Origin of the sequence: Sphingopyxis flava (assembly GCF_900168005.1) — a bacterium.
GTDB lineage: Bacteria > Pseudomonadota > Alphaproteobacteria > Sphingomonadales > Sphingomonadaceae > Sphingopyxis > Sphingopyxis flava.
This window is the reverse complement of the sequence record NZ_FUYP01000001.1, coordinates 111,138-166,149: the sequence shown is the minus strand read 5'-3', so window position 1 is coordinate 166,149 and position 55,012 is coordinate 111,138. Positions and strand designations below refer to the sequence as shown.

General features: G+C 64.2%; 57 protein-coding genes and 1 tRNA gene (2 of these 58 only partly in view). 40 read left to right on the top strand and 18 right to left on the bottom strand.

Annotation, left to right across the window (positions count from 1 at the left end; all coding sequences use genetic code 11):
• Positions 1–60 carry the end of a tyrosine-type recombinase/integrase gene (locus tag B5X69_RS00840; RefSeq protein WP_176141469.1) on the top strand. The gene continues 498 nt to the left of window position 1, outside the view, so 60 of the gene's 558 nt are visible here — the last part of the coding sequence; the start codon falls outside the window, past its left edge; its stop codon occupies positions 58–60.
• A gap of 98 nt (positions 61–158) precedes the next feature.
• On the opposite strand, the gene B5X69_RS00835 is transcribed toward B5X69_RS00840, so the two are convergent.
• Entirely contained in the window at positions 159–428 is a 270-nt protein-coding gene (locus tag B5X69_RS00835) for a single stranded DNA-binding domain-containing protein (RefSeq protein WP_342745767.1), read from the bottom strand.
• A gap of 300 nt (positions 429–728) precedes the next feature.
• Between B5X69_RS00835 and B5X69_RS00830 the strand changes: the two genes are divergently transcribed.
• From B5X69_RS00830 to B5X69_RS00820, 3 genes are all read left to right on the top strand, one after another.
• On the top strand, positions 729–1,025 hold the full coding sequence (locus tag B5X69_RS00830; protein WP_079636770.1) for a type II toxin-antitoxin system TacA family antitoxin: 297 nt from the start codon (positions 729–731) through the stop codon (positions 1,023–1,025).
• Positions 1,026–1,034: 9 nt separating this feature from the next.
• Positions 1,035–1,556: a GNAT family N-acetyltransferase gene (locus B5X69_RS00825; RefSeq protein WP_079636768.1), complete on the top strand. Its 522-nt coding sequence runs from the start codon at positions 1,035–1,037 to the stop codon at positions 1,554–1,556.
• A 233-nt stretch (positions 1,557–1,789) separates the two neighbouring features.
• Complete coding sequence (locus tag B5X69_RS00820) at positions 1,790–1,948, top strand: hypothetical protein (protein ID WP_217699082.1); 159 nt, start codon at positions 1,790–1,792, stop codon at positions 1,946–1,948.
• 11 nt (positions 1,949–1,959) lie between these two features.
• On the opposite strand, the gene B5X69_RS00815 is transcribed toward B5X69_RS00820, so the two are convergent.
• Complete coding sequence (locus tag B5X69_RS00815) at positions 1,960–3,072, bottom strand: Fic family protein (RefSeq protein WP_079636766.1); 1,113 nt, start codon at positions 3,070–3,072, stop codon at positions 1,960–1,962.
• 394 nt (positions 3,073–3,466) lie between these two features.
• On the opposite strand from B5X69_RS00815, the gene B5X69_RS22385 reads away from it, so the two are divergent.
• Positions 3,467–3,838, top strand: coding sequence for a transposase (locus B5X69_RS22385; protein ID WP_425441482.1), 372 nt, complete (start codon positions 3,467–3,469; stop codon positions 3,836–3,838).
• A gap of 85 nt (positions 3,839–3,923) precedes the next feature.
• Here the strand turns inward: B5X69_RS22385 and B5X69_RS00805 are convergent.
• Positions 3,924–4,000: transfer RNA gene (locus B5X69_RS00805), tRNA-Pro, on the bottom strand.
• A gap of 278 nt (positions 4,001–4,278) precedes the next feature.
• Here B5X69_RS00805 and yajC point away from each other — a divergent pair.
• Genes yajC through secF form a run of 3 tightly spaced genes read left to right on the top strand, consistent with a single transcriptional unit; the run spans position 4,279 to position 7,263 of the window.
• Complete coding sequence (yajC, locus tag B5X69_RS00795) at positions 4,279–4,608, top strand: preprotein translocase subunit YajC (RefSeq protein ID WP_053553593.1); 330 nt, start codon at positions 4,279–4,281, stop codon at positions 4,606–4,608.
• Between the two features lie 51 nt (positions 4,609–4,659).
• Positions 4,660–6,273, top strand: a complete 1,614-nt coding sequence (gene secD, locus B5X69_RS00790) for a protein translocase subunit SecD (RefSeq protein WP_079636762.1) — start codon at positions 4,660–4,662, stop codon at positions 6,271–6,273.
• A 15-nt stretch (positions 6,274–6,288) separates the two neighbouring features.
• Positions 6,289–7,263 carry a protein translocase subunit SecF gene (gene secF / locus B5X69_RS00785; protein WP_079636760.1) on the top strand — a complete coding sequence of 325 codons (975 nt, stop codon included), beginning with the start codon at positions 6,289–6,291 and terminating at the stop codon, positions 7,261–7,263.
• Here secF and B5X69_RS00780 read toward each other — a convergent pair.
• Together B5X69_RS00780 and B5X69_RS00775 are read right to left on the bottom strand one after the other, a co-directional pair.
• Positions 7,260–8,438: a glycosyltransferase gene (locus B5X69_RS00780; protein WP_079636759.1), complete on the bottom strand. Its 1,179-nt coding sequence runs from the start codon at positions 8,436–8,438 to the stop codon at positions 7,260–7,262. The two genes, secF and B5X69_RS00780, sit on opposite strands and share 4 nt — an antisense overlap.
• 106 nt (positions 8,439–8,544) lie before the next feature.
• Positions 8,545–9,105, bottom strand: coding sequence for a helix-turn-helix domain-containing protein (locus tag B5X69_RS00775; RefSeq protein WP_079636757.1), 561 nt, complete (start codon positions 9,103–9,105; stop codon positions 8,545–8,547).
• Between the two features lie 262 nt (positions 9,106–9,367).
• Between B5X69_RS00775 and B5X69_RS00770 the strand changes: the two genes are divergently transcribed.
• Both B5X69_RS00770 and leuC read left to right on the top strand, forming a co-directional pair.
• Positions 9,368–10,726 carry an OprO/OprP family phosphate-selective porin gene (locus tag B5X69_RS00770; protein WP_079636931.1) on the top strand — a complete coding sequence of 453 codons (1,359 nt, stop codon included), beginning with the start codon at positions 9,368–9,370 and terminating at the stop codon, positions 10,724–10,726.
• A 182-nt stretch (positions 10,727–10,908) separates the two neighbouring features.
• Entirely contained in the window at positions 10,909–12,321 is a 1,413-nt protein-coding gene (leuC, locus tag B5X69_RS00765; protein WP_079636930.1) for a 3-isopropylmalate dehydratase large subunit, read from the top strand.
• 48 nt (positions 12,322–12,369) lie between these two features.
• On the opposite strand, the gene leuD is transcribed toward leuC, so the two are convergent.
• Entirely contained in the window at positions 12,370–12,954 is a 585-nt protein-coding gene (leuD, locus tag B5X69_RS00760; RefSeq protein WP_079636755.1) for a 3-isopropylmalate dehydratase small subunit, read from the bottom strand.
• 183 nt (positions 12,955–13,137) lie between these two features.
• On the opposite strand from leuD, the gene B5X69_RS00755 reads away from it, so the two are divergent.
• Both B5X69_RS00755 and B5X69_RS00750 read left to right on the top strand, forming a co-directional pair.
• A complete protein-coding gene (locus tag B5X69_RS00755) occupies positions 13,138–13,644 on the top strand; it encodes a MarR family winged helix-turn-helix transcriptional regulator (protein WP_079636929.1) in 507 nt (168 codons plus the stop codon).
• 73 nt (positions 13,645–13,717) lie between these two features.
• The gene (locus B5X69_RS00750; protein ID WP_176141468.1) at positions 13,718–14,293 is read left to right on the top strand and encodes an NADPH-dependent FMN reductase; all 576 of its coding nucleotides are present in this window, start codon (positions 13,718–13,720) and stop codon (positions 14,291–14,293) included.
• On the opposite strand, the gene B5X69_RS00745 is transcribed toward B5X69_RS00750, so the two are convergent.
• Positions 14,290–14,745: a MarR family winged helix-turn-helix transcriptional regulator gene (locus B5X69_RS00745; protein ID WP_079636751.1), complete on the bottom strand. Its 456-nt coding sequence runs from the start codon at positions 14,743–14,745 to the stop codon at positions 14,290–14,292. The two genes, B5X69_RS00750 and B5X69_RS00745, sit on opposite strands and share 4 nt — an antisense overlap.
• Before the next feature lie 147 nt (positions 14,746–14,892).
• Between B5X69_RS00745 and B5X69_RS00740 the strand changes: the two genes are divergently transcribed.
• From B5X69_RS00740 to B5X69_RS00715, 6 genes are read left to right on the top strand one after another with little or no spacing between them, the layout of a single operon-like run.
• Entirely contained in the window at positions 14,893–16,527 is a 1,635-nt protein-coding gene (locus tag B5X69_RS00740; RefSeq protein ID WP_079636750.1) for a long-chain-fatty-acid--CoA ligase, read from the top strand.
• A gap of 30 nt (positions 16,528–16,557) precedes the next feature.
• Positions 16,558–17,688, top strand: a complete 1,131-nt coding sequence (locus B5X69_RS00735) for an alpha/beta hydrolase (RefSeq protein WP_079636928.1) — start codon at positions 16,558–16,560, stop codon at positions 17,686–17,688.
• A 1-nt stretch (position 17,689) separates the two neighbouring features.
• The gene (locus B5X69_RS00730; RefSeq protein ID WP_245798491.1) at positions 17,690–18,667 is read left to right on the top strand and encodes a phosphotransferase family protein; all 978 of its coding nucleotides are present in this window, start codon (positions 17,690–17,692) and stop codon (positions 18,665–18,667) included.
• Positions 18,664–19,962 carry a phosphopyruvate hydratase gene (gene eno, locus B5X69_RS00725; protein ID WP_079636746.1) on the top strand — a complete coding sequence of 433 codons (1,299 nt, stop codon included), beginning with the start codon at positions 18,664–18,666 and terminating at the stop codon, positions 19,960–19,962. The genes B5X69_RS00730 and eno overlap by 4 nt, the downstream gene beginning before the upstream one ends.
• The gene (locus tag B5X69_RS00720) at positions 19,959–20,879 is read left to right on the top strand and encodes an NAD(P)-dependent oxidoreductase (RefSeq protein ID WP_079636744.1); all 921 of its coding nucleotides are present in this window, start codon (positions 19,959–19,961) and stop codon (positions 20,877–20,879) included. The genes eno and B5X69_RS00720 overlap by 4 nt, the downstream gene beginning before the upstream one ends.
• Entirely contained in the window at positions 20,879–21,571 is a 693-nt protein-coding gene (locus B5X69_RS00715; RefSeq protein WP_176141467.1) for an alpha/beta fold hydrolase, read from the top strand. Before B5X69_RS00720 ends, B5X69_RS00715 begins: the two co-directional genes overlap by 1 nt.
• Before the next feature lie 30 nt (positions 21,572–21,601).
• Here the strand turns inward: B5X69_RS00715 and B5X69_RS00710 are convergent, their stop codons facing one another.
• Positions 21,602–22,369, bottom strand: a complete 768-nt coding sequence (locus B5X69_RS00710; protein WP_176141466.1) for an SDR family NAD(P)-dependent oxidoreductase — start codon at positions 22,367–22,369, stop codon at positions 21,602–21,604.
• Between the two features lie 106 nt (positions 22,370–22,475).
• Here B5X69_RS00710 and B5X69_RS00705 point away from each other — a divergent pair, with 106 nt between their 5' ends.
• Genes B5X69_RS00705 through B5X69_RS00675 form a run of 7 tightly spaced genes read left to right on the top strand, consistent with a single transcriptional unit; the run spans position 22,476 to position 27,920 of the window.
• Complete coding sequence (locus B5X69_RS00705) at positions 22,476–23,771, top strand: spinster family MFS transporter (protein WP_176141465.1); 1,296 nt, start codon at positions 22,476–22,478, stop codon at positions 23,769–23,771.
• Positions 23,768–24,655, top strand: a complete 888-nt coding sequence (locus tag B5X69_RS00700; protein ID WP_079636737.1) for an SDR family NAD(P)-dependent oxidoreductase — start codon at positions 23,768–23,770, stop codon at positions 24,653–24,655. The genes B5X69_RS00705 and B5X69_RS00700 overlap by 4 nt, the downstream gene beginning before the upstream one ends.
• An 11-nt stretch (positions 24,656–24,666) precedes the next feature.
• On the top strand, positions 24,667–25,062 hold the full coding sequence (locus B5X69_RS00695; protein WP_079636734.1) for a nuclear transport factor 2 family protein: 396 nt from the start codon (positions 24,667–24,669) through the stop codon (positions 25,060–25,062).
• A 10-nt stretch (positions 25,063–25,072) separates the two neighbouring features.
• A complete protein-coding gene (locus B5X69_RS00690; protein WP_079636733.1) occupies positions 25,073–25,720 on the top strand; it encodes a carboxymuconolactone decarboxylase family protein in 648 nt (215 codons plus the stop codon).
• Entirely contained in the window at positions 25,717–26,631 is a 915-nt protein-coding gene (locus B5X69_RS00685; RefSeq protein ID WP_079636732.1) for an SMP-30/gluconolactonase/LRE family protein, read from the top strand. Before B5X69_RS00690 ends, B5X69_RS00685 begins: the two co-directional genes overlap by 4 nt.
• A 60-nt stretch (positions 26,632–26,691) precedes the next feature.
• Positions 26,692–27,309 (top strand): glutathione S-transferase family protein, encoded by a 618-nt coding sequence (locus B5X69_RS00680; protein ID WP_079636927.1) that lies wholly within the window; start codon positions 26,692–26,694, stop codon positions 27,307–27,309.
• A 17-nt stretch (positions 27,310–27,326) separates the two neighbouring features.
• Positions 27,327–27,920: a VOC family protein gene (locus tag B5X69_RS00675; protein ID WP_245798484.1), complete on the top strand. Its 594-nt coding sequence runs from the start codon at positions 27,327–27,329 to the stop codon at positions 27,918–27,920.
• 189 nt (positions 27,921–28,109) lie between these two features.
• Here B5X69_RS00675 and B5X69_RS00670 read toward each other — a convergent pair whose 3' ends face one another.
• Positions 28,110–29,675: a long-chain-fatty-acid--CoA ligase gene (locus B5X69_RS00670; RefSeq protein ID WP_079636728.1), complete on the bottom strand. Its 1,566-nt coding sequence runs from the start codon at positions 29,673–29,675 to the stop codon at positions 28,110–28,112.
• Between the two features lie 85 nt (positions 29,676–29,760).
• On the opposite strand from B5X69_RS00670, the gene B5X69_RS00665 reads away from it, so the two are divergent.
• The gene (locus tag B5X69_RS00665) at positions 29,761–30,813 is read left to right on the top strand and encodes a cobalamin-independent methionine synthase II family protein (protein WP_079636727.1); all 1,053 of its coding nucleotides are present in this window, start codon (positions 29,761–29,763) and stop codon (positions 30,811–30,813) included.
• A gap of 58 nt (positions 30,814–30,871) precedes the next feature.
• On the opposite strand, the gene B5X69_RS00660 is transcribed toward B5X69_RS00665, so the two are convergent.
• From B5X69_RS00660 to B5X69_RS00650, 3 genes are read right to left on the bottom strand one after another with little or no spacing between them, the layout of a single operon-like run.
• On the bottom strand, positions 30,872–31,582 hold the full coding sequence (locus B5X69_RS00660) for a glutathione binding-like protein (protein ID WP_079636725.1): 711 nt from the start codon (positions 31,580–31,582) through the stop codon (positions 30,872–30,874).
• Complete coding sequence (locus B5X69_RS00655; RefSeq protein WP_079636724.1) at positions 31,579–32,076, bottom strand: nuclear transport factor 2 family protein; 498 nt, start codon at positions 32,074–32,076, stop codon at positions 31,579–31,581. Before B5X69_RS00655 ends, B5X69_RS00660 begins: the two co-directional genes overlap by 4 nt.
• Entirely contained in the window at positions 32,076–34,322 is a 2,247-nt protein-coding gene (locus B5X69_RS00650) for a TonB-dependent receptor (RefSeq protein ID WP_176141464.1), read from the bottom strand. Before B5X69_RS00650 ends, B5X69_RS00655 begins: the two co-directional genes overlap by 1 nt.
• A gap of 128 nt (positions 34,323–34,450) precedes the next feature.
• Between B5X69_RS00650 and B5X69_RS00645 the strand changes: the two genes are divergently transcribed.
• A complete protein-coding gene (locus tag B5X69_RS00645) occupies positions 34,451–34,954 on the top strand; it encodes a DUF3237 domain-containing protein (protein WP_079636720.1) in 504 nt (167 codons plus the stop codon).
• On the top strand, positions 34,954–35,679 hold the full coding sequence (locus B5X69_RS00640; RefSeq protein ID WP_079636926.1) for a glutathione binding-like protein: 726 nt from the start codon (positions 34,954–34,956) through the stop codon (positions 35,677–35,679). The genes B5X69_RS00645 and B5X69_RS00640 overlap by 1 nt, the downstream gene beginning before the upstream one ends.
• Before the next feature lie 27 nt (positions 35,680–35,706).
• On the opposite strand, the gene B5X69_RS00635 is transcribed toward B5X69_RS00640, so the two are convergent.
• Positions 35,707–36,411: a glutathione S-transferase family protein gene (locus tag B5X69_RS00635; RefSeq protein WP_079636718.1), complete on the bottom strand. Its 705-nt coding sequence runs from the start codon at positions 36,409–36,411 to the stop codon at positions 35,707–35,709.
• A 4-nt stretch (positions 36,412–36,415) separates the two neighbouring features.
• A complete protein-coding gene (locus B5X69_RS00630; protein WP_079636716.1) occupies positions 36,416–37,573 on the bottom strand; it encodes a CaiB/BaiF CoA transferase family protein in 1,158 nt (385 codons plus the stop codon).
• Between the two features lie 134 nt (positions 37,574–37,707).
• On the opposite strand from B5X69_RS00630, the gene B5X69_RS00625 reads away from it, so the two are divergent.
• Positions 37,708–38,613: a hydroxymethylglutaryl-CoA lyase gene (locus tag B5X69_RS00625; RefSeq protein ID WP_079636714.1), complete on the top strand. Its 906-nt coding sequence runs from the start codon at positions 37,708–37,710 to the stop codon at positions 38,611–38,613.
• 37 nt (positions 38,614–38,650) lie between these two features.
• Here B5X69_RS00625 and B5X69_RS00620 read toward each other — a convergent pair whose 3' ends face one another.
• The gene (locus B5X69_RS00620) at positions 38,651–39,706 is read right to left on the bottom strand and encodes a Leu/Phe/Val dehydrogenase (RefSeq protein WP_079636712.1); all 1,056 of its coding nucleotides are present in this window, start codon (positions 39,704–39,706) and stop codon (positions 38,651–38,653) included.
• A 127-nt stretch (positions 39,707–39,833) separates the two neighbouring features.
• Between B5X69_RS00620 and B5X69_RS00615 the strand changes: the two genes are divergently transcribed.
• The 3 genes from B5X69_RS00615 to B5X69_RS00605 are packed head-to-tail and all read left to right on the top strand — an operon-like array spanning position 39,834 to position 41,208.
• Entirely contained in the window at positions 39,834–40,298 is a 465-nt protein-coding gene (locus tag B5X69_RS00615; protein ID WP_079636710.1) for an Lrp/AsnC family transcriptional regulator, read from the top strand.
• Positions 40,299–40,337: 39 nt separating this feature from the next.
• Positions 40,338–40,610, top strand: a complete 273-nt coding sequence (locus B5X69_RS22380) for a helix-turn-helix domain-containing protein (protein WP_079636708.1) — start codon at positions 40,338–40,340, stop codon at positions 40,608–40,610.
• A gap of 10 nt (positions 40,611–40,620) precedes the next feature.
• Positions 40,621–41,208, top strand: a complete 588-nt coding sequence (locus B5X69_RS00605) for a uracil-DNA glycosylase family protein (RefSeq protein ID WP_079636706.1) — start codon at positions 40,621–40,623, stop codon at positions 41,206–41,208.
• A 274-nt stretch (positions 41,209–41,482) separates the two neighbouring features.
• Here the strand turns inward: B5X69_RS00605 and B5X69_RS00600 are convergent, their stop codons facing one another.
• Positions 41,483–42,811: an MFS transporter gene (locus B5X69_RS00600; RefSeq protein ID WP_079636704.1), complete on the bottom strand. Its 1,329-nt coding sequence runs from the start codon at positions 42,809–42,811 to the stop codon at positions 41,483–41,485.
• Between the two features lie 163 nt (positions 42,812–42,974).
• Between B5X69_RS00600 and cyoA the strand changes: the two genes are divergently transcribed.
• The 7 genes from cyoA to B5X69_RS00565 are packed head-to-tail and all read left to right on the top strand — an operon-like array spanning position 42,975 to position 49,726.
• A complete protein-coding gene (gene cyoA, locus B5X69_RS00595) occupies positions 42,975–44,150 on the top strand; it encodes a ubiquinol oxidase subunit II (RefSeq protein WP_079636702.1) in 1,176 nt (391 codons plus the stop codon).
• 17 nt (positions 44,151–44,167) lie between these two features.
• Positions 44,168–46,177, top strand: coding sequence for a cytochrome o ubiquinol oxidase subunit I (gene cyoB, locus B5X69_RS00590; RefSeq protein WP_079636925.1), 2,010 nt, complete (start codon positions 44,168–44,170; stop codon positions 46,175–46,177).
• Position 46,178: 1 nt separating this feature from the next.
• On the top strand, positions 46,179–46,808 hold the full coding sequence (cyoC, locus tag B5X69_RS00585; RefSeq protein ID WP_079636700.1) for a cytochrome o ubiquinol oxidase subunit III: 630 nt from the start codon (positions 46,179–46,181) through the stop codon (positions 46,806–46,808).
• A complete protein-coding gene (cyoD, locus tag B5X69_RS00580) occupies positions 46,805–47,182 on the top strand; it encodes a cytochrome o ubiquinol oxidase subunit IV (RefSeq protein ID WP_079636698.1) in 378 nt (125 codons plus the stop codon). The genes cyoC and cyoD overlap by 4 nt, the downstream gene beginning before the upstream one ends.
• 14 nt (positions 47,183–47,196) lie before the next feature.
• The gene (locus tag B5X69_RS00575) at positions 47,197–47,892 is read left to right on the top strand and encodes an SURF1 family protein (RefSeq protein ID WP_079636924.1); all 696 of its coding nucleotides are present in this window, start codon (positions 47,197–47,199) and stop codon (positions 47,890–47,892) included.
• Positions 47,892–49,196, top strand: a complete 1,305-nt coding sequence (locus B5X69_RS00570) for an ATP-binding protein (RefSeq protein ID WP_079636696.1) — start codon at positions 47,892–47,894, stop codon at positions 49,194–49,196. Before B5X69_RS00575 ends, B5X69_RS00570 begins: the two co-directional genes overlap by 1 nt.
• Positions 49,193–49,726 (top strand): response regulator transcription factor, encoded by a 534-nt coding sequence (locus B5X69_RS00565; RefSeq protein WP_079636694.1) that lies wholly within the window; start codon positions 49,193–49,195, stop codon positions 49,724–49,726. The genes B5X69_RS00570 and B5X69_RS00565 overlap by 4 nt, the downstream gene beginning before the upstream one ends.
• 4 nt (positions 49,727–49,730) lie before the next feature.
• Here the strand turns inward: B5X69_RS00565 and putA are convergent, their stop codons facing one another.
• A complete protein-coding gene (putA, locus tag B5X69_RS00560; protein ID WP_079636692.1) occupies positions 49,731–53,330 on the bottom strand; it encodes a trifunctional transcriptional regulator/proline dehydrogenase/L-glutamate gamma-semialdehyde dehydrogenase in 3,600 nt (1,199 codons plus the stop codon).
• A 104-nt stretch (positions 53,331–53,434) separates the two neighbouring features.
• On the opposite strand from putA, the gene B5X69_RS00555 reads away from it, so the two are divergent.
• Complete coding sequence (locus tag B5X69_RS00555; protein ID WP_079636690.1) at positions 53,435–53,899, top strand: Lrp/AsnC family transcriptional regulator; 465 nt, start codon at positions 53,435–53,437, stop codon at positions 53,897–53,899.
• A gap of 3 nt (positions 53,900–53,902) precedes the next feature.
• On the opposite strand, the gene B5X69_RS00550 is transcribed toward B5X69_RS00555, so the two are convergent.
• Positions 53,903–55,012, bottom strand: partial view of a helicase HerA domain-containing protein gene (locus tag B5X69_RS00550; RefSeq protein WP_079636688.1) — the 3' portion only. 351 nt of this gene lie beyond the right edge of the window; the window shows 1,110 of its 1,461 coding nt (coding positions 352–1,461); its start codon lies beyond the right edge, outside the window; the stop codon is at positions 53,903–53,905.

Sequence of the window (55,012 nt, the reverse complement as noted above, 5' to 3'; positions counted from 1 at the left end):
CTCGATGAGGCCAGTGAGGCAGCTCTGGGTGGGGCGAAAGTCTTGTCGCTGGTCGGTTGAAGGCGGCGGCCTTGGGCCGCCGCCATGCCGGGGATCACTCCCCGGCGTCTTCGTCAGCAGGCTTGCCGCTCGCCTTGGCGAGCACCGCGAAGCCGCGATCATGTCCACGCTGTAGGTGGTTGGGCCTTCGGACTCATCGCTGGTCTGGCGGACCAGTCCGGTGATCCGCACCAGGTCGCCGTCGCGGCCTTATCGGTCCGGCTGCGGACCTTGCCGAACAGCGTGACGCGGTTCCAGTAGGGTTCGGACTTCCATTCGTTGCCGTCGCGGCGATTGTAGTTGGTGGCGACCGATAGGTGGGTGACGTCTCTGGCGGCGTCGATCTTGCCGATGCGGCCGATAATGTGGAACTCGGCGATGTTCTGCATTGTGCTTCTCCTGATCGTGCCACGCGATCTGTCCTGACGGACGTGAAGTGGTCGCGCGCCGCCCGCGCGCAAGCGAAAAGACGGAGGCTCCCCCCCATGGAAAACCGTAGGCGCGGCGCGCGCCGGTTTTTTGCTTGCGCGCAAAAGGGCGGCGCAAACGGCCAGGGGTCCGTTGAACAAGGACAGAGTTGGCGCGTCGGGTTCGCGCAGTGCCACGCGGAACGCTTCGCAGGGTGGGTGACATCTATGTATTGCAAAATGCGCTACATTGAAGTAGGGTGCTGGCTAAGGAGAATAGCCATGGCTCGCTCGACCCTGCGCAAGGATCATCCGCTTTCGATGCGGCTTCCCGATGCCGATATCGCGATCATCGACCGCGCGGCCAGCCTGCGTGGCCGCTCGCGCACGGAATTCATGCGCGATGCGGCGGTGCGGACTGCCGAGGAAGTGATCATGGAGAACACGGTCATCCGCATGTCTCCGGATGGCTTCGCCGCCTTCGTCGATATGCTGGATCGTCCGGCCAAGCCGGTGCCCGAAATGGTCGAGCTGCTTAAGCGCCCCGCGCCCTGGGAGCCCAAGTCCGCTTCCGAATAGCTCAGCGAAGTGCCGATTTCCGCACCTGAACCGCTCAGCGAAGCGCACGATCTCTCGCAGTTCGCATGCGGCAAGCCATCGCTCGACAATTGGCTCCGGACCCGCGCGTTGTCGAACCAGAAGAAGGGCTTCACGGCAGTAATGGTGGTCCATGACGCGGGCAGGGTGGCGGGCTACTACGGCCTGGCACCTACCGCAGTCGTCCCCGCCAGCCTGCCGCGTTCGATCCGCACCGGACAATCGCCCGATCCGCTTCCGTGCCTTTTGCTGGGCCAACTGGCGACCGATCAGGAATGGCACGGGCAGGGCATTGGCACCGGCTTGCTCAAGCACGCCCTGCTACGCTGCGTTCAGGGTGCGACCCTGATCGGGGGCAGAGCGCTGATTGTCAACGCGGTCGATGAGGACGCAGCGGCCTTCTGGCAACGGCGAGGGTTCCTGCCATCGAAGGACGATCCGATGGTGCTGGCTCGTTCGATCCTCGATATTGCAGCCTCGAGGCGGTCTGCATCTTCGTCCTTGGCGGCATAACCTTGGCAGCAACCGATATTCCGCCGGACCTGATCAAAGCAATCCGAAGTCGCGCTGCCGACGTGATTTCGGGGACAAAAGCCTACGATGTGCCAGCATTGTGCACCCCGGATCTGACTCGCCGACGGAAGCGAAGATGAAGCAATGCGCAGCAAGTTCAAATATGCATTGCGATTGATGGAACTGGCGGCGGATCAGGCTTCCATCGCGAATTTGCCGATGATCCGGACAAGATGGAATATTTCGTCTCCGTGAAATGGCTGCATACCGTGCCGCTGGCGGACGCCGTCAACGAAATCGGTATGTTCGGGAACCAGAACACGGTCTGCAAACCGACGACGCCCAAATGGCGGACGACGGTTGAGCGGTTGAAAGAACGGTGGAGGGTTTGAAGGTGCCCCAGTCAACCGCTCGAACCTTCCGCCATCACGTAGTTCGTGCTCCTGCCGCCGCCTTCACCTTTGACCAGCACTCCGCTCCTGATCAACTCCTCAATGTCGCGCAGCGCGGTATCCTGTGAGCATTTGGCGATCTTGGCCCATTTCGAGGTGGTCAGCTTGCCCTCGAACCCGGTCAGCAGGCGATTGACCATCGCGAGCTGCCGGGCGTTCATGGCGGTGGCGGCATGGGCTTCCCAGAAGCTGGCCTTGCGAAACACCGAAGCAAGGATTTGCTCGGTCCCGTCAAACGCGCGGTCGAGGCAGTCGAGGAACCAGGCCAGCCAAGGCGTGATGTCGAGGTCGCCCTTCTGGGTCGCTTCAAGAATGTCGTAGTAGGCTCCACGTTCTGCGCGGATTTGCGCGGACATGGAGTAGAAGCGTTGCGCGCTGCCTTCCGAGCGCGCCAGCGCCATATCTGCAATGGCACGCGCGATGCGTCCGTTGCCGTCGTCGAAGGGATGGATGGTCACGAACCACAGATGCGCGATGGCCGCCTTGAGAACCGGATCGATGGCATTTCCGCCCTCGACCCAAGCGAGGAACCGCGACATTTCGCCAGTGAGCCGGTCGGCAGCAGGCGCTTTGTAATGCACCTTCTCGCGGCCGATGGGGCCTGACACCACCTGCATCGGTCCGGCGGCATCGCCGCGCCACTGGCCGACAGCGATCCTGGCCATGCCACTGCGCCCCGTTGGGAATAGCGCAGCGTGCCAACCGAACAGGCGCTCGTCGGTAAGCGGTTCGGCATAACGCTGCGTCGCATCCAGCATCATCTCGACGACGCCTTCGACATCGCGTTCGCTGGGGACCAGCCCGGCGACGTCCATGCCGAGACGGCGGGCAATCGAGGAACGGACCTGTTCGCGATCGAGGTGCTCGCCCTCGATCTCGCTCGACTGGATCACGTCTTCGGTCAGCGTCTGGAGCATGGCCTCCTCGCGCAGCGAAAAGCCGATGGCTTCCATCCGCCCGATCAATCGCCCTTGCCGGTGGCGCACTGCTGCCAGCTTGGCGGCAAGCAGAGCATCATCCCAGCGGAACTCGGGCCAATCGTTGCGTTCGTGGACGTAGGGCATAATCTCCGCACTTTCTGCGGCACTTATAGCGGCTATTCTCCGCATTTGGCAAGAGTAATCTCCGCGCTATATGCGGTGAATATGCTTGCTAATCTCCGCATCACGTGAGGGGATGGCACTTTAACCCGTTTTTTCCAGCGGCGGGCGCCTCAATTGCCGCCCCGCGTAACGCTGTTTGCACCAATCCCGCGCGCTCGTTGATCGCTGAAACCAGCTTTGCTCGGTCGTGGTGTAGATCGCCACCGATTCCCGTGCCCGTGAGACCCGGACATAGACCGACTTTTGATCGATCAAATTGGCCGCCTTGCTGTCGGCGCGAAGGCGCTCAGCGGGATTGGCCGATGGGGCTGCACTTCCAAAGCGACTGGTCGCGGCTGACAACGAGGAACGAGCCGTGATCTGCAAGGAACGCGGATCGCGCCTTCGGTGTCAAAGGCTTCACCGTTCCGTCGGGCAAGCGCTCCTCGCAGGCAATGTCCCCATTTGCGATCAGACTTTTGAGATCTTCCAGCGCGCAGATTTCGTTGGAGTGCTGATCGATCAGGTCGCCGCCAGCCCCCTCAAGTCCCTCGCCGATACCCTGACCAGCTGGCTCGAGCCCGTCGCGCGCATGTGGCGCTTTTCCAGGAACAATGGAATCACCGAGGGCTTTCACACAAAGATGGAGATGATCTCGCGCCGCGCGTTCGGCTTCCGCAACTTTCACAACTACCGCTTGCGCGTGCTCGCTCTTTGCGGTTGGAATGGCGTCATCAATCGGGTCTGATCCACCCTCATCCCCCGTTAACGGGGAAGAGCCTGTCTCCGGTACGAAACGTCACCTATGTGTCCGGGCTGGACACGTTTGAAATTGGTCGGGACGAGAGGATTCGAACCTCCGACCCCCACACCCCCAGTGTGATGCGCTACCAGGCTGCGCTACGTCCCGACCGGCCCGATTGGGCAGGCGAGGCACCTAGCGCGGCTGCGCGGGGGATGCAAGGCTCTGTTGCGCAAAGCGTGCATGGTAGGGGCGGCGGCGAAGCAGATCGTTCGGGGGCGCCTTGACCTCGGCCGCCGGAACCCCATTTTCCCAAAGCCTGTCGGGGGAGGCCATACAGCCATTGGTTGCGCCGTGCTTTCCTGCATGATAGGCGCCGCGCCATATTTTCTGCGCGCCCTTCCTACCTGGAATGGCCCGCGCTTCCAACGGAAAGACTTTCATTCATGTCGACAAACTTGCTTCTGACCCAGGCGGCCGGATCAGGGGGCGGGGCGGCCGGCTTCATCATGCTGGTCCCCTATCTGCTGATCTTCGTTGTTTTCTGGTTCTTCCTCATCCGCCCGCAGCAGGTGCGCATGAAGGAGCATCGCGCCAAGGTCGCGGCGGTGAAACCGCGCGATCAGGTCGTTACAGGCGGCGGCATTGTCGGCAAGGTTACGCGCGTCGACGATGATTTTGTCGATGTGGAGATCGCGCAAGGCGTGAAGATCAAGGTCGTGAAGTCAACGCTTTCGGACGTTCTTCAGCCCGGCGCGAAGCCCGCCAACGATTGACGCGGCGCGGCCCCGTCTCAGGGCCCGCCCTCTTCGAACCGGAACCACCCTATGCTCGATTTTCCTCGCTGGAAGACCATCGGCATCAGCCTTATCCTCTTGGCTGGCATCCTCTTTTCCATTCCAAGCTTCCTACCCGAAAAGGCGTTCAACAGCCTGCCGGGCTTTGCGCAGACGAAGGTCAATCTCGGGCTCGATCTCGCGGGCGGCAGCCACCTGCTCCTCGAGGCGGATCTTGCCGACCTTCAAAAGACGCAGCTTGCCAACATGGAAAAGACCGTGCGCACCGCAATGCGCGGTGAGCATGGCGCTGATGACGATATCGCGATTGGCGAACTGCGCCGCTCCGGCAACCAGATCAGCTTCCTCGTTCGTGATCAGGCGCAGATCGACGAGGCGCGCGAGAGATTGTTTCGCGAAACGCAAGGGGCGGGGCTGACGGGCCAGCGCGACTGGAACATCAACATCGTCGACGTGACGCGGATTGTGCTTACCCCCACCCGGGCGGGGCAGGCGCAGGCTATCAGCCGCGCGATGGACACGGCGCGCGACATTATCGACCGGCGCGTCAATGCGCTCGGCACGCGCGAGCCGACGATTATTCGCGAAGGCAACGACCGCATCGTGGTCCAGGTTCCGGGGCTCCAGGACCCGCAAGCGCTCAAGGAACTGATCGGCAAGACCGCGCGGCTTGAGTTCCGCATGGTCGACGCCAACGCCGACCCGGCTGAAGCTGCCGCTGGGCGGGTGCCGGTGGGAAGCGAGATCGTTCCCTATGCCGAAGGCGAGGGGAGCGGCGCAGCCTTCGAGGTGCTGAGCCGGCAGGTTATGATCAGCGGCGAACAGCTGATCGACGCCCGGCAAAGCTACGATCCGCAGTCGAACCTTCCGGTCGTCACGATCCGTTTTGATTCGGGCGGGTCGAGCACCTTCGCCCGCGTGACGCAGCAGAATGTCGGCAAGCGCTTCGCGATGGTCCTTGATGGAAAAGTGCTGTCGGCTCCTTCGATCAATGAACCGATCTTGGGCGGCAGCGCACAAATTTCGGGCAATTTCACCGTCGCGAGCGCAAACGCGCTTGCCATTTCGCTCCGATCGGGCGCGTTGCCGGTGAAAATGGCGGTGGTCGAAGAGCGCACGGTCAGCCCCGAGCTCGGCGCCGATTCGATCGAAAAGGGCGTCATCGCAGGCATAATCGCGACCGTCGCGGTGCTGACGCTGATGATCATAGTCTACGGCCGCTTCGGCGTTTATGCGAATATCGCGCTCATCTTTAATATCTTCCTGATCATTGCGATCATGGGCGCGTTCAATGCGACACTGACGCTTCCCGGTATCGCCGGTTTCGTGCTGACGATCGGTGCGGCGGTCGACGCCAACGTGCTGATCAACGAACGCATTCGCGAGGAGCTCAAACGTGGGCGCCGTCCGTTCCAGGCCGTCGAACTCGGCTATTCGGAAGCGAGCCGCGCGATTTTCGACGCCAATGTCACCAACGTCATAGCAGCCGCGCTGATGTTCTGGTTCGGCTCGGGTCCGATCAAGGGCTTCGCCGTGGTGCTGACCATCGGCATCATCACCAGCGTTTTCACCGCGGTTACCGTCACGCGCATGTTCGCAGCCCATTGGTTGCGTTCCCGGCGTCCCGCGGCGATCACGATTTAAGGAAGGGAGCGAAGGATGCGCTTGCTCAAACTCGTCCCCGACGACACGAACATCGACTTTCTAAGGTGGCGCAAGTTCGCCTCGGCGGCGAGCTTCCTGCTCGTGCTCCTCTCGATCGTGCTGGTCGCGGTGCGCGGACTGAACCTCGGTATCGATTTCGTCGGCGGCCAATCGGTCCGCGTCGAGTTTCCCGCCGAAATGCCGCCGATCGAAGACATTCGCGAAGCGGTCAGCAATGTCGGCCTCGGCGAGGCAACGATCCAGCAGTTCGGCTCGGAAAAGGCGGTGTCGATCCGCACCCTGCTTCCCGAAGGCGAGAATGTCACCGCCGACAGCGCGGGCCAGCAGTTGGTCGCGGGCATCAAGGAGGCCTTTCCGACCGCAAGAACCGGCGCGGTCGAGACCGTGTCGGGCAAGGTGTCGGGCGAGCTGCTGCGCACCGGTGCGCTCAGCCTTGGGCTCGCGATGCTGGCTATCTCGATCTACATCTGGGTTCGCTTCGAATGGCAGTTTGGTGTCGGCGCGATGGGCCGCCTGTTCCACGAGGTCGCGCTGACCTTCGGCTTTTTCGCCGTGACGCAGATCCAGTTCGACCTCAACAGCGTTGCGGCGCTGCTGACGATCGTCGGCTATTCGCTGAACGACACGATCGTGGTCTATGACCGGGTGCGCGAGAATTTGAAGAAATACCGCAAGATGGAGATCATCCCGCTGCTCAATCTCAGCATCAACGAGACGCTGGCGCGTACGGTGATGACGAGCGTTTCGATGCTGCTCGCGCTCGCGGTCCTGGTGATCTTCGGCCCCGACGTGATCTTCGGCTTTTCGGCCGCGATGCTCCTCGGCGTCTTCGTTGGAACCTATTCGTCGATCCTGATGTCGACGCCGGTGCTCGTCTGGCTGAAGGTCGGTCCGCACAGCTTCGTTCCCCGCACGGCCGAGGGCGGCGCGGAGCGCGTCACGCGCTCGGACGACGGCGCGGTGGTCTAGCCGCCCGACCGGCCGGCGCAGCGGCGGAGATGCTCGGCCAGTTCGCGCCCGTTGCGCTCCCAGTTGAAGCGCCCGGCAAGGGTTGCGGCAACAGCGGAGGGCAGCGGCGGGTCGGCGAGGATCGCCGCGACCGCGTCGGCGATCGCGGCGGGGCTCCGCTCGACGATGCGGCCGGCCTTGGGCGAGGTAATGAGCTCGGCCGCCCCGCCCGCATCGCTGATCACGATCGGCGTCCCGCAAGCAAGCGCCTCGACCCAGGCGTTGGCAAGGCCTTCGCTCGCTGAGGGCATGACGACGGCGTCGGCGGCGCGATACAGCTGGGGCAGATCGGCCTGGGCGACAGGACCCATCAGATGCACGCGGTCTGCAACGCCCAACCGCTGCGCGAGGGCCCGATAACGGCCTTCCTCTTCGCCCGAACCCGCGAGCCAGTATTGAACGCCCGGCAGGTCTGCCAGCGCCTCGATGACCAGTGCCTGCCCCTTGCGCGGAATGAGCGCGCCGACGGTTGCGATTGCCGGAGCCTCACCCATGCCGAGCGCGGCACGCGCGGCGGCGCGATCGCCTGGTGAAAAGACCGCCGTATCGACGCCGGTATAGTGAAGCGCGATTTTCGTGGGGTCGATGCCGATAGCCTCCATGTCGCGCCGCATCGCATCCGAAACGGCGAGCAGTCCTGCGGCGCGCCGGGCGGCGGCAAGTAGCTGCGGCCGGCTCGCGGGGTCATGGCCGAAATGGCTGATGTCCGCGCCGCGCGCCTTGATCGAAAAGGGCAGGTCGAGGGCGGCGGCGACCCGCATGGCGGCGGGGCCGTCGGGATAGAAAAATTGTGCGTCAATGACATCGAACTGGTCACCGCGCACTGCCGCGAGAACCGCACGCGCGATTTGCGCCGGGTTGAAGCGTGCACCGTAGCGCGGGATCAGCGCGAAGCGTGGGCGATGGACAATGAGACCATCCCACACTTCCTTGCGCGGAAGGGCGCGCAGCGCCCGGTAACGGGGGTGCAGCGAGCCCGGGAAGGGCGGCAGGCCAACCGGCGCGGCGATGGTCAGCTCGGCGCCCGGCTGAGCGGCGAGCGCGCGCAGACTTTTTTCGACAAATAGTCCGAAATTGGGCCGCGTCGCGTCGGGAAAGAGCGTCGCGATCGAGAGAATGCGGAGGGGAGACGTCATGCCCCGTCGCTCATCGCACCGTACCGGTCCTGTCGAAGCACTGCATTTCCTTCTCGGCTCGAGGAAAGGGCAACCCGTCAGCAAGCTCAGGGCGGTCGAACGCCAATCAGAGGTTTCGTATGAGGCGCACCGCCACTGCCGCCCATGGCGGGTTGCCGACCACCTGCTGCCGCTGACCGGTTCCAGGGGGGAGCAGGTGGAGCTTTTCGCCGTCGACGTTGAGGAGCCGCGCGAAGACGTAGCGGCCAGCGGGGCGGGGAACAAGAAGGTCGCGGTTGAGCGCGCTCGACCAGTCGCCTTCCATACGGCGGCACCAGATTTCGTCGCCCGCGCGATAATCGCCCACCGATGATGCGACGCGCACCGCTATCATATCCTCGGTCGCGCGCGCGGTGAGCGCCTGCTCGGGGCGTGTGGGGGCATAGGCCCCGTCGGCCCCGAGCAAGGCCGTGATGCGAAGCTGGGTATCTTGCGGAAGCCGGACGAGCTCAGCCGCATCGACCGCGAGCGCCTTGGCAATGCGGTTCATCCAGCCAAGCGACAATGTCCGGGTGCCTGTTTCGAGGCGACCGATCGTCTGGGCGGTCGTTGGAGGGTCGCAGCGCAGCGCAACTTCCTCCAGCGTAAGCCCTTTGGCTCTGCGCACCGCGCGAATGCTGTTGATCATCGCACCACTTTCATAACCAATATGGTTCTTAGTGTCTTACTATATGATCCAATGTCAAGTCCCGGACCTCGCAAGGAGTCTCATGATCGCTCATGGGTGCCCGGAGCGTATCGTTTGAGGTTCGGTCGACCCTGGCGCGTCGGAGCCTCAAAGCAATCGCGCGCAAAAGACGGTTGTCACTAAAATGTCATCCAATTGACGTGCATCTGTCACCGATCGGCCATAACAGCCGATGGCGACTTATCCCAACGGAGCCCAGCCCATGCGCAAACGCCTGACCGCCACCATGCTTGCAACAACGATGCTCGCCATGCCCGCCGGCGCGCGCGCGCAAGTGATGAGCGCCGAGGAGGCGGCTGCGCTGCGCGGCGAGCTTGCATCGCTGCGCGCCAAGGTCGACGCGATCGAGGCCCGGCTTGGCTCAGCACCCTTGGCGCCAGCGGGCGCATCGGCCTCGCCGTCGGATCCTGCACCGCAGGAGGCGAACAAGTCTGCCGCCGAGACCGTGTGGAATGGGGCGCCCGAGATCAAGACCGCTCATGGATGGAGCTTCAAGCCGCGCGGCCGGATGCAGCTCGACGTCGCAAGCGTCGAGGCACCGGCGGGGACCGGAATTCGCGGCGGACCCGCAACCGAGTTTCGCCGCGTCTATCTTGGCGTCGATGGCAAGATTCCCGGCGGCTTCTCTTACCGGGTCGAAGCGGATTTCGCGAACGAGGCGGTCGAGCTTACCGATGTATATTTAACCTACGGAACCGGGGCGCTGTCGGTGACTGCGGGCCAGATCAAACCTTTCTGGTCGCTCGACGAGATGACGAGCGACTTGTTCACCAGCGCAATGGAACGGGCAGCCTTTTCGCAAGCCTTCGGCTTCGAACGGCGGGTTGGCCTGTCGGCGCAATATAAGGGCGCGGCGCTTTTGCTGCAGGGCGGCGTATTCGGGGCGAACGCTCGCGAGCTCTTCGACGACGATAATCGCAGCGTCAGCGTTGATGCGCGCGCGGTGTGGATGCCGAAGACAAAAGATGTCCAATGGCACCTTGGCGCATCCTTCCATTCGCGCGATCTCGGTGATCCCGCGGCAACACTGCGCTACCGCGCGCGGCCCTTTGCTCATACAACGGATGTGCGCCTCATCGATACGGGAGATATCGAGGCGAAGGGCGAGCGGGGCATGGGGTTGGAGGCCGCGGTGATTGCGGGGCCGTTCCATGCGGCGGGTGAGGCCTATTGGCAGACCGTGCGCCGGCGCGCTGCCGCCGATCCGACGTGGTTCGGTGGCTATGCAGAGGTCGGCGCGGTGCTGACCCCCGGCGACCGCCGCGGGTACAAGGAAGGCGCTTTTGACCGGCTCAAACCGTTGCGGCCGATCACCGAGGGCGGCATCGGCGCGGTCGAAATGAACGCGCGGTACGATTATCTCGATCTCAATGACAAAGGGGTGGCAGGCGGCCGCCAGCAAGCCATGCTGCTGTCGCTCGTCTGGGCGCCCATCGATTTTGTTCGCCTGACCGCCAACTTTGGCAAGCTGTGGATCAACGATAGCCCCATCGCGGCGGCGACGGGCGAGCGGGATTATTCAGCGGAAACCTTCGGGCTGCGGACGCAGATCGATTTTTGACGCGCGTTCCTTTGGGGCATTGAACCTCTGACATCTTCGCGCGCAGCGCGCGGCGGCGACGATCGACACGCCTTGCATCGCGCCATCCTCTCTGCATATAATTAGAGTACTAAGTAATTAGGCAGAGGGCGATTCGAGGTTATGCCAGGGCAAGGGAAGCGTCCGCGATGGCGGCAACCGCGATGACGCGCGGGCGCACACTTTACGACAAGATCTGGGACGCGCATGCGGTCGCTGAGGACGATGGCGAGACGCTGCTCTACATCGATCTTCACTTGCTCCACGAAGTGACCTCGCCACAGGCCTTTGCCGCGCTGGCTGCCGCGGGGCGGCGGGTGCGGCAGCCGCAGCGGGCGCTCGCGCTCTCGGATCATAATGTCCCCACCGAAGGACAGGCGGCAGGCCCTGCGGGAGTTGCCGACGAAGAGGCGCGCGCGCAGCTTGAGGCGCTCGCGGCCAACGCCGACCATTTCGGGATCGAGCGCTTCGCGATGGGAGATCCGCGCGGCGGCATTGTCCATGTCGTGGGTCCCGAGCAGGGGCGCTCGCAGCCCGGGATGACGATCGTATGCGGCGACAGTCACACCTCGACCCACGGCGCCTTCGGCGCGCTTGCGTTCGGGATCGGCACCAGCGAGGTCGAGCATGTGCTGGCGACCCAGACGATTCGCCAGCGGCGCTCGCGCAACATGCGTATCACCGTGAACGGCGCGCTTGCGCCGCACGTCTTTGCCAAGGATCTTGCCCTCCACATTCTCGGTATCATCGGCGTCGATGGCGCAGGCGGGCATGTCATCGAATATGCGGGGCCGGCGATCCGCGCGCTGTCGATGGACGCGCGCATGACGCTGTGCAATCTCAGCATTGAAATGGGAGCGCGGGCCGGGCTTGTTGCTCCGGACGAGACGAGTTTTGCCTATCTGAAGGGGCGGCCCGCAGCGCCCCGAGGCGCAGCGTGGGATGCAGCGCTCGCGCGCTGGGGGCATCTATCGAGCGATGCGGACGCTCGCTTCGAACGCGAAGTGCAATTCGATGCGACTGGCGTGCGGCCGATGGTGAGCTGGGGCACCAATCCCTCCCAGGTCGTGCCGGTTGGCGGCCTCATTCCCGACCCGGCGGCGATAGCCAACGCCGAGCTTCGCGCGGCGGCCGAGCGTGCGCTTGATTATATGGGTCTTGCGCCGGGAACGCCGATCGCAGGTGTCCGTATCGACCGCGTGTTCATCGGCAGCTGCACCAACAGCCGCATCGAGGATTTGCGTGTCGCTGCGGGCATTGTTCGGGGCCGCCGCGTCGCGCCGCATGTCCGCGCGATGGTGGTGCCGGGGTCGGGCCTGGTAAAGCGTCAGGCGGAAGAAGAGGGCATCGCCGACATATTGCAAGCCGCGGGCTTTGACTGGCGCGAGCCCGGCTGCTCGCTCTGCGTCGGCATGAACCCTGACCGGCTGAACCCCGGTGAGCGGTGCGCCGCGACCTCGAACCGCAATTTCGAAAACCGGCAGGGCCGCGGCGGACGCACCCACCTCATGAGCCCTGCGCTTGCCGCCGCGAGCGCGATCGCAGGGGCGATCATCTCGCCCGAAGATTTGCCGTAGCGGCCGCCTCAACTCCCCTTGGTGATGGGCGCTGGGTGCGGCCCAGCGCTAGGAGGCGCTCTCGAAGCGCGCGATTGCGTCGGCGTGGCGCAATGTCCGGCCGATGTCGTCGAGACCTTCGAGGAGCACGCGCCGATCGTCCGGATCGACCGTGAACGCGATCGTCTCGCCCGACGCGAGCAGGATCGTCTGCGCCTCAAGATCCACCTCGATCGGCGCATATTGGGAAAGGGTGATCGCGCTCCGCAGCTGCTCGCAGACGGAGTCGGCAAGGCGAACCAGCAGTAGGCCGTTCTTGCGTGCATTGCTGGCAAAAATATCGCCAAAGCTCGGTGCGATCACGCAGCGAATCCCGAAGTCGGCAAGCGCCCAGACTGCATGTTCGCGCGACGAGCCGCAGGCGAAATTGCGTTCGGCAACGAGGATGCCCGCGTTGCGGCACGAGGGATGATTGAGAATGAAATCCGCGCGCTCGCAGCCATCGCCTGTATAGCGCAGTTCCTGGAAGAGATGCCTGCCAAGCCCGTCCCTTGTGAGCGCTTTCATGAAGCGCGCGGGAATGATCATGTCGGTATCGACATTGGCCAGCGGCAAGGGAGCTGCCACCGCTCTTAACCGCACGAATTTTTCCAAGACCTTCTCCCGTAACTTAGTATTCTAAGTATATCGGACATTCAGGCTTTGTCCAATGGTATCGCGGGCTTGTCGCACCGTTTTGGCGACGAAGCGCCTTGTCGGCCGAACCTTCGGCCTCTAAGGTTCATGCCGAGGCGGGCCATGTACCCGCCAGCCAAAATGGCCGAAGGGGAATGGAAATTGGCCAAGAAAGCCCAAAGCTATCGGCACCCGGCGGAATTTTACACCAACCCGGAAAACAGTATCGGCTATCTGGCGCGAGTGGTGTTCCGTTCCTTCTCGCGGCTTCTCGAGCGCCGCACCCTTGCCTATGACGTTTCGGCTGGTCAGTGGCGCTTCCTGCGCCAGCTGTGGCGCGAGGATGGCATTACCCAGCGCGAGCTCAGCGAACGGGTCGGAATGCGCGAGCCGACTACGGTCGTTGCGCTGAAGGGCCTTGAGAAGGCAGGCTTTATTACGCGAAGGAAGACCGACGACGATCGGCGCAAGACCTTCATTTTTCTGACCCCTCACGCAAAGAAGCTTGAGCTCACTCTCGCGCCGATGAACGCCGAGATTCATGAGATTGCGACGCGCGGCATGACCGACGAGGAGGTCGAAACGCTGCAGTCGCTGATGCGCCGCGTGATCGACAATCTGGCGGATGAAACCCAAAAATTGGCGGTGCTTTCGGACGTGAAGGCCTGAGCGCATCCGGAGAGAGTTGCGTTCCGAGCGAATCATAAGTTAGTATTCTAACGAATTCGGTTCGGGAGGAATGATGACGAAGATTGCAGTAATCGTCGGGAGCGCGCGCGAGGGGTCCTATAATCAGGCGCTGGCCAGGCTCGCGGCCGCACGGCTTGAGGCGCATGGCGCCGAGGTGACGGCGCTCGATCTTGCGGCGCTCGACCTGCCCATTTATTCGGAAGCGCTCGAGAAAGAGGCCTTTCCCTCAGGCGCGCTCGCGCTCAAGCAGCATCTGGTTGCGCAGGACGGGGTCTTGTTCGTCTCGCCCGAATATAACGGGTCCGTGCCTGCGCTGCTCAAGAACGCGATCGACTGGGCGTCGCGCCCGACAGGCGATGAGAATCTGATTGCCTTGACCGCCTTTCGCGGAAAGGCGGCCGCGATCATGTCGGCCTCGGTCAGCCCCTTTGGCGGTCTGCGCGGGCTGACGCATCTCAGACAGATATTGACCACAATCCAGATGGTCGTGATCCCCGAGCAGGTGCTGGTACCGCTCGCCCATACCGGCTTTGGCGGCGACGGCGAGCTCAAGGAGCCGCTTCCCGCCTCCCTCGTCGACATGACGACGGCCCGGCTGGTCAAGGTCGCGGCGGCCCTTGCAGCCTAGCTGCGGGGCGAAGGCGCCGCCGGCTCTTGCTCCATATTGTCGCCCCAATCCGCCTCGAGGGCGGCGAGCAACGCATCGAAGCGATCCTGCCCGAGCCGCGCGGCAATCTGTGCCGACAGCGCGTCCATCGAACGCTGCGCGTCCTCGCGCATGCGGGCTCCAAGGTCGGTCAGCGCGACGATCATGTTACGCCGATCGCTGGGATCGACCTCGAGCTTGACGATGCCGAGCTTTACCATCTGATTGATTGTGCTGTGGATTGCCTGCCGCGAAACGCCGAGGTTGCGCGCGATATCCGACGGGCGCACGATACCGCTGACGATGTTCGTCATCACCATCGACTGCGGTCGGCTGACGTCGGGCCAGCCGTGGTCGTGAAGCCGCGCCTGCAGCCCCTCGTCGAGCCAGCAGAAGCGTTGGAAGAGGGCGATGATCAACTGATTGGTGCGCATGAAAAGCCGCGATAATCCTCATTTGCCTGCGAAGCGCCAGCCTTGCGACGCTAGAAGAAGGCCTGCCGCGAGGCAAGCGGACCGGCATTGCAATGGCAAAATACTTAGTATACTATCTATTAGTGCAATTGGGGAAAGAGGAGCCGCATGGACGGATTGATGCAGAATGTGCCGCTGACGGTCGACCGGATCCTCGACCATGCGGCAGGCTGGCACGGCGCGCGGGAGATCGTATCGCGCGACGCTGAAGGACGAGTGACCCGCGCGACCTATGCTGCCATCCGCGCCGACGCGAAGCGTGTGTCGAACGCGCTTGCCGCCGAAGGCATCAAGGTCGGAGACCGGGTGGCAACGATGGCGTGGAATGGTGCGCGGCACCTTGCCGCCTGGTATGGCGCGGCGGGGATGGGCGCTGTTCTCCATACGCTGAACCCGCGGCTTTTTCTGGAGCAGATCGCCTATATCGCGAACCACGCGGGCGACCGCCTGCTGCTTGCCGATCCAGCGACTGCGGACCTCGTCGAGCAATTGCTGCTGCAAGTCCCCTCGATCGAGAAAGTGATCTTTTTTTGCGATCGTGCGTCGCTGCCGCAGACAGGCTTTCCCGCCATCGCCTTTGACGATTGGATCGCGGGGCAGTCAACCGAATATCGCTGGGGCGGTTTTGACGAGAATACCGCGTGCGGCCTCTGCTATACCAGCGGCACGACAGGAAATCCCAAGGGCGTCCTCTATTCGCACCGCTCGAACTATGTCCACGCCTTGATGACGCTGCAGCGCGACGCGCTGGCGCTCTCGGCTCGCGATTGCGTCCTGCTTGTCGTGCCCATGTATCATGCCAATGCTTGGGGCGTCGTCTATTCAGCCCCCGCGGTCGGCGCAAAGCTCGTGCTCCCGGGGCAGCGGATGGACGGCGAATCCATCTATAATCTCATCGAAGACGAAGGCGTGACCTATTCGGCCGCGGTGCCGACCGTCTGGCAGATGCTGCTCCAGTACATGCAGGAAAAGGGCAAGCGCTTCTCGACCCTCGAGCGTGTCACGATCGGCGGTTCGGCCTGTCCTGAATCGATCATTCGAGCCTTCCGCGACGATTATGGCGTCGATGTGATCCAGGGGTGGGGCATGACCGAAACGTCGCCGCTCGGCACGGTCTCGGTCCCCAATGCGTCGGTCGCGGCGAAACCCGAACCCGAGCAGATGGCGTACAGGCTGAAGCAGGGCCGCCTCCTCTGCGGGCTCGAAATGAAGCTCGTTGACGATGCAGGCAATCGCCTGCCGCACGACGGCAAGACCCCGGGGCGGCTGATGATCAAGGGGCCGACGATCGCACGCGCCTATTTTGGCGGTGAGGGCGGCGATGTGCTCGATGCCGAGGGTTTTTTCGACACCGGCGACGTGAGCACGATCGATGCCGAAGGCTATATGCAGATCACCGACCGCGCGAAGGATGTCGTCAAATCGGGCGGCGAGTGGATCAGCTCGATCGAGATCGAGAATATCGCGATGGGCCATCCGGCGGTTGCGAACGCCGCCGTCGTGGGCGTTTCCCATCCAAAGTGGGACGAGCGACCGATCCTCCTTTGCGAACTGAAAGCCGGCGCTGCGGCCACAGCGGATGATCTCAAAGCCTTCCTCGAGGGCAAGATCGCGCGCTGGTGGATGCCCGACGATGTGCTTTTCGTTGAGCGCATTCCGCTCGGTCCGACCGGCAAGATCGACAAGAAAGCAATCCGCGCAGGGCTCGAAGACTATGAGCTGCCGTTCGACGCGGCCCGCTGAAGTTCAAGCAGACAATCAGGAGTGACGATGATGGTGGACCCCAATGGGATCGAGGGACTGGACGCGCAATTTATCGGCCGCGTGTCGCCGACCGCGCCGCGTATCCAGGCGGGCGGCCATCCCTGCCAGGGCATCTACTGGACCGAGGCCGGCAAGCGCCCGAAGGTCGCGATCATTGCCACTCATTATAATGTCGATTTCTCCGAACATTATATTGCTCCCTATTTCGCGCGGCAGGGCTTCGGCTTCCTCGGCTGGAACACACGCTACCGGGGGTTCGAGGATCAGTTTCTGCTCGAGCATGCAATCCTCGATATCGGGGTAGGCATGAAATGGCTGAAGGAAGAGGCGGGCGTTGAACAGATCGTAATCCTCGGCAACTCAGGAGGCGGCTCGCTGATGGGTGCGTACCAGGCCGAGGCGATTGCGCCGACCCTGACCGACCGCTTGCCCGCGGTGGGACAGGATGCACTTGCCGAGCTTATCAAGGGCGATCTTTACATAAGCTTCAACGCGCACCAGGGGCGCCCCGAAGTCCTCACGGACTGGATGGACGCCTCGGTCGTCGACGAGAATGACCCCGTTGCAACCGATCCTGAACTCGACCCTTTCAATCCTGACAATGGCCCGCCCTATTCGGCAGAATTCATCGCGAAATATCGCGCCGCGCAGCGTGCCCGCAACCAGCGGATCACCGACTGGGCGAAGGCCGAGCTTGGGCGTCTGAATGACGCAGGGATTCCCGATCGCATCTTTCCAATGTTTCGCTGCTGGGGCGACATCCGCTGCGTTGACCCCGCCATCGACCCATCCGACCGCAAGCCCAACTGGTGCTATCGCGGCGACCCTGCGGTCGCGAACCGTACGCCGAGCATTGGCCGCGCAAACATGATCAGGACATGGCTCAATATGTGGAGCCTTGAAACATCGCCCTGCCAGGGGCAACCGCACCTTGCAAAGCACGACACTCCAGCGCTCGTGGTCCAGGGAAGCGCCGATACCGGCGTATTCCCCAGCGACGCGCGCAAGATCTTCGACTTTCTGGGCACGAGCGACAAGCGGCTCGAGTTGATCCCCGGCGCCCATTATTTCGAGGATTCGATCGAAGAGCGCCAGAATGCAGCCGATCTCGTCGGCGCCTGGATCCGGGAGAAGCTCTGACGTGACGGCGAGCGCCGACATCGCCGAGCAATTGCGCGCCGCAGGGCTCGCGGGCGAGGGCGACCTCGTCCTCACGCCGCTGACCGGCGGCGTCTCGTGCGATGTCTGGAAGGCCGACACGCCCTCGGGCCCGATCGTCGTGAAACGTCCGCTTGCGCAGCTTCGCGTCGCCGCCGATTGGCACGCACCCGTCGAGCGCGGGACGAGCGAGGTTCGCTGGCTCAGGCGCGCCCGCAAGGTCAATCCCGCGATCGCGCCCGAGGTGCTGGCTGAACTGCCCGGTCACGCCTTTGCGATGCGCTTCCTTCCCGGCTGCCCGGTGTGGAAGGACGAATTGATGGCGGGGCGCATCGACAGCGGCTTTGCCGCGCAGGTCGGCGAGGGCATCGCTGCGGTCCACGCCGCGACGGCGGCGAGCGCGAGCGACCGCGCGGCCTTTCCCAACGACGCGATGTTCGCAGCGCTGCGCATCGATCCCTTCCTGCTCCATGTCGCGCAGCATGATGAAGAATTATCGCCCGCGCTCAGCGCGCTCGCTGGCGACCTTGCCTCGCGCAAGATTGCGCTCGTCCACGGTGACGTCAGCCCCAAGAATATCCTCGTCAGCGCGAAGGGCCCGGTGTTTCTCGACGCTGAGTGCGCGGTCTATGGGGACCCCGCCTTCGACCTTGGTTTCTGCGCGACGCACCTGCTCTTGAAGGCGGTCTGGTCGGACGATGCGCGCCTCAACGAGGCGGCAGCAACGCTCGTTGCGGCCTATCGCGCCCGAATCGACTGGGAGGATGCCGATGATTTGCTGCTGCGGGCGGGCAAGCTCACCGCGGCCCTCCTTCTCGCCCGCGTCGCGGGCAAATCGCCCGCACCCTATCTTACCGACCCTGAACTCAGGCGCATTGTGCGTGACCAGGCGCGCGCCCTGATCCTCGCGCCCAAAGCCGCCGACGCGCTTGTCTCTCAATGGAAAAGGACCTTAGCATGACCTCGCGTATCGCCTCTGTCACCGGTCGCCAGCTTTGGGATTCGCGCGGCAGGCCCACCGTCGAGGCCGAGGTGCTCCTTCAGTCGGGCGCCGTGGGCCGCGCTATTGCGCCCGCGGGCGCCTCGCGCGGTGCGCACGAGGCGATCGATCTTCGCGATGGCGGCACGGCCTTTGGCGGCTTTGGCGTCAATCGCGCGGTTGCCGGCATCGGATCGGAGATCGCGCATGCTCTCGCGGGCATGGACGCGGGCGACCAGGCCGCGATCGATGCGGCTCTGTGCGCGCTCGACAATACCACCAACAAGGCGCGGCTCGGCGCCAATGCCATCGTCGCGGTTTCAATGGCCGTGCTCCATGCCGCCGCCGCCCATGCGCGCGAACCGCTGTGGCGCTATCTTGCGAAGAGCGCGAAAGTGCGCATCCCGCTCCCCGAGATCCAGATTTTCGGGGGCGGCGCGCACGCTGGGCGCCGCACCGACGTACAGGATTTCATGGTCATGTGTCCAAAAGCCGGAAGCTTTCGCCGCGCGCTCGAGATCACCGGCGACGTCTATCGCGCGGCCGGGCGCCTGATGGAAGCAAAGGGGCCCCTTTCGGGCGTCGCCGATGAGGGTGGCTGGTGGCCCAATTTTGCCTCGAATGAGGATGCGCTCGATACGCTGACGAAGGCGATCGAGGCGAGCGGGCACCGCCCGGGCGAGGAGGTGTTCATCTCGCTCGACATCGCGGCGAACGAGCTTGGCGATGCGGGCGGGTATGAGCTCGCGCTCGATGAGGGACGCCTCTCGGGCGAAGCGATGGCCGCGCGGATTGTCGAATGGGCGCAGCGCTATCCGATCCTGTCGATCGAGGATCCTGCAGGCCAGGACGACTGGACGACGATGGCCGCCGTCACTGCCGAGATCGGCGATCGGGTCCAGATCATCGGCGACGATGTGCTCGTCACCAATGCAGCCCGCGTCGAACGCGCCGCCGAGGCCGAGGTGTGCAACGCAGCGCTGATCAAGGTCAATCAGGTGGGGACCGTGACCGAGGCCAGGGCAGCGCTCGATGCCGCGGCCGCGCGCGGCTGGGGCACGATCGTCTCCGCGCGCTCGGGTGAAAGCGAGGATGTCACCATAGCGCATCTCGCAACCGGCTGGGACGCCGGCCAGTTGAAGGTCGGCAGCTTCACTCGTTCCGAGCGCATGGCGAAGTGGAACGAAATGCTGCGCATCGAGGAGGCGGTGGGTCCCGACGCTGAATTTGCGGGCTTCTCGGCCTTCGCCGGGGCCATCGGCCGGGTGGCCGCATGATCGTTCTGCACGCCCGTCCAAGCCCGGGCTTTCGCGAGGCGGTGGATGCGATTTTCGGGTCCGGCGTCGTCGTCCATGTCGACGAGGCGGCGCCGCTCGACGCGGTGGCCCCGGACATCACTGCGCTGCTTCATGTCCTCACCCCGGTGACGCCCGAATTCATTGCCTCGGCGCCGAAATTGAAGCTGATCCAGAAGCTTGGCGTCGGCGTCAACACGATCGCACTCGATGCGGCGCGCGAGCACGGCGTCGCGGTCTGCAACATGCCGGGCACGAACAGCCAGGCGGTTGCCGAGATGGCGCTCTCGCTGATGTTCGCCGTCTTGCGCCGAACTTGCTTCTTCGACGCGCGCACGCGGGCGGGCGAGGGGTGGAGCGCGGACCCTTGCGAACTTGATCAGGTCGGTGAGATCGGCGGGCGCACCGTCGGGCTCGTGGGCTTTGGCCACTCGGCGCAGCTTTTGGCACCTGCGCTAGCGGCCCTGGGGGCGAAGATCGTCTATACGGCGCGCTCCCCGCGCGACGCGCCTTATGAATTTTGGCCGCTCGATCGGCTGCTTGGAGAAAGCGATATCGTATCGCTGCACATTCCGCTCACCGACGAGACGCGCGCCAGCATCGATCCCTTCGCGATGAAGAAGGGCGCGGTGCTCGTGAACACGGCGCGCGGCGAACTTGTCGCGGAAGCAAGACTCCTCGAGGCGCTGTCCTCGGGTCATTTGCGCGGCGCCGGGCTCGATGTGTTCGCCGAAGAGCCCCTGCCGCGCGGCCACCCGCTCTTCGGCCTCGCCAACGCCGTGCTCGCCCCGCATATTGCCTGGCTCACGCCCGAAACGCTTGGCCGCAGTCTGCGGGTTGCGCACGAAAATTGCCGCCGCCTCGCTGCGGGCGATAGGCTTCTCCATCAGGTGGTATGATGTCGCTTCCCATTGTTCTCATTACCGGCCAGCTTCTGACCGATGCGGTCTGGCAGCCCCTTGCCGACGTCTGGCGGGACCGCGAGATCATTATCGCTGACAATCAGAGCGACGACAGCATTGCAGGATTTGCCCAGCGACTGCTTGGCAAAGCGCCGGCAAAATTTATCCTCATCGCGCACGCGATGGGGGGCTTCGTCGCCTTTGAAGTGATGCGCCATGCGCCCGAGCGTGTGGCCAAGCTCGCGCTTATCTCGACGCTCGCCTCGGCAGATGGCCCGGCACAGACCGCGAGGCGTCAGGGCTATATCGATCTTGTCGAACGCGGCGCGTTTGCGCAAGTTGTCGAGGAACGCATCCCGATCCTGTTTCCCGAAGAGAAGCGCGGCGACGAGCGCCTCCTCGGCATCGCGCGTCAGATGGCCGCCGATACGGGCGCCGAGACGTTCCTTGCACAGCAGCGTGCAATCATGGGTCGGATCGACAGCCGCCCGCGCCTCGGCGAGATCGAGGTGCCGACCTTGCTTATTTGGGGCGAGAAGGACGGCATCACGAGCCGCGCGCATCATGAGGAGATCCGCGATGCCATCGCCGGAGCGCGGCTGGAGGTCGTGCCTGGAGCGGGCCACCTGCCGACAATCGAGGCACCCGAGATCGTGGAACCGCTGCTGAGCGCCTTCATCGAACGCTAGACAAGGCCGCGAGCCGTGGAAGGCGCGGGGCTACCCGGTGTCCGCGTGCCCCCACTGATAGTCGATTTTCCCGTTGAGCCGCCGCACCGCGACCCAGTCGCCGCCTGCGAGGCTGTCGTCCTCGATCAGCGCGATCACGCCCTCGGCAATGTCTTCAGGAGCGCAGGATTCATGATTTGCGAGAACAGCCTTCATCCATTCCGACTTGCCGCCAGCGCCGGTGGTATCAAGGATCGGCGTGTCGACGAGACCCGGGAGCATGCCCGCCACGCGGACACCGCATTCTTCCTTTAAGGGCGCGCAGCAGCGGGTGAACATCATCACCGCCGCCTTGGTCGTCGCGTACATGGTGTCATAAAAGCCCGTGCCGAGCGCGACGGTCGAGACGGTGTTGACGATGACGCCGCCGCCGCGTCTGCGCATCGCCTGCACCGCGAGCTGTGTCGCGGCGATCAAGGCCGTCAGATTGACATCGATGATCGCGCGGATGCGCGCTGCGTCGACATCCGGGAATTGCGGAAGGCCCGAGACGATGCCGGCGTTGTTGTGCAGGATGTCGACGTCGCCGTGCGCGGTAAACCACGCCTCGGTCGCACAAATGTCGGCGAGATCGAGCAGGTTGGCGCTCGCGCGAGAACCCGCTGCCTCGACCCGCCGCGCGGTATCGGCGAGCGCGGCCTCCTTGACGTCGACGAGCGCAATCTCGGCCGCGCCCCGCGCTGCCAGCATGATCGCGGTTGCGCGCCCGATCCCGCTCGCCGCGCCCGTCACGATCGCCTTCTTGCCTTGGATATCCATGGGGTTCCTCTCTCCGCTCCGTCGATTGACCGTAAAGCACATTGACAGATAAACTTAAATACCTAAGCATTTTCGGCGACGCGGAATCGAAAAGATGGGGAGAAGCATGACGCAGGCTGGGGTGGTCGAAGCGGGTACCGTGCCATCGGGCGGCGCGCTCGCGGTGCGGCGCAATCTCGCGCTTGCGATGCTGTTTCTCGTCGGCACGATCAATTTCGTCGACCGTCAGCTCCTTTCGGTGCTCGTCGAGCCGATCCGGGCCGAAATGCAGTTCAGCGATACCCAGTTCGGGCTGCTTACCGGGCTGGCCTTTGCGCTCTTTTATGCCGCGATGGGCGTCCCAGTCGCGATGATCGCCGATCGCTGGAACCGGGTGAAGCTGATCGGTATCGCGTGCGTCGTCTGGAGCGGTTTCACCGCGGCGTGCGGCATGGTGTCCAACTTCTGGCAGCTTGCCTTGATGCGCTTCGGTGTCGGGGCGGGAGAGGCGGGGGGGACCGCGCCGTCGCTATCGGTGATCGCCGACCTCTACCCACCGGCGCAGCGTCCGCTTGCAATCGGTCTCTTCACGCTCAACGGTCCATTTGGCGTTTTCGTCGGGGCTGCGTTCGGGGCCTGGGCGGCGGCCAATATCGGCTGGCGCGGCGCTTTCATGGTCATCGGGGGCGTGGGGATCCTCGTCGCGCCTCTCCTGATATGGCTGGTGCGCGAACCCGCCCGCGGCGCGATGGACGCGCAAAAGACTGCCGATGAAGCGCTTCCTTTCGCGCAGAGCCTCGCGATGTTCTGGCGCCGCGCGTCGCTGCGCATGGTCATGATCGGCAGCGGCCTTGCCGCCTTTGTAAGCTATGGCATGCTCAACTGGATTCCCGCTTTCCTGATGCGCACGCAAGGCATGCCGCTCGAGGCGATGGCGACCTGGTTCGCCCCTGCCGCGGGCATCACCTTTGGTGTCGGCATTTTGGGTGGCGGCTGGCTCGTCAGCCACGCCGCAAAGCGATCACCGCGCGCCTACGGCGCGATCCCGGCGCTCGCGAGTGGGGTGCTGATCCCGACTTTCGCCGCCGCGCTGCTCGTCGACAGCTGGCAGATTTCGCTGGCGCTGATGCTGGTTCCGATGGCGGCCTGCACGGCCTATGTCGCCCCCGCGCTGGCTCTGGTCCAGAACCTGACCCCGCCGCGCAGCCGCGCGACAGCCGCTGCTGTGCTGATGCTGATGTTCAACATCGTCGGCCTTGGCCTCGGCCCGCTGTTCATTGGCGTTGTCAGCGACGCACTCAAGCCCGCCCACGGCGATGAAAGCCTCCGCTGGGCGCTGATGACGATCATTCCTTTCGCTCTCGCGGCGGGTCTTGCGCAGTTCGCAATGACCCGCCACCTCGACAGGGATTTCGCTGAATGACCAAGGTGCGCGGAAAGACCGCGTTCATCACGGGCGCTGCGAGCGGGATCGGTCTTGCCACGGCGCGCGCGCTGGGCGCGAGGGGCGCGCGCGTCATTCTGGCCGACATCGACGGCGCCGGTGCGCGGGCGGCCGCGGACGGTCTTCGCGCCGAAGGACGCGACGCGCTCGGCGTCGAGCTTGACGTAACCGATGAGGCGAGCTGGGCGAAGGCGGGTGATGCAGCGCGCGATTTCGGCGCGGTGCGAATCCTGTTCAGCAATGCCGGTGTCGGCGGCGGATCGGGACCGTTTGAGCAATATGACACCGAGGTGTGGCGCTGGAACTATGCGGTAAACGCGCACGCGCATCTTTATGCCTGCCGCACCTTCCTCGGCGACATGAAGGCGAGCGGCGAGCCCAGCCATCTTGTCATGACCTCCTCGATGGTTGCGATTGTGCCGCCTCCCATCTCGGTCGCCTATATCAGTTCCAAATATGCAACGCTTGGCATTGCGATGGCGCTTCGCAACGAACTGGCCGAAAGCTCGGTCGATATCTCGGTGTTGATGCCGGGGATGTCCGCGACGCGGATCGTCGAGACAACGCGCAATCTGCGCCCGGCGCGCCAGGAAATCGGCAAGGCGGCAGCGACCAGCCAGGCGATGCAGGGCGTTCTCGCTGGCGGCATGTCGCCGGACCGGATCGCAGCGCGCGTCGTCGAGGCGATTGAAAAGGGCGAATATTGGATTTTCACCCATCCCGAATGGAAGGCGATGGCCGAACTGGTGACGCAGGATATGCTCGCTGCCTTCGGCCCCTCGGCCGACCCAGCATATAAGGGCGACGATATAGACGGACTGATCAGGGCCAACGGCGGCCGGATGTTCGGCGCTAAAGCTTGAAAGGAAAGATCATGGCGGAACTCGACGATATCCGGACGATGGCGACGCGCTTCTTCGACGCGATCGAGGCAGGCGATATCGATGCGATGCGCAATAGCTTCACCCCCGATGCCGAAATCTGGCACAATACCGATGAGAAGATCGTCACCCCTGCGCAGACGGCCGAGACGCTGACCGGCATGGTCGCGCGGATCAAGGACCGCGAATATGCCGAGCGGCGGCTTGCCGTTTTTCCCGGCGGCTTCGTTCAGCAGCACGTCCTCAAGGGGCGGCGCGTTCACGACGATGGCGCGGTGCGCCTCCCCTGCGCAATCGTGTGCAAGGTCGTGGATGGCAAGATCACCCGTCTCGACGAATATTTCGATTCAGCGCACGTCGCCGAGTTCCGCAAATTTGCAAACGCCTGAGGAGTTTTCGATGCCCGTTCTTCGCCAAGTTCCCCGCTCGGAGGTCACCGACGAGACCGTCCTTGCCTATTACAACCGACTGTTTGGCGACCGCGACCCCGTGGCGGAGCCCGGGACCGCGACGGGCACGCCCGGCGACTGGTGGACCGTCTTTGCGCTCTCGCCCGATATTTTCGAGCATGCGGTCAAGGGCTTTGCCGTTTATCGCAACCCGGCGCGCACGATCGACCCCGTGCTTCGCGAGCTTGGCCAGACGCGCGCCGGCTGGGTCAAAGGCAGCCAGTTCGTCTTTTCGCAGCATTGCAAGTCGCTCCGCGGCCTCGGCGTCAGCGAGGATAAGATCGCGGCCATCGCCTACTGGACTGTCGCCGACTGCTATAATGAGCAGGAGCGCGCGGTCCTCGCCTACGCTGACTGCTTGAGCCAGGCCGGCGGACGCGTGCCGCTTGAGGTGTTCGACAAGCTCAAGACCTTCTGGAACGATGAGCAGATTTTCGAATTCACCTACATCACCTGCCTTTATGACATGCACGCGGTGATCACCCGCGCGCTGCGCATGGAGTATGACGCGCGCGAGGACCCGATCGTCGAGATCGCCGCGCCCGAAGGTTTCAGCGCGGCGGACTTCCTCAGCGCGCCGCGGCCGCAATCCGAATGAGCGGCTTTGGCGTGCCCGAGGTCATCGCGAGGGGCCTTCGCTTTCCCGAAGGTCCCGTGCCGATGGCCGACGGATCCGTACTGCTCGTCGAGATCGCGCGCGGCACACTGACCCGTGTGGCGCCCGATGGCAGCCTCACGGTGGTCGCCGAGCTCGGCGGCGGGCCGAACGGGGTCGCGCTCGGCCCCGACGGAGCCGCCTATGTCTGCAACAATGGCGGCTTCCAGTGGGTCGAGGCGGGAGCGCTGCTCTTCCCCGGCCACGCGGCGAATGACGCAGCGTGCGGCTCGATCCAGCGCGTGGATCTCGTAACCGGGGCCGTCACGACGCTCTATGATGAGTTCGAGGGCGAGGCGCTCAAGGGGCCGAACGATATCGTCTTCGATGGCGAAGGCGGATTCTGGTTCACCGATCATGGGCAGGTCCGCGCGCGCGGCCGCGATCATGGCGCGATTTATTATGCCCGGGCCGATGGCTCCTATATCAGCCGTCAGCGCGCTGAGGTGATGGGGCCAAATGGCATCGGCCTCTCACCCGACGGGCGGACGCTCTATATGAGCGAGACGATGACTGCGCGGGTGTGGGCGATGGACGTCGTCGCGCCCGGCGAACTCGCGCCGCCGGGTGCCTGGTCGCCTGGCCGCTACGTCGGCACGCCGCCCGCCTTTCGATTGCTCGACAGCCTGGCGGTCGAGGAAAGCGGCCGTGTCTGTGTCGGCACGATGGTCGAGGGTGGGATCACCATTTTCGATCCCGAAGGGGGTGCGTGCGATTTCCTGCCGCTTCCGGACATCGGGATCACGAATATCGCCTTCGGCGGTGCCGATCGCCGCGACGCCTATATTACCGCCTCGACGACGGGCACGCTTTATCGTGTGCGATGGCCCCGACCCGGGCTTGCCTTGCGATAACCGTCAATTTAGTTGACAATTATCGCGTAAATCGTTAGGACATGTACTGAGAGGATGGCCATGAGATTTTTTACCAGCGTTGGTCCCAACCCCCGCGTCGTGGCGATTTTCATGGCGGAAAAGGGGATCAGTCTCCCTGAAGTCGTGGTCGATCTGCGGGGCGGCGAGAACCGGCGCGCACCCTATGCAGTCGAGGTCAATCCGGCAGGGCAGACTCCCGCGCTCGAGCTCGACGATGGCTCTATCCTTACCGAAATCACGGCGATCTGCGAATATCTCGAAGAGCGCTTTCCCGATCCTGTGCTGATCGGGTCAACCCCGGAGGAGCGTGCGGCAACGCGCATGTGGACGCGCCGCGTCGACCTCAAGATCTGCGAGCCGATGACCAACGGGTTCCGCTTTGCCGAAGGGCTGCCGCTTTTCGAATCCCGGATGCGCTGCCTTCCTGAAGCAGCGGCGGGGCTGAAGGCGGTCGCGCAGGACGGGCTCAAATGGCTCGATCCGCTGATCGCAGGGCGTGAGTTCATTGCCGGGGACCGCATCAGCCTTGCCGATATTCTGCTCTTTGCTTTTCTCGATTTCGGCGCCGGTGTGGGGCAGCCGATCGACCCCGCCAACGGCAATATTCTGCGCTGGTTCGAGGGCATGAAGGCCCGTCCCAGCGTCAATCCCAGCTAAGATAAAGGAGATGGATGATGGCACAGACGAACACCGAATTTGAATTTTGCGGCGTCAACCATTTGGCGCTTGTGTGCAAGGACATGGCCAAGACGGTCGAATTTTATCGCGACATCCTCGGGATGCCCCTGACCAAGACGATCGACCTGCCGGGCGGTCACGGCCAGCATTTCTTCTTCGACATCGGCAACGGCGATTCGCTGGCCTTTTTCTGGTTCCCCGATGCGCCCGAGGCGGCGCCGGGCGTGTCGGCTCCTGCCGCGCTGCCCACGCGGGGAAGCTTCGTGTCGGCGCACGGTTCGATGAACCACATCGCGATCAACGTGCGCGCCGAAAAGTTCGATGAATATTATCAGCGACTGATCGAAAAGGGTGTCGAAGTGACCCCGATCCTCAACCACGACAACTCGCCGACGCAGTCGTCGGCTGAGATGCATGAGGGTGTTTTCGTGCGCTCGGTCTATTTCTTCGACCCCGACGGCGTGTGCCTCGAATTCGCTGCGTGGACCAAGGTGCTCGACGAAAGCGACGTTGCGCACGACCCCGTGCGCGCCGACGGCAGCAAGGCCGAAGGAATGATCACGGGCCGCACGCCGGTTCCCGCGGAATAATTTTCTACCGAGAAGTCCTCTGGGCCCGGCGCTTGCGCCGGGCCTTTTTTGCGCCATCCCGTTCTTCTTGCCGCCGCTCGCCGGACGAAGCGAGGGGGCGGGCGGCATTTTTTCTTTTCGTCGCCGGGCGATGGCCCTGCATTGGCACCTTGATGCTCCCTCGAGCGCTCATGCTGCCGCGCGGCGCGTCTACCCGACGGCGCGCTCGCGGCCTTCCCAATAGGGAGCGCGAAGGTCCCGGCGCAGCACCTTGCCTGAAGGATTGCGCGGCAGAGCATCAAGGAAGTCGACGCTCTTGGGGGCCTTGTACGCGGCGATCCTCTCGCGCGCCCAGGCGATCACCGCGTCCGGGTCCGGCTCGGCACCCTTAACGGGGACAATGAGCGCCTTCACCGCTTCGCCCCATTTGTCGTCAGGGACTCCGATCACGGCGACGTCGGCGACGCCAGGACAGCCCATGATCGCGCTTTCGACTTCGGCGGGATAGACATTTTCGCCGCCCGAGACGATCATGTCCTTGATCCGGTCGTGGACGAAATAGAAGCCGTCGGCGTCGCGATATCCGACATCGCCCGTGTGCAGCCAGCCATCGATAACCGTCTCGCAGGTCGCCTCGGGTCGGTTCCAATATTCCTTCATGACGATGTCGCCGCGAATTGCGATTTCGCCGATCTCGCCATCGCCGAGCGGGCGCCCCTCGCCATTGAGGATCGCCATTTCGGTCTGCGGCCAGGGCTTGCCGCACGACGTCAGCTTGCCCGGCAGATCATGGGCGGCGGGCGACAGATAGGCGCCGCCGCCCGCGCTTTCGGTCATGCCATAAAATTGTACGAAGTCGCAGCCGAAGGTCGCACGCGCACGGCGAAGCACATCCTCCGCGATGGGCGAGGCTCCATAAGCGATCGAGCGGAGCTGCGAATAATCGCCGTCGGGTGCTTCGGCTTGCTGCAGCATCATCTGGATCATGGCGGGCGCGAGAAAGGCATGCGCCACCCGTTCCTCGGTGAGCATCCGGATGGCGTCGGGCGCGGCGAAGTCCTTGACCAGAACCAGCCGTCCGCCTTGCGCGAGGCCAGAAAAGCTGACGTTGGTTCCCGCGACGTGGAACAACGGCATGACGATCATCACCGTGTCGTCCTCGTCGTAGGCAAAGCCGTCGACTTCGCTCGCCATCTCGAGGAATCGCCGGTAATTTCTGTTGGCGAGCACAACGCCCTTCGGGCGTCCGGTGGTCCCGCTGGTGTAGAGCTGGAGCACATCGTCGCCAAGTTGCGGCTCGTCGGCCGGCGGCGCCGCAGGCGCATCGCCCAGCCAGGCGTCGAAGCTCTCGAAGGCCGGGTGCGCGCCATAAAGGGCTGTGAGGCGCGGTGGGGTCTCAAGCTCCGCAATCGCGGCAAGCGCGGTCTCGAAGAAATCCTCGCCGACGAACAATAGCTTCGGCGCTGCATCGCCGAGGATGAAGGCGATCTCGCCCGCTGCAAGCCTGCAGTTGATCGGTGCAAGGCAGGCGCGCGACCGCGCGGTTCCGAAGAAGAGAGGATACCAGGCGTCATGGTTCTTCGAGAGAACCGACACGCGGTCGCCCGGAACAACCGCCGACGCGATCAGCGCGTTGGCGACGCGGTTCGACTGCGCGTCGAGTTCGGCGAAGCTTGTTTCACGGGCGCCGAATTTTACCGCCACCGCGCCGCCGCGCTTTTGCGCCTGCGCTGCGGGGATGTCGGCCAGCGTCCTGATGGCATCCAAATCGATCATCGAGCTCTCCCACCGTCTGTTTCGCTTGAATTAGATAGAATACTAAGTAAAAACTGGCCAGTCCAAAAATTCGAGAGGATCAGCCGTGTTTGACCACCCCATCTTGCCCACGACGATCGTGGGAAGCTATCCCCAACCTGACTGGCTGATCGACCGGGAGCGGCTGAAAGCGAGCCTACCGCCCCGCGTGCGCGCCGAGACGCTCTGGCGCATACCCGAACCCTGGCTCGCCGACGCGCAGGAAGCTGCGACGCTGATGGCGATCCGCGAGCAGGAAGAGATTGGCATCGACATTGTCGGCGACGGCGAGATGCGACGCGAAAGCTATTCGAACCGGCTCGCGACGGCCCTTTCCGGGATCGATCCTAACAAGCATGGCACAGCGATCGACCGGACAGGCAATGCCAATCCCGTGCCGCTCGTCTCGGGTCCGATCCGCCGCCTTGCGCCCATCGAGGCGCAGGACGCGGCCTTTCTTCGTCGCCATTCGACCAAGCCGGTCAAGCTCACGCTTCCCGGCCCCTTCACGATGACGCAGCAGGCCGAGAACGGCTATTATGCCGACGCCCGCGCCCTCGCGATCGATTATGCGGACGCGGTCAACGCCGAGATCCGCGACCTGTTTGCCGCCGGGGTCGACGTCGTCCAGCTCGATGAGCCCTATCTGCAGGCGCGCGCCGACGCTGCAGGCGCCTATGCGATCGAGGCAATCAACCGCGCACTCGACGGTGTCGAGGGAACGACAGCGCTCCACATCTGCTTTGGCTATGCGATGGTCCACCACGGCGCCGGCGCGACCGGGCCAAAGCCCAAGGCTTATGATTTTCTGGCCGAGCTCGAGGCCTCGGCGGTCGACGTCATCTCGATCGAGGCGGCCCAGCCCGGACTCGATCCCGCGATCCTCGCCGAACTGCCGACAAAGACGATCATGTACGGCGTGCTGGATCTGTCGGTTCCCGACGTCGAAACGCCCGAAGTGGTTGCGGGCCGCATCCGCGAGGCGCTGCGATATGTCGATGCCGAACGCCTCTGGATCGCCCCCGATTGCGGGATGAAATACCATAGCCGCGAGCATTCGCAGGCCAAGCTGAAGGCGATGGTGGAAGGCGCGGCGCTGGTGCGCGCGGAGATCGCCTGATCGGGAGGGCAGAAATGCAGCGCCCCCGCTGCGAGCCAGGGCGCATTGATCGCGCGGCTTACCGCGTGGGCGCCTCGAGCATATTCTGGCCGAACAGGTTCGACCATTGCTCCTTTGTCAGCACCGGACGCGCGCTTGAGAGATTCGGCGCATTCTTGACGTCGGTGCCCGCGATGACAGCCGGACGCTCGGCGATCCGCGTGAACCAGGCCGCGAGCGCGGGATAATCGTCAAGGGCAAGCCCGATGGCCCGCGTGGCGCGCGCCCACGGCCAGCACGCGATGTCGGCAACCGAATATTCCTCGGCGAGATATTCGGCCTCACTCAGCCGTCCGTCGAGGACGTGAAGCAGGCGCACTGTCTCGTTGCGATAGCGCTCGACAGGGTAGGGCTGTCCTTCGGGCGCATAGCGGATGAAATGATGCGCCTGACCCTGCATCGGACCGAAGCTTGCCATCTGCCACATCAGCCATTGCTGTGCCTGGCTGCGCCGGCGCGGATCGTGCGGGAGCAGCTTCCCGCTCTTTTCGGCAAGGTAGAGAAGGATCGCGCCGCTTTCGAACACGGGAAGCGGCGCGCCGCCGCCGATGGGATCATGATCGACGATGGCGGGCAACCGGCCGTTCGGATTGATGCGGCGATACTCAGGCGTCAGATGGTCGCCCGCCAGCATGTCCATCTTGAGGAGCCGGTGGGCAAGCCCGGTCTCTTCGAGCATGATCGAGACCTTGTGCCCGTTGGGGGTTGGCGTGAAATAGACGTCGATCATGAAGCGCTTCTTTCAGAAAAAATGGTGCGCGCCATGGCGAAGGACGCGTCAAACGCGTCCTTTCCCGCAGGATAGCCCGCCACGCCGAGCGTGACGCCGGCGATTTTCCAGCCATGTTCGCGCACAAGGCGGTGGGTGTAGCGGCCGATGAGGTCGCCCATGAGCTCCTTGCCGCCGATTGAGACGAAATGCGCTGCATCGACAATGCTCGTGACGAGCGCGGCGTCGCCCTCGATGACGGCGACCATGTTGTGGAGCCTGTGCGCGGTCGCATCGAAACCCTCAAGCGCCCGGCAGCGGTTTGTCCATTCCTCCGCGGTCACCGTCGCGACGAGCGAGCCGATCGCGCCATAGTCGATCGCGATCCTGTCGGTGAAAAGGGCGCGGTATCCCGCCCAATCGCGCGCGTCGAGCGCATCAGCGTAAGCAGTCACGGCCGCGACCGCCGCTTTCCTGTCGAGGAAAGCGTCGATCGCGGCCGATCCCTTGGGCATCAGAATTTGAACCCGGCCTCGACCGAAATATTGCGGCTGGGTTCCACATATTGGATCGCGCGCGACACAGCGGTGATCGGCGCGGGCAGGCGGAAGACGCTGCCGGTGGTGAGCTTGTTGGTGAGGTTCTTGCCAACCACCGCCAAATGCCAACCTGCATTCTTGTCCGCCAGCTGGACGCGCAGGTCGAGCTTCACATAGCCCTTCTGAACGCCGTAGATCGGGCTCTGGTCGTCAGAGTCGAAATATTTCGAACGGCCCGCCGCGACCCCGGTAATGTCGAGCTTGAGGTCGCTCGGCAGATCAAACCCGGCGTGTGCCGTCACGCTCCCGGTCCATTTCGACGTGTAGGCCGGGCTGTAGCCAGCGAGATTGTTGGTCGTCGGCGTGCAGGTGAGCGGCTGCGAGGCGAGGCAGGCCGCGCCAGGATAATCGTCATATTTGATATCCTGGTAAGCGCCCGATGCGACAATGTCGAAATTGGGGAAGGGGAAGATGCTGAGCGATCCCTCGATCCCCTTCGACGTCGCGCTTGCGGCGTTCCCGGTCAGATAGCTCGAGGATTCGGGCTGATAGACCGAGACCTGCAGATCCTTGAACTCGGTGTGGTAGGCCGAGACGTTCGCCACGATCGCGCCGTCTGCGAGCGTCGACTTGATGCCGGCCTCATAGTTGGTCGACCGTTCAGGCTCGAACGAGAAGGTCGCATCGGTCGTCCCGAGCGTGTTGGACACGAAGCCGCCCGACTTGGATCCGCGGCCATAGGTTGCATAGACCATGACGCGCGGCGCCACGTCATATTGGAGTGTGATCGAGGGATCGACATTGCCTTCGCTGAGCGAACCCTCGGCGCTCGAGATCGGGCGAATTGCGAAGGGACCATAGACGAGGCGCGACGCGAAGTCGGCGTCCTTCTTGGTGTGGCTGTAGCGCAGGCTGCCGATCACACGGAATGCGTCGCTGACGTTGAGCGTGCCCTGGCCGAAAACCGACCAGCTTTCAGCCTTCTGGTTGAAGCGGCTGTCGATGCGGCCGAAATAGGGGCTGCCGAACAGATCAAGGATGTTGAAGCCCTGGAGCTGGTCGAGCCGGTAGGTCGAACGGTCATAATATGCGCCAGCGATGAACTCGAAGGTACGTCCCGTCGGCGAGAGAATGCGCAGTTCCTGCGAGAACTGATCAAAGCGTTCGGGGAAGCTGTTGTACACCGAATTGTTGGTGACCGCGCCGTCGCCGCCCGGAATCGTCTGGTCAAAGCCGTTGACGATGTCGGCATTGAACCAGGAATAGCCGGTGACCGAGGTCAGCGTATAGTCGCCGAGCGCGATGTTGCCGGTGCCCGAGAGCATCACGGATTCGGTCTTGGTCCCTTCATCGCCAAGCGCTGAGCGCTCGAGATACCGCGTCGTGCGCGGGGTCTGCGGGCCAGTGAGCGAACTTGCAACGGTGATGCCGCCGATAACGTCGCGGTTCGCATATTCCGCCTTCACCGTATAGTCGAAGTCGCTCGAGGGCTCCCACTTCAGCGTCAGGCGAGCAAGCTGCTGACGCACTTCGGGATCATCGTGGTTGGTCGCAAGATTGCGGATATAGCCGTCCTGGTTGACGATCTTGTAGGCAAGGCGTGCGCTCAGCGTGTCGCTGATCGGGCCCGAGATATAGCCCGAAACGTCGAAGCCCTCATGATCGAAGTTATAGAGCGCCGTGAATGCGCCCTCGGGCGTGCTCGTCGGACCGGCCGAGACGACGCTTACCGCACCTGCTGCGGTATTCTTGCCGAACAGCGCGCCCTGCGGGCCGCGCAGCACCTCAACGCGCGCGAGGTCGAAAAAGGGTGCCTGCGCCTGGCGCGAGCGGCCGGCGTAAACGCCGTCAACATAGAGCGATACCGACTGGTCGAACGCGAAGTTCGCCGGCGGCGAGCCGAAGCCGCGGATATAGATGACGTCGTTGCCCGCAGTCGACTGAACAAAGACGTTCGGCGTGTAGTTCATGACCGCCTTGAGGTCGTTCGAATTGAACTCGGCAAGCTTCTGGCCGCTGACCACTTCCATCGAGATGGGAACGTCCTGCAGGCTTTGCTCGCGCTTTTGCGCGGTCACGATGATTTCGTTGCCGCTCCCCGCGCTGTCGCTTGCCGCCGCGGTATCGCCTTCGTCGGCGGCTTGCGCGAAAGCCGGCGTGGCACAGGCCGTCATCGCAGCGATTGCCGCGCCCGACAGCAGGAGATGATTGAGACCCTTCATTAGCACCCTCCCGTAGAGATCCCGTTGACAGCGGCGGTGAAAGCCGGTGATCCATCCGTCAATCTGGTTGACCCTTAGTATACTAATTGTTTTATACTTGTCCATAGCTTTGAAAGAAGGATTTGAGCATGACCGGTCAAAATTCGCCCCCGGCTCCCGCAGGGCTCGAAAGTCGCCATCTGTGCACCGCAGAGTTCGATGTAGGGGGCGGACTCATTGCGATCGGGGCGTCGCCCTTCGGGGAGCAGCGCGTGGGCTATGTCTCGGGCGGACGCATCCTCGGACCGCGCATTCGGGGGGAGGTGCTGCCGGGCGGCGGCAACTGGCCGCGCTCGGGACGAATCGGCGACGCTTCGGTTGGCACCTTCGATGCCCGCTCGGTATGGAAAGCCGAGGAGGGGGATCTCATCTATCTGACCTACACGGGGCGCAGCCTGATCCCCGACGATGTTCGCGCGCTATTTGCAGACCCCGCCAAGCCGCCTGTCGACCCCTCGCGCTACTATCTTCGCATTGCTGCGGTCTTCGAAACCGCAAGCGAGCGATATCGCTGGCTTAACGGAGCGCTGGCGGTGGGGGTCGGCGAGGTCACTGACTTTGGCGTCCGTCATGTCTTTTACGAGATCGGATGATGATCGACCTTCACTATTCCGCAACGCCCAACGGGCAGAAGATCGCAATCATGCTCGAGGAGATTGGCGCGGATTATCGCGTGATCCCTTATGATATTTTCGAGGGTGATCAGCTCAGCGCCGAATTCGGGCGCATCAATCCGAACCATAAGCTGCCCGCGATCGTCGACCATGCGCCGGCCGAGGGCGATGAGGCGGTCACCGTGTTCGAGTCGGGCGCGATTCTCCAGTATCTGGCGGAGAAGGCCGGGCGCTTCCTCCCTCGATCCGTCGGGGCGCGCGCGGCGACGCTCTCCTGGCTCACCTGGCAGGTCGCTGGGCTCGGTCCGATGGGCGGTCAGGCGAGCCATTTCCTTCGCTATGCGCCTCAAGGCCAGGACTATGCGATCGAGCGCTATACCAAGGAAGTGAACCGCCTCCTCACTGTGCTTGAGCGGCGGCTTCGGACATCCCCCTATGTCGCCGGCGAAGACTATACGATCGCCGACATGGCGATCTGGCCCGGCCGCGCGTCGGCCTTTGTCATGGGAATGGGGCTCGATGACTGGCCGGCCATGCATGACTGGTTCGAGCGGATCCGCCGGCGGCCTGCGGTCGAGCGCGCGATGGAAAGGGCCGATCACAAAGCGCCAGCGAAATATGTCGGACGGCATCAGACGCTGAACGAGCGGGAATGGTCAAACATGTTCGGCGATGCGAACCATGCCGCAGTAAAAGGCGATTAAGGAGAAAGCGGTTATCCGGGCAGCCTGCTATCGCCTCGCATGCTGCCGGTCGCCCCAGAGAATCGCCCGGTGCTCGTCGGTGAAGCCGGTGAGCCCGCCTTCGATCGTTTCCGCGCGCGCGACGCCGACCTTCATTCCCTGCGTGACGGCGGGGCGCTCGAGCATGGCCGCGCCCCAGCGGTCAACGTTCGGGAAGCGGCCCGCCTTTTCGATGAATTGGCGGCGCAGAAAGGGGAGCGTCGCCATGTCGGCGATCGTATAGTCTTCGCCGGCGAGCCACTCGGCCTCGCCGAGCCTCTTGTCGAGGACCATCATCAGCCGGTCGACCTCGCGCGAATAGCGCTCGATCGCATATTCGTGCCGCTCTTTCGCATAATGGGTAAAATGCGCTTCCTGGCCGAACATCGGGCCAATGCCCGAGACCTGGAACATGAGCCACTGCCAGCAGATCGCGCGCTTCACCGGGTCGGCGGGAAGGAAGCGCCCGGTCTTTTCCGCAAGATAGAGGAGGATCGCGCCTGTTTCCCAGAGCACGAATCCGGGCCCGTGCGGTCCATCGTCGTCGATGATCACCGGGGTCTTGTTATTGGGGTTGAGCGCCAGGAATTCGGGGGTCAGCTGGTCGCCGGACAATATATCAACGGGCTCGAGCCGCCATTCAAGCTCCATTTCGAGAAGCGCAATTGCGATCTTGCGCGCATTGGGTGTCGGGCCGCCGTAAAGGCTAATCACCGCTTTAAACTTCGCAGCCGAGCCAGCGCTTCAGCACCTCGGCGCTGTCCTGGCCGACGCGGAGCGGGGCGGGGCGGCGGATGCTTCCTGGCGTTTCGGAAAGTTTGGGGAAAATCCCCTGCATCCGGATCTCTCCGAGTTCCTCGTCAGGTACCGTGACCAGCGCCTCGCGCGCCTTAAAGTGCGGGTCGGCGAGCATATCCTCTGCGTCATAGATGCGGCCTGCGGGAACGCCCGCCTCGACCATCCTCGCCTCGAGCTCGTCGATGGTCATTGTCTTTGTCCATTCCGCGATCAGCGCGTCGAGCTCCTCCTGCCGCGCGCCGCGCGCGCGGTGCGTTGCAAAGCGCTCGTCACGCGCAAGCTCGGGGCGGCCCATCGCTGCGGCGAGGCGCGCGAAGACACCATCCTGGTTGGCGCCGATCAGATATTCGCCGTCGCGGCACGGATAGACATTTGAGGGCGCGATCCCGGGGAGAGTCGATCCGGTGCGCCGACGCTTGGTCCCGCTTGCCGAATAGTCGGCGACGGTCGATTCCATGACCTGAAGAACGGCTTCATAAAGCGCAGAGTCGACGATCTGGCCCTCGCCCGTCTTGCTGCGATGATGGAGCGCGGCGAGCGCGCCCATGCAGCCGTAGGTCGCTGCGAGCGTATCGCCGATCGACACGCCCATGCGGGCGGGCGGAAGGTCGGGGTAGCCGACAATGCCGCGCCAGCCGCCCATGGCCTCACCGATGCCGCCAAAGCCGGCGCGCGCCGAATAGGGGCCGGTCTGGCCGTAGCCCGATACGCGCACGACGATCAGCCCGGGGTTGGTCTTGCGCAGCTCGGCGGGGTCGAGGTTCCATTTCTCGAGCGTACCGGGGCGAAAATTCTCGATGAGAATGTCGGCCTTTGCGATAAGGTCGCGCGCGAGCTGCTGGCCATCCTCGGACCGCAGGTCGACCGCGACCGAATATTTGTTGCGGGCAATGACGCGCCACCAGCTCGGCTTGTCGCCCTGGCCCCAGTGGCGCATCTGGTCGCCGGTTTCGGGCTGTTCGAGCTTGACGATTTCGGCGCCCATGTCGCCGAGAAGCTGTCCGCAGAAGGGGCCAGCGATCAGCTGTCCCATCTCGACTACCCGGATGCCGTCGAGCGCTCCTTTATTTTTCGTCATTGCGTTCCTTTCGGTGCCCGAACCGGCTTTGAGGCGCCGGCAGCGATGGCATCAACACTTATGGCCAAGGTATACTTAGAATGCTATGTAATATTCAACATGCAATTTGAGTCGATGAACGGAAAAGCGCGAACATGGCGGAAAATCGAGCGGTGGAAATGGTCGAGGTCGGCCCGCGCGACGGGTTGCAGAATGAATCGGCCATCGTGGCAACCCGCGACAAGGCGGCCCTCGTTCGCCGCGCGATCGACTATGGCGCGCGCCGCATCGAGGTAACGAGCTTCGTCAATCCGAAAAAGGTGCCGCAGCTTGCCGATGCCGACGAGCTCGTGACGCTGCTGCCGGACCGGGGCGACGTCACCTATATCGGCCTCGTGCTCAACCGGCGCGGCGCCGAGCGCGCGATCGCGACCGGACGGATTGACGAACTCGGAGCCGTTTGTGTGACGAGCGACAGTTTCGGCATCCGCAATCAAGGTCAAACATCCGACGAATCGCTGGCGGCGGCGATCGAGATTGTCAGCCTCGCAAAGGAAGCGGGGCGCAGCGGACAGATCACTATTGCAACCGCCTTCGGCTGCCCCTTCGAAGGCGAGATTGATGCTGCTCACGTCGTCGAGATGGCAAAGCGCGCCGCGGACGCGGAGCCCCGCGAGGTGGCGCTTGCGGATACGATCGGTGTCGCTGTGCCGGCCCAGGTCGCCGAGATGGTCGGACGCGTTGCCGAGGCGATCGCGCCGCTGCCCGTGCGGGTTCATTTTCACAACACGCGCGGTACCGGCCTTGCGAATGTCTGGGCTGCGGTCGGCGAGGGGGCGGCGACCGTCGACGCCGCGCTCGGTGGCCTGGGGGGCTGTCCTTTCGCGCCCGGTGCAGCGGGCAATGTCGCGACGGAAGATGTCGCCTATATGCTGGAACGCAGCGGTATTGCGACGGGCCTTGCGCTTCCTGCGGCGGTCGATGCCGCGCATTGGCTGACGGGCGTCATGGATCGCCCGCTACCCGCCATGGTCAGCCGGGCGCCGCGCTTTCCCGCCTGAGTTCAAGGGGGCGAAGCGCGCTTCCGCTCGACACCTTTCAGGCCGCAATCGCCCGCTGCGCGCCCGCGATAACCGCCTCGGCCATCTCGTCCGCGACGGCTGCAGGCGAGCGCTTCTCCTCGGCGGCCTGGTGCAGAATCTGGCTCACGCGCGGCGCGATTCCGGCGATGCGGGCGGCGACGCTTGCCTCGCCTTCGCCGAGATATTCGGCGGATACATTGATGATACCGCCCGCATTGACGACATAGTCGGGGGCGTAGGTGATCCCGCGGCGCAGCAGCAGCGCCGCAACTTCCGCCGCCGCGAGCTGGTTGTTTGCTGCGCCGCAGACGAGGCGCGCCTTCATCGCCGCTACCGTATCGCGATCGAGGGCGCCCCCAAGTGCACAGGGCGCGAAGATGTCGGCTTCGGCGCGGGCGATCTCGTCAGGGGCCACGATGCGCGCATCGTGGACATGCGCGAGCCGATCGCGGCGCGCAGGATTCGGGTCGGCGATGACCAGCTTGGCGCCCGCGGCGGCAAGGCGGCGGCAGAGCTCGGCCCCGACGCTCCCCGTCCCCTGTACCGCAACCGTCAGACCGTCGAGGTCGCTACCGAATGTAAGACGCGCCGCAGCCTTCATCGCTTCGAATACACCGAGCGCCGTCCATGGCGAGGGATCGCCGCCGGCCTGGCCCTCCTTGGCAGCAAGGCCCGCGACATGGCGCGAGACGCGCGCAACCTCCTGCATGTCCCCGACGCTTGTGCCGACATCCTCGGCCGTCACATAGAGGCCGCCCAGCCTTTCGACGGCCTCGCCGAACGCGCGGAACAGCGCAGCTCGGTCGAAATCGCCCTCGGGCCTGCGCAGCACCGCCTTGGCACCGCCAAAGGGGAGGCCCGCAAGCGCATTCTTGTAACTCATGCCTTCTGCGAGCCGGAACGCATCGGCGAGCGCGGCGTCCATGTCGGCATAGCTCCACAGTCGGCAGCCGCCGGCGCCCGGCCCGAGCGCGGTGGAGTGAATGGCAATGACGCCGTCGAGCCCGCTCGCGGGATCGTAGAGCCGCACACATTCGACGGGCGGGGTCAGGCGGGCAGGGCGGGAAACCATCGTCTATGCTCCTTTTTATTGGACCTCGATCATCGCATCGCGGACGAGGATAATCTTTCGCGCATTGCGACGGATTCCTGCTTATATGGGGATATTATAACCAGCGAACTTATGATATCGGGATATTATGACCGATCTTGATCCGTTTGAGAAAAAGATCCTCCGGGAATTGCAGCGTGATGCGAATCAGACGACGGCAGAGATCGCCGAGCGCGTCGGGCTCTCCTCCTCGCCCTGCTGGCGGCGCATCGACCGCCTCGAGCGTGAGGGGTTCATTCGCAAGCGCGTCGCGGTGGTCGATCGGCGCAAAGTAGGGCTCAACGCCCATGTCTTTGCCCAGGTAAAGCTCAACGCGCACGGCCGCGCCAATCTCGACGAATTCAGCGAGGCGATCCGCGCCTTCCCCGAGGTGCTGGACGCCTATGTCCTCATGGGGTCGATGGATTTCATGCTGCGCGTCGTCGCAAAGGACATCGATGCCTATGAGCGCTTCTTCTTCGACCAGCTCAGCAAGCTGCCCGGGGTGCAGGAAATCAACTCGACCGTTGCCCTTTCGGAAATCAAGTCGACCACCGAACTGCCGATCGGCTGACCTGTTCGTCCGGCTGAAAATCGACTAGTGGCAGATGCGATGGAACGAACGAGACGCGGCCTGTTGAGAAGCAATGATCCTGAAGGAACGCTTGCGCCTATCCTCGATGCCGCCGCCGATCTGTCCCAGGCGCGCGGCCATCATGACAGGTCGGTGCACGACGTGAAGCGCGCCGCCGGGGTATCGTGCGGAGCCTTCCACCGGCATTTCGAGTCGAAAAGCCCAGGGGTAATGACGATGCCGAAGGCGGAGGAGCCACCCGAACCGCTCGGCGCAACGGCGGCGACCCTGAGAGGGCTGCTGAGGGATTAGGTTGATCGCTATGGCCGATGCGCTTGCGCAAATTCTCGGGGATATACGCGCGTGCCAGCGCTGCGCTGCGGAGCTCCCCCATGGTCCGCGCCCGGTCGTGCAGGCCGGCTCGGCGGCGCGTCTGTGCATCGTCGGGCAGGCGCCGGGGCGCAAGGTGCATGAAACGGGCATTCCCTGGGACGACCCGTCGGGCCGGCGACTGCGCGGCTGGCTGGGCCTTGCCTCGGCTGTCTTCTACGATCCAGCCCGCGTCGCAATCATTCCGATGGGCTTTTGTTATCCGGGTAAGGCCGGTTCGGGCGACAATCCGCCGCGACCCGAATGCGCGCCGCTGTGGCACCCAAGGCTCGCGAAGCTTCTGCCCGGCATCGGGCTGACGGTGCTGGTCGGCCAATATGCGCAGGCCTGGTACCTCGGCGGCCGGCGCAAGGCGACACTCGCCAAGACCGTGCAAGCGTGGCGTGATTATCTGCCTTTGGGCTTTCTTCCTCTGCCGCACCCTTCGCCGCGCAATCAGCCATGGCTAGCAAAAAATCCGTGGTTCGAGGCTGATCTCGTTCCTCATGTTCAGGCGGCGGTCCGCTCGCTCGGCGTCTAGGCGTCGGCCCGCGCTCTTCGCCAAGACGTTGTTCCAAGGCGCGTCAGCCGGGCAGTCCCCGCTGCGACGCACGCCAGCCGCTTATTGCGCGAAAGCGGCCGAGTTCGGGGTTGGGGAGGCCGCAGTAAGGACGATTGGCGCTGCGCGCGCGGATGTGGATCGCTGCGAGGCGAACGCGGGCTCGGGCGAGCGAGAAGCAAGGGCGGGGTGATTGCGCGCTCATCCTCGAGGCGGCGCTCTCGCACCGCGACAGGCAACAAGGCCGGGGATCGGCTCAGTCGATCGTGCGCGCCAGCTCGCGGTTGAGCCACAGCGCAACGAGGGTACCGATCGCGCCTGAAAGGAGATAGGCGCCCGCGGCGAGCAGGCCGAAGGCGGCCGAGAGCCACAGCGCCACCATCGGCGCGAAGCCCGCACCGAATAGCCAGGCGAGATCGGAGGTGAATGCCGATCCCGTGTAGCGGTGCCGCGGGTGGAAGCTCGACGACAGCGCGCCGGACGACTGTCCGAACGCCAGGCCGAGAATGATGAAGCCAAGGATCATGAACGCCGCCTCGCCGGCTTCGCCCGCGCCGAGAAGCTGGGGAGCAAAGCCGCTGAAGGCCGCGATCGCAGCGGCAGTTGCGCCGAGCAGCGTACGCCGGCCAATGCGATCGGCAATCATCCCGGAGGCAATGATAGCGACAATTCCGAAGACCGCGGCGATCGCCTCGATCATCAAGAAGCGCACGGGGGATTCCTCGGTGAAGAGAAAGACCCACGAGAGCGGAAAGACGGTGACCATGTGAAAGAGCGCGAAGCTCGCGAGCGGCGCGAAGGCGCCCGCCACGATCACTTTCCACTCCGAGCGCACCGTCTCGAAAAGCGGTGCGGGCTCAAGGTCCCGGTTCGCAAAGCCCCTCTCATATTCGGGGGTCACGACGATCCGCAGCCTCGCAAACAGCGCGACGACGTTGATCGCAAAGGCGACGAAGAAGGGGTAGCGCCAGCCCCAGTCGAGGAAATCCTGCGCCGGGAGCGCTGCGATCAGGAACATGAAAAGAAGGCTGGCGACGATGAGGCCAAGCGGAGCGCCAAGCTGGGGGATCATTGCATACCAGCCGCGCTTGCCCTCAGGAGCGTTGATTGCGAGCAGCGAAGCAAGTCCGTCCCACGACCCGCCGAGCGCGACGCCCTGGCCCATGCGGAACAGGGCAAGAAGAAGCGCCGAGCCGAGGCCGATCGTTGCATATCCTGGCAAAAAGGCGATCGCTGCCGTCGAGCCTCCGAGCAGGAAGAGCGCCACGGTCAGCTTGGCGCCGCGGCCATAAATGCGGTCAATCGCGGTGAAGATGACCGTGCCGACGGGCCGCGCCGCGAAGGCGAGAGCAAAGATGGCGAACGACCAGAGTGTTCCTTCAAGCGGATCAAGGTGGGGAAAAACCAGCTTGGGAAACACCAGCACCGACGCGATGGCATAGACGAAAAAATCGAAGAATTCCGACGTTCGGCCGATGATGACGCCGATGGCGATTTCCGCGGGCGCAAGGCCGTGACCCTCGTCGTGCAGCGCGCGCGCGTCGCGTTCGGCCTGCGTAGTGTTGGGCGCGGTATCGACAGACATTGATCTTCGGGTCCTGCTGCTGGCACCCTAGCATATGGGCGCGCGAGTCGGAAACAGGGGCACGACCCCTCGATGGAATACCCCCTGCGCCAAAGCGTCCCGCGCGGGGATTGGACAAAATGTCCTATGTGAACTCGAGCAAGCAAGGGGTAGGCGCGCGGTTATGCCCCAGAAATTGTCCCGTTCGAACGCCCGATTCCGGCCGCTCGCGCTGCTCGGCCTGCTGCCGCTGCTTGCCGGATGCGACCTGGTCGTACTGGATCCTGCGGGTGATGTGGCGCGTCAGCAGGGCAATCTGATCCTCATCTCGACCGGGTTGATGCTGCTGATCATCGTACCGGTTATGATCCTGACGGTCGTTTTCGCATGGCGCTACCGCGCGGCGAACAAAGAGGCGACCTACAAGCCCGACTGGGATCATTCGACCCAGCTTGAACTGGTGATCTGGGCAGCGCCGCTCCTCATCATCATCTGCCTTGGGGCGCTCACCTGGGTCGCAACGCATCTGCTCGATCCCTATCGTCCGCTCGCGCGCATCGCGCCCGGGCAGGCCGTGAGCGCTGCCGTTGAGCCGGTCGAAGTGCAGGTCGTCGCACTCGACTGGAAGTGGCTGTTCATTTACCCCAAGCAGGGGATTGCGAGCGTCAACGAACTAGCGCTTCCCACCCATCGCCCGGTGCGGTTTCGCATCTCCTCCTCCTCGGTGATGAACAGCTTTTACATCCCGGCGCTCGCAGGACAGATTTATGCGATGCCGGGTATGGAGACCAAACTCCACGGCGTTTTCAACAAGACGGGGGAATTTTCGGGATTCTCGGCCAATTATTCGGGGGCAGGATTTTCCGACATGCGTTTTGCCGTGAAGAGCCTTAGCGATTCGGATTTTTCAGCCTGGGTCGCGGCAACAAAGGCGGGCGGCGGAACGCTCGATCGGTCCGCCTATCTCAAGCTTGAGAAGCCGAGCGAGAAAGTCCCCGCGCAGCGGTTTGCTGCCGTCGAGCCCCAGCTCTTCGACGCGATCGTCAACATGTGCGTCGAACCGGGCAAGATGTGCATGCACGATATGATGTCGATCGACGCCGCGGGCGGGGCGGGTGTCGCGGGGCTCGGCAATGTGAGAAGCCTCACTTACGACAAATTCGCCGCGCGCGGGACCGGGGCTGGATATTGGGGCCGGCGCTACGTCGGAGCGCTGTGCAGCGCGCCGCCGGCCGCGAGCGCTGATCGGCCTGACGCGCGCGCCGCCGATCTGACCCCGCTCACCGGCGCCGGTCTGCCGCGCCCCGCCCCAACCATGGCCGCTTTTGGCGCACGGCCCGCGCCGTCGCCGCAATCCTGATCGCGACGAGAATAATGATGACGCCCCATCCCGCTCTGGAAACAAGCCCGCTGCTTGGCAAGCTGTCGCTCGGCGCGCTGCCACTCCACGAGCCAATCCTCGTTGCCACCTTCATCGTTGTTGCGATCGGCGGCCTCGCGCTCGTGGGTGCGATCACCAAATACCGCCTCTGGGGCTATTTGTGGAAGGAATGGTTCACCACCGTCGACCATAAGCGCATCGGGATCATGTACATGATCCTCGGGCTCATCATGTTCCTGCGCGGCTTTGCGGACGCGATCATGATGCGGCTCCAGCAGGCGATGGCCTTCGGGGGGTCTGAAGGCTATCTGCCCGCGCACCATTATGACCAGGTGTTTACCGCGCACGGCGTGATCATGATCTTCTTCGTCGCGATGCCGTTCATTACCGGGCTGATGAACTACATCGTCCCGCTCCAGATCGGCGCGCGCGATGTCAGCTTTCCCTTCCTCAACAATTTCAGCTTCTGGATGACGGCTGCAGGCGCAGTGCTCTGCATGATCTCGCTGTTCGTCGGTGAATTCGCGCAAACCGGCTGGCTCGCCTATCCGCCGCTTTCGGGGATCGCATATAGTCCCAATGTCGGCGTCGATTACTATATCTGGTCGCTCCAGATCGCGGGCGTCGGCACGACCTTGTCGGGCATCAACCTGATCGTGACCATGCTCAAGCTGCGCGCGCCGGGCATGCGGCTGATGAAGATGCCCGTCTTCACCTGGACGAGCCTGTGCGCCAATATTCTGATTGTCGCGACCTTCCCGGTTCTCACGGCGACGCTCGCGTTGCTGACGCTCGACCGCTATGTCGGGACGAATTTCTTCACCAACGACTTCGGCGGCTCGCCGATGATGTATGTGAACCTCATCTGGATCTGGGGTCACCCCGAAGTCTACATCCTCATCCTGCCGCTGTTCGGCGTCTTCTCCGAAGTCACCTCGACCTTCTCGGGCAAACGGCTCTTCGGTTACACCTCGATGGTCTATGCGACGGTCTGCATCACGATTCTGAGCTACATCGTGTGGCTGCACCATTTCTTCACCATGGGCTCGGGTGCCAGCGTAAACAGCTTTTTCGGGATCACGACGATGGTGATCTCGATTCCGACGGGCGCAAAGCTCTTCAACTGGCTCTTCACCATGTACCGCGGCCGCATTCGCTTCGAACTGCCGATGATGTGGACCGTCGCCTTCATGCTGACCTTCGTCGTCGGCGGCATGACCGGGGTGCTTCTCGCCGTGCCTCCCGCCGACTTCGTGCTGCACAACTCGCTCTTCCTCGTTGCGCATTTCCACAATGTCATCATCGGCGGCGTCTTGTTCGGCCTTTTTGCCGCGATCAACTACTGGTGGCCCAAGGCGTTCGGCTTCAAGCTCGACATCTTCTGGGGCAAGGTGAGCTTCTGGTGCTGGGTCGTGGGCTTCTGGCTTGCCTTCATGCCGCTCTATATCCTGGGCCTGATGGGGGTTACCCGCCGGATGCGCGTGTTTGACGACCCGAGCCTGCAGATATGGTTCCTCGTGGCGGGCGTCGGCGCCGCGGTGATCGCCGTGGGCATTGCTGCGATGCTGATCCAGTTTGCGGTCAGCATCTGGCGCCGCAACCAGCTTCGCGACGAAACCGGCGACCCCTGGGACGGCCGCACGCTCGAGTGGGCGACAAGTTCACCGCCACCCGACTATAACTTCGCCTTCACGCCGGTGATCCACGATCTCGACGCATGGCATGACATGAAGCGCCGCGGGCACGAGAGGCCGGTTAAGGGTTTTCGCGATATCCATATGCCGGCCAATACCGGCACCGGTATCGTCCTTGCCGGGATCAGCCTGGTGTTGGGGTTCGCGCTCGTCTGGCACATCTGGTGGCTCGCAGGGGCAAGCTTCGTCGCGCTGGTTGGCGCTGCGATCGCCCATACCTTCAATTACAGGCGCGAACTCGACATACCGGCAGCAACGGTCGCCGCGGTCGAGGAGGCGCGCACCCGCCAGCTCGCGGCGGCTGGAGTCTGACATGAGCACCAAGACCCTCGCCGCCGCGCACGAAGAGCTGCGCTTCTACGACATTGGTGAGCACGCTCATCCGGAGGGGCACAGCACGATGCTGGGCTTCTGGATCTATCTGATGAGCGACTGCCTCATTTTTGCGATCCTTTTCGCATGCTATGCGGTGCTCGGCGGCAATTATGCCGCAGGCCCCGCGCCCAAGGACCTGTTCGATCTGCCGCTGGTCGCGGTCAACACCGCAATGCTGCTCTTCTCGTCGATTACCTATGGCTTTGCCGTCCTCCAGATGCAGCAAGGCAAGGTGCGCGAAACGCAGATCTGGCTCGCAGTGACCGCGCTCTTCGGCGCGGCCTTCCTCGCGATCGAGCTCTATGAGTTCCAGCACCTCTTTCATATCGGTGCAACGCCGCAGCGCAGCGCGTTTCTCTCGGCCTTCTTCACGCTGGTGGGGACGCACGGGCTCCACGTAACATTCGGCATCCTGTGGCTGCTGACGTTGATGGTCCAGCTCGGCAAGCACGGACTGATCGCCGCGAACAGGCGCCGCGTCATGTGCCTTTCGATGTTCTGGCACTTTCTCGACGTCGTGTGGATTGGCGTCTTCACGATCGTCTATCTGATGGGAATGCTGCAATGAGCCTTGAACCCAACCAGGGCGATGCAGCGCATCCCCGCGAGATCGAGATGCCGCACGCCTCGATGCGCGACTATCTGATCGGCTTTGCGCTGTCGGTCCTGTTGACTGCCATACCCTTCTGGCTGGTAATGACGATGCCGCTCTCGCCGGGCACGACGGCTGCCATCATCATGGCATTCGCCGTGGTACAGATCGTGGTTCACATGATCTTTTTCCTCCACATGACGCCGAAGGCGGAAGGCGGCTGGTCGTTGACCTCGCTCGTCTTCACGATCATCGTGCTGGGCATCGCGCTCGCAGGATCGCTCTGGGTCATGCATCACCTCAACACCAACATGATGCCGATGCCGCATGACATGAACCAGCTGCCGTGAAACGCCGGCTGCTGATGACGCTGACGCTGCTTCTCGCGGCGGGCTTTGCCGCGCTCGGCATCTGGCAGATCGAACGGCGCGCGTGGAAGCACGAGTTGATTGCAGCCGTGAGCGCGCGCATCCACCGGGCGCCGGTGGCAGCGCCGGGCCCCGCCGAATGGCCGGGTCTTTCGGCCGGCGACGACGCTTACCGCCGCATCGTGGCAACCGGCCGCTTCCGCCACGACCGCGAAACGCTCGTGCAGGCGGTCACCGAGCGCGGCGCGGGCTATTGGCTGCTCACCCCGCTCGATACCCCGACCTTTACTCTCATCGTCAATCGCGGCTTCGTGCCGAGAGACAAGCGCGAGGCAGCGGCGCGCGCGGCGGGCAATCCGGCGGGGACCCTGACCGTTAAGGGTCTGCTGCGCATGAGCGAGCCCGGCGGCGCCTTTCTGCGCGCCAACGACGCGGCCCGGGATCGGTGGTATTCGCGCGACGTGGCGGGAATCGCCAAGGCCCGCGGATTGGACCGCGTGGCGCCCTATTTCCTCGATGCCGACGCGGCCCCCAATGCAGGAGGCTATCCAGCGGGCGGGCTCACGGTGGTGCGCTTTCGCGACCCGCATCTCGTCTATGCGCTGACCTGGTTCGCGCTTGGAGGGATCAGCCTTTATTTTTCCTGGTTATTGTGGCGTTCAGCGCGGCTTCGGCCCAATATGGACTCCTGATGGCCGACACCTCGATGACGACCGCGCTGCCCGAAGCCGACGCCGGCCGGCGCAACATGACGTTGCTGATCCAGCTGCGCTGGCTCGCGGTGGGAGGGCAACTCGCAACGATCGGCGTCGTGATCGGGCTGATGGGCATTGCGCTGCCGCTCGCGCCGCTCCTTGCCGCCGTGGCGGCGCTGATCATCGTCAATATTGCCAGCCTGGGATTGCTCGGACGCGGCCGGGCGGTGACCAATATCGAACTGACGGCAGCGCTGCTCGTCGACGTCGCGGTGCTCGCCTGGCAGCTTCATCATAGCGGCGGGCTTTCCAATCCCTTCGCCTCGCTCTTCCTGCTGCAGGTCGTGATCGGCGCGATCCTGCTCTCGCCGCGCTCGTCATGGACGATTGTTGGGGCAACGCTGACGGCGCTTGCTATCCTCAGTATCGAACCCACGCCGCTGCTCCTGCCTCAGCGCTATGCGGCAGATCCGCTCGGCCTTTATCTGCAGGGCAGCCTCGTGTGCTTCGTGCTGATCGCGGTGCTCCTCGTCGCCTTTGTCACGCGAATCAGCCGCAATTTGCGCGATCGCGATGCCGCGCTCGCCGCGGCGCGCCAGCGCGCGGCGGAAGAGGATCATATCGTGCGCATGGGGCTGCTCGCCTCGGGCGCGGCACATGAGCTTGGTACACCGCTCTCGACATTATCGGTGCTGATCGGCGATTGGCGGCGCGCGCCGAAGCTCGCGAAGAACGAGGAACTGCAGGAAGATCTCGCCGAGATGGACGCGGCGGTGCAGCGCTGCAAGACGATCGTCAGCGGCATCCTGATGTCGGCGGGCGAGGCCCGCGGGGTTGCGCCGCGTCTCACCACGATGCGTGCCTTCCTCACCGACATCGTCGAGGATTCGCGCGCGGGAAGGCGGCCCGGAACGGTGGAATTCAACGATGTGTTCGGCGCAGACGTCGCGATCGTCTCTGACCCTGCGCTGCGACAGGTCATTGGCAATGTGCTCGACAATGCGGCCGAGGTCTCGCCCGACTGGATCGGCGTCACCGCCTCGCGCGACGGCGACATGGCCGTGATCGAGATCGCCGACCGCGGTCCGGGCTTCAGCGAGGAAATGCTGGAACATTTTGGCCAGCCTTATCGTTCGACAAAGGGTCGGCCGGGCGGAGGGCTTGGATTGTTTCTGCTCGTCAACGTGCTGCGCAAGCTGGGCGGAGGCGCGAGCGTTGCGAACCGCGACGAAGGAGGGGCCCGGGTGCGCATTCTGCTGCCGATCTCGGCGATTGCCCGGCCTGAAGGAGAGGCGCCATGACCGACCAGCGGCGCTTGCTGATCGTCGAAGATGACGAGGCCTTCGCGCGAACGCTCAAACGCTCATTCGAGCGGCGGGGCTACGAGGTTCGCACCGCGGCGAGCCCCGACGCGATGAAGGCCGTACTCGCGGCTTATCAGCCGGGCTATGCGGTGGTCGACCTCAAGCTCGGCGGTGCCTCGGGTCTCGCCTGCGTCCAAACCTTGCGCGCCGCAGATGCCGCGATGCGTATCGTCGTCCTCACAGGATTTGCGAGCATCGCAACCGCTGTCGAGGCGATCAAGCTTGGGGCCTCCTATTATCTCGCCAAGCCTTCGAACACCGACGATATCGAGGCGGCATTCGAACGGGCCGAGGGCAATGTCGACACGCCGCTCGGCGCACGGCCCTCATCGATCAAGACCGTCGAGTGGGAGCATATCCACCAGACGCTCGTTGAAACGGGATTCAACATATCGGAAACGGCGAGGCGGCTCGGCATGCATCGCCGCACCCTCGCGCGCAAGCTCGAGAAGCGGCAGCTTCGCTAGCGGATCAACCGATCATCATCAGGCTGGCGTTGCCGCCAGCAGCGGTCGTGTTGATCGAGGTAGCGACCTCCTCGAGCAGCCAGTCGGGATGATAGGCAAGGCCTGGTACTTCGGTCGCAGCGTGGAGCGAAACGATGGGGCCGGGACGGGCAGCGAGCGCCGCTGCCGCCGCGGCGATATGCGCCGGATCGCCCTCGACCAGCGCGGCGCCGAATGGTCCCTCGCCGCCCGGTGAAAAGGCCGCAGCGACACGCGGAGGGAGGGCGGCAGGCAGGTCCATGCCCTCTACGATGCCATGATTGCCGGTCGCGAGCACCGCCGCCATCTGTTCGAAGAGGCCAGCGCGCGTTGCCGGGCGCATCAGGATGCGGCCGCGCGGGTGGAGCGCATAGACATTGCGCTCACCCACGGGTCCGGGCAGCAGCAGTTCGGCGCCGAGCGCCGAGGCGCTCTCATAGCGCCTGGCGATCGCAGCGGACTCGGCTTCGCCCTGCGCGCTCAGCCAATCGGCGAATTCGCCGATCGGTGTTCCAAGATGCCCCGCACGTGCGGCGAACACCGGCGGCACGCTCACCAGGCGGCCGAGATAGAGCGGGCCGCCCGCCTTCGGCCCGGTACCCGAAAGGCCGCAGCCGCCGAATGGCTGGCTGCCGACGATCGCGCCGATGGTGTTCCGGTTTACGTAGCAATTGCCCGCCCTCACCCGCGCGAGCACGTCGGCGATTGTCTTGTCGAGCCGTGTGTGGAGGCCGAAGGTCAATCCATAACCCGTCGCATTGATGGCGTCGATTATCTCGCCCAGTTGCTCACGGCGGTAGCGCAGAACGTGAAGAACGGGGCCGAAAACCTCGCGCTTCAGGTCGGCGATGTCGTCGATCTCGATCATCGTCGGCGGCACGAACGTGCCGTGCGCGGCCTCTGCGGGGAGGGGCAGTTGCTCGATCCGGCGTCCGAGGGCGCGCATCGCCTCGATATGCCTTTCGATATTTGCCTTGGCTTCGGCGGTGATGACGGGACCGATGTCGACCGCGAGCCGGTCGGGGCGTCCTAGTGCAAGTTCGGCGAGCGCCCCTTTCAGCATCGCGAGCGTGCGGTCGGCCACCTCGTCCTGCAGGCAGAGGATGCGCAGCGCCGAACAGCGCTGGCCCGCACTGTCGAAGGCCGACGCGATGACGTCGCCGACGACCTGCTCGGCGAGCGCGGAACTGTCGACGATCATCGCATTCTGCCCGCCCGTCTCGGCGATCAGCGGGATCGGCTTGCCCGTGGGCGACAAGCGCTTGGCGAGTTCGGCCTGGATCAGCCGCGCGACCTCGGTCGATCCGGTGAACATGACTCCCGCGGTTTCGGGCGCCGCGACCAGCGCCGCGCCGATCGCGCCGTCACCCGGAACGAGTTGCAGCGCGTCGGCGGGCACGCCTGCTTCGTGAAGCAGGCGCACACCCTCGGCTGCGATCAGCGGCGTTTCCTCGGCGGGCTTGGCGAGAACCGGATTGCCCGCGACGAGCGCCGCAGAGATTTGGCCGGTGAAGATGGCGAGCGGGAAGTTCCACGGGCTGATACAGGTGACGGGGCCGAGCGGCGCTTGGCCGGGGCCGAAGGTCGTACGCGCCTGTACGGCATAATAGCGCAGGAAATCGATCGCCTCGCGCACCTCTGAAATTGCGTTGGGGATCGATTTTCCAGCCTCGCGGACGATGAGCCCGAGCAGGATCGGCATGCGCGCCTGCATCGCATCGGCAGCGCGCTCCAATATGGCCGCGCGTTGGGCCGCGGGGACTGCCCTCCAGCCGGAGGCGGCGGCGCGCGCCGCGGCGGCGCGCGCGGCGGCGGGGGAGGCTTCGACGACGGTTCCGACGCGATCGCGGTGGTCGGCGGGGTTGAGGACCGCGCGCGGTGTGCCTTCGCCATTCTCCGCGCCAGCGCGCCAGTCGATCGTGGCGCTTTCTTTCAGCGCTTCCGCCAGCGCGGCGAGCCGATGCTCGTTGCTGAGGTCGATCCCGGCCGAATTGCAGCGGTCGGGGTAGAGATCGGCGGGAAGCGCGATCTGGTCGTGCTGCGCGCCCGGATGGGGCATTGCGCGGACGACTTCGGCCGGGTCGGCGATGAGTTCCTCGACCGGCACCGCGGGGTCGGCGATGCGGTTGACGAAGGAGGAGTTGGCGCCGTTTTCGAGCAGGCGGCGCACCAGATAGGCGAGCAGCGTCTCGTGCGTCCCGACGGGGGCGTAGATGCGGCACGGACGGTTCAGCTTCTTCGTGCCGACGACCTGCTCGTAGAGCGGCTCGCCCATGCCGTGAAGGCACTGGAACTCATATTTCCCGGTGGCGAAATCGTCGCCCGCGAGGTGGTAGATGGTGGCGAGCGTCTGGGCATTATGCGTCGCGAACTGCGGAAAGACGGCGTCGGTGGCGGCGAGCAGCTTTTGCGCGCAGGCGATATAGGCGACGTCGGTGTGGACCTTGCGCGTGTAGACCGGAAAGCCTTCGAGCCCGTCGACCTGCGCGCGCTTGATCTCGGCATCCCAATAGGCGCCCTTGACCAACCGCGCCATGATCCGCCGGCCTGCGCGGCGGGCGAGATCGACAATCCAGTCGATCACGAACGGACAGCGCTTGCCATAGGCCTGAACGACGAAGCCGAGCCCGTCCCAGCCTGAAAGATCGGGATCGAGCGCGAGGCTTTCGAGAAGGTCGAGCGAGAGTTCGAGCCGGTCGGCCTCTTCGGCGTCGATGTTGAGGCCGATATCGTAACCCTTGGCCTGAAGCGCGAGCGCCTTCACCCGGGGCAGAAGCTCGCCGGTAACGCGGCCAGCCTGGGCGCGCGAATAACGCGGGTGGAGGGCCGACAGCTTGATCGAGATGCCCGGCCCTGCATAGACGCCGCGCCCCGCCGACGCTTTGCCGATCGCGTCGATCGCGCGCCGATAATCGTCATAATAGCGGTCGGCGTCGGCCATCGTCGTCGCGGCCTCGCCGAGCATGTCGTAGCTATAGGCGAAGCCCTTGGCTTCCATCGCCTTGGCACGCTTCAACGCCTCGGCGATCGTCTCGCCGGTGACGAATTGTTCGCCCATCAGACGCATCGCAAGGTCGACGCCGCGGCGGATAACGGGTTCCCCGGCGCGGGCGACGAGCCGCGCGAGGGCAGCGCCGAGTCCGCGGTCGTCGACGCTGCCGACGAGTTTGCCCGTCACGACGAGACCCCAGGTTGCGGCATTGACGAACAGCGAGCGGCCATCGCCAAGATGCGCGCTCCACTCGCCGTCAGCGACCTTGTCGCGGATCAGCGCATCACGCGTTGGATCGTCGGGAATGCGCAGCAGCGCTTCGGCAAGGCACATCAGGGCGACGCCTTCCTCGCTCGACAGCGAATATTCCTGCACCAGCGCCTCGACGCCGCTTCGCTTGCGATTTGCGCGAAGCGCCGTGACGATCCGGCGCGCGGTTTCGCGGATGTCGGCGCGCAGCGGATCGGAGAGCGTTGCGGCCTCGAGCAGCGGCGCTAGGGCCTCGGCCTCGTCCTTGCGATAAGCGGCGGTGATTGCATCGCGCAGCGGGGTCGCGGGGCGAATGGGGGGAGCAAAGTCGGCAAAGATCGGCATGGGGCGACTTTACTATGATTGCGCGCGCCGCATTGCCTTTTGATATGGCATATGGAAGGAATATTTACCTATATTGCAGAGACAGAAGGTCAAAAGGACTGATTATGGCCGGAAACTCAGGCGAACTGGATGAGTTTGACCGAAAAATGCTGGCAGTTCTGCGCGATGAGGGGCGGATCACGGTCACCGACCTTGCCGAACGGGTGGGGCTCTCGAAGACGCCGTGCCAGGTCCGGCTTAGGCGGCTGATCGCAAGCGGCGTGATCCGGGGTTTCCGGGCGGCAATTGATCCTGCGAAGATCGGCATGGATCATGTTGCCTTCGCCGAGGTCAAGCTCAGCGATACGCGCGAGGCGGCGCTCAAGGAATTCAACGCGGCTGCACGCCGCATTCCCGAAGTCGAGGAGTGCCACATGATCGCGAGCAGCTTTGACTATCTGCTGAAGGTGCGCACGGCCAATATCAACCGCTACCGGGTCGTGCTGGGCGAACGCATATCGAGCCTGCCGCACGTCGCGAGCACCTCGACCTTCGTCGCGATGGAGACGGTGAAGGACAGCTGGAGCTGATCCTTATTCGGCCTCGGTGCTGAGGCCGAGCTCGGGGATGCCAATCGAGCGGCGGCCGCCAAAATCGGAGCGGACGACGACGGCTCCCTGCCGCTCCATATATTCGACCAGCCGGCGCACACGCCCCGGCGAGCGCGTGCCATAGGCGCGGCCGAGCGCGTCATCGTCGGGGCAGGGAAGCCCTTCGGCTGCGGCGCGCGCCATCAGCACGAAGGGGGCAAGCATGTCGTCGGGCAGCCGCGCAGCGGCGCCCAATATCTCCTGCCAGCGGGGCTCGGCAGGGTCGAAGATGCCGCCCTTGGCGAGCGCGAAGCGGCGGCGGAAGGCCGCAAGGTCGAGCGGTACACGCGCGAGCCGCTGCATCCGGCAGCGCACCGAGAAATCCTGGTAGAGAAAGCTCTCAGGATGATAGGCGCAATCAGGGTCGGCGAGCATATCGCGCAGGGCTGCCGCGACAGCGTCTTCGATATCGGCGGCGGCCGCTTCGGGGATGACGGAGGCCGGCGTTGGAGCGGAGAGGGTGCTATCGTCGCCCTCGCTGATCCGGCGGAGGAGTTCGTCGGCGGCTACGGGGGGAGGTGCCGGCGGAGGCACCGGCGGCGGCGAGGTTTCCATCGCGGCAAACAGCATCGATCGCATGTCATTGGGCTCCGCCTCAGGAAGCGGTAAAAGCCCATGCGTTCCGCCGCGCGAATGCGTTTGGGTTGCGCCGATGCGCACCGACACCGGACGACGCGAGATGGCGGGGCCAAGCCCGAGGAAGCAGCCGCGTTCAAGGTCGCGGATCTGCTCCGCCTGCCGCCGCTCCATGCCGAGCAGATCGGCCGCGCGCGCCATGTCGATGTCAAGAAAGGTGCGGCCCATCAGAAAATTGCTCGCCTCGGCTGCGACATTCTTGGCAAGCTTGGCCAGGCGCTGGGTTGCAATTGCCCCGGCGAGGCCCCGCTTGCGACCGCGGCACATCAGGTTGGTCATCGCTGCAAGACTCGCGCGCCGTACCGCGTCGGACACATCGCCCGACGCGCTCGGCGCGAACATCTGCGCTTCGTCGACCACGATCAGCGCTGGAAACCAGTGCTCGCGAGGCGCGTCGAACAGCGCGTTCAGGAAAGC

Bases quoted from the DNA above. Each gene is read 5' to 3' on its own strand.
- B5X69_RS00835 (WP_342745767.1), bottom strand. From the start codon at position 428: ATGCAGAACATCGCCGAGTTCCACATTATCGGCCGCATCGGCAAGATC.
- B5X69_RS00830 (WP_079636770.1), top strand. From the start codon at position 729: ATGGCTCGCTCGACCCTGCGCAAGGATCATCCGCTTTCGATGCGGCTT.
- B5X69_RS00820 (WP_217699082.1), top strand. From the start codon at position 1,790: ATGGAATATTTCGTCTCCGTGAAATGGCTGCATACCGTGCCGCTGGCG.
- B5X69_RS00815 (WP_079636766.1), bottom strand. From the start codon at position 3,072: ATGCCCTACGTCCACGAACGCAACGATTGGCCCGAGTTCCGCTGGGAT.
- yajC (WP_053553593.1), top strand. From the start codon at position 4,279: ATGTCGACAAACTTGCTTCTGACCCAGGCGGCCGGATCAGGGGGCGGG.
- secD (WP_079636762.1), top strand. From the start codon at position 4,660: ATGCTCGATTTTCCTCGCTGGAAGACCATCGGCATCAGCCTTATCCTC.
- secF (WP_079636760.1), top strand. From the start codon at position 6,289: ATGCGCTTGCTCAAACTCGTCCCCGACGACACGAACATCGACTTTCTA.
- B5X69_RS00780 (WP_079636759.1), bottom strand. From the start codon at position 8,438: ATGACGTCTCCCCTCCGCATTCTCTCGATCGCGACGCTCTTTCCCGAC.
- B5X69_RS00775 (WP_079636757.1), bottom strand. From the start codon at position 9,105: ATGATCAACAGCATTCGCGCGGTGCGCAGAGCCAAAGGGCTTACGCTG.
- B5X69_RS00770 (WP_079636931.1), top strand. From the start codon at position 9,368: ATGCGCAAACGCCTGACCGCCACCATGCTTGCAACAACGATGCTCGCC.
- leuC (WP_079636930.1), top strand. From the start codon at position 10,909: ATGACGCGCGGGCGCACACTTTACGACAAGATCTGGGACGCGCATGCG.
- B5X69_RS00750 (WP_176141468.1), top strand. From the start codon at position 13,718: ATGACGAAGATTGCAGTAATCGTCGGGAGCGCGCGCGAGGGGTCCTAT.
- B5X69_RS00745 (WP_079636751.1), bottom strand. From the start codon at position 14,745: ATGCGCACCAATCAGTTGATCATCGCCCTCTTCCAACGCTTCTGCTGG.
- B5X69_RS00740 (WP_079636750.1), top strand. From the start codon at position 14,893: ATGGACGGATTGATGCAGAATGTGCCGCTGACGGTCGACCGGATCCTC.
- B5X69_RS00735 (WP_079636928.1), top strand. From the start codon at position 16,558: ATGGTGGACCCCAATGGGATCGAGGGACTGGACGCGCAATTTATCGGC.
- eno (WP_079636746.1), top strand. From the start codon at position 18,664: ATGACCTCGCGTATCGCCTCTGTCACCGGTCGCCAGCTTTGGGATTCG.
- B5X69_RS00720 (WP_079636744.1), top strand. From the start codon at position 19,959: ATGATCGTTCTGCACGCCCGTCCAAGCCCGGGCTTTCGCGAGGCGGTG.
- B5X69_RS00715 (WP_176141467.1), top strand. From the start codon at position 20,879: ATGTCGCTTCCCATTGTTCTCATTACCGGCCAGCTTCTGACCGATGCG.
- B5X69_RS00710 (WP_176141466.1), bottom strand. From the start codon at position 22,369: ATGGATATCCAAGGCAAGAAGGCGATCGTGACGGGCGCGGCGAGCGGG.
- B5X69_RS00705 (WP_176141465.1), top strand. From the start codon at position 22,476: ATGACGCAGGCTGGGGTGGTCGAAGCGGGTACCGTGCCATCGGGCGGC.
- B5X69_RS00700 (WP_079636737.1), top strand. From the start codon at position 23,768: ATGACCAAGGTGCGCGGAAAGACCGCGTTCATCACGGGCGCTGCGAGC.
- B5X69_RS00695 (WP_079636734.1), top strand. From the start codon at position 24,667: ATGGCGGAACTCGACGATATCCGGACGATGGCGACGCGCTTCTTCGAC.
- B5X69_RS00690 (WP_079636733.1), top strand. From the start codon at position 25,073: ATGCCCGTTCTTCGCCAAGTTCCCCGCTCGGAGGTCACCGACGAGACC.
- B5X69_RS00685 (WP_079636732.1), top strand. From the start codon at position 25,717: ATGAGCGGCTTTGGCGTGCCCGAGGTCATCGCGAGGGGCCTTCGCTTT.
- B5X69_RS00680 (WP_079636927.1), top strand. From the start codon at position 26,692: ATGAGATTTTTTACCAGCGTTGGTCCCAACCCCCGCGTCGTGGCGATT.
- B5X69_RS00675 (WP_245798484.1), top strand. From the start codon at position 27,327: ATGGCACAGACGAACACCGAATTTGAATTTTGCGGCGTCAACCATTTG.
- B5X69_RS00670 (WP_079636728.1), bottom strand. From the start codon at position 29,675: ATGATCGATTTGGATGCCATCAGGACGCTGGCCGACATCCCCGCAGCG.
- B5X69_RS00660 (WP_079636725.1), bottom strand. From the start codon at position 31,582: ATGATCGACGTCTATTTCACGCCAACCCCCAACGGGCACAAGGTCTCG.
- B5X69_RS00655 (WP_079636724.1), bottom strand. From the start codon at position 32,076: ATGCCCAAGGGATCGGCCGCGATCGACGCTTTCCTCGACAGGAAAGCG.
- B5X69_RS00650 (WP_176141464.1), bottom strand. From the start codon at position 34,322: ATGAAGGGTCTCAATCATCTCCTGCTGTCGGGCGCGGCAATCGCTGCG.
- B5X69_RS00645 (WP_079636720.1), top strand. From the start codon at position 34,451: ATGACCGGTCAAAATTCGCCCCCGGCTCCCGCAGGGCTCGAAAGTCGC.
- B5X69_RS00640 (WP_079636926.1), top strand. From the start codon at position 34,954: ATGATCGACCTTCACTATTCCGCAACGCCCAACGGGCAGAAGATCGCA.
- B5X69_RS00630 (WP_079636716.1), bottom strand. From the start codon at position 37,573: ATGACGAAAAATAAAGGAGCGCTCGACGGCATCCGGGTAGTCGAGATG.
- B5X69_RS00625 (WP_079636714.1), top strand. From the start codon at position 37,708: ATGGCGGAAAATCGAGCGGTGGAAATGGTCGAGGTCGGCCCGCGCGAC.
- B5X69_RS00620 (WP_079636712.1), bottom strand. From the start codon at position 39,706: ATGGTTTCCCGCCCTGCCCGCCTGACCCCGCCCGTCGAATGTGTGCGG.
- B5X69_RS00615 (WP_079636710.1), top strand. From the start codon at position 39,834: ATGACCGATCTTGATCCGTTTGAGAAAAAGATCCTCCGGGAATTGCAG.
- B5X69_RS22380 (WP_079636708.1), top strand. From the start codon at position 40,338: ATGGAACGAACGAGACGCGGCCTGTTGAGAAGCAATGATCCTGAAGGA.
- B5X69_RS00605 (WP_079636706.1), top strand. From the start codon at position 40,621: ATGGCCGATGCGCTTGCGCAAATTCTCGGGGATATACGCGCGTGCCAG.
- B5X69_RS00600 (WP_079636704.1), bottom strand. From the start codon at position 42,811: ATGTCTGTCGATACCGCGCCCAACACTACGCAGGCCGAACGCGACGCG.
- cyoA (WP_079636702.1), top strand. From the start codon at position 42,975: ATGCCCCAGAAATTGTCCCGTTCGAACGCCCGATTCCGGCCGCTCGCG.
- cyoB (WP_079636925.1), top strand. From the start codon at position 44,168: ATGACGCCCCATCCCGCTCTGGAAACAAGCCCGCTGCTTGGCAAGCTG.
- cyoC (WP_079636700.1), top strand. From the start codon at position 46,179: ATGAGCACCAAGACCCTCGCCGCCGCGCACGAAGAGCTGCGCTTCTAC.
- cyoD (WP_079636698.1), top strand. From the start codon at position 46,805: ATGAGCCTTGAACCCAACCAGGGCGATGCAGCGCATCCCCGCGAGATC.
- B5X69_RS00575 (WP_079636924.1), top strand. From the start codon at position 47,197: ATGACGCTGACGCTGCTTCTCGCGGCGGGCTTTGCCGCGCTCGGCATC.
- B5X69_RS00570 (WP_079636696.1), top strand. From the start codon at position 47,892: ATGGCCGACACCTCGATGACGACCGCGCTGCCCGAAGCCGACGCCGGC.
- B5X69_RS00565 (WP_079636694.1), top strand. From the start codon at position 49,193: ATGACCGACCAGCGGCGCTTGCTGATCGTCGAAGATGACGAGGCCTTC.
- putA (WP_079636692.1), bottom strand. From the start codon at position 53,330: ATGCCGATCTTTGCCGACTTTGCTCCCCCCATTCGCCCCGCGACCCCG.
- B5X69_RS00555 (WP_079636690.1), top strand. From the start codon at position 53,435: ATGGCCGGAAACTCAGGCGAACTGGATGAGTTTGACCGAAAAATGCTG.